Origin of the sequence: Microcoleus sp. B3-A4 (assembly GCF_036705385.1) — a bacterium.
GTDB lineage: Bacteria > Cyanobacteriota > Cyanobacteriia > Cyanobacteriales > Microcoleaceae > Microcoleus.
The window spans coordinates 1-57,671 of record NZ_JAUBUI010000006.1 but is presented as its reverse complement, the minus strand read 5'-3'; the positions used below and the strand labels follow the sequence as shown (position 1 = coordinate 57,671).

Genomic DNA, 57,671 nt, shown 5'->3' with positions numbered 1-57,671 from the left:
ATGTGGCGCTTCGCCCGTCATAAGTGCTTCGCGCTGGCTTCGCCTACGAGTTCGAGGTCAAACTACAAAAACGAAGTCCACTCAAGCGCGGACTAAGAAATAAAGTGGGTATTTAAACCTAATTGAGTATGACTGATGGCTAATAACTAATGACTAATGACTAATAACAAAAATATGGAGGAAATTTCCGTGGAGTGGCAAGTGCGGGGTATTCGTGGGGCAACTACTGCTAGCGAGAATTCGGTGGCAGCAATTCGAGAAGCGGTGAGAGAATTGTTAGATGAATTAGAAGCAAAAAATGATATTAATCCAGAATTAATTATTAGTGCTACGTTTTCTGCTACTCGCGATTTAGATGCTGTGTTTCCGGCCGCGATCGCCCGCGAACGTCCTCACTGGTGTAATGTTCCTTTGTTGGACGTACAGCAAATGCACGTTGAGGGTGCTTTGGAACGCTGCATTCGGTTTTTAATTCACGTCAACTGGCCGGCACATACTGAAATTTATCATCCTTATTTGCGGGGAGCTCAAAATTTGCGCCCCGATAGGAATTTAGCGGTGGCGGTGTCTGGGGAAAAATAATAGATTCACTTTGGGCTTGATTTAAAAGTTAACTCACCATTACAGGTGGGTTGATTTTTTACAGGACTTGATACAGTACAAAACCTGCCTTGGGAATATATCGTTAAAAGTTTTTATTATAAAAAAACCCGGTTTCTTTGAGAAGCCGGGTTTTTTGTCAATCAGACGCTTTCTTGTGATGCAGCCTAATCCCTAAAAAGATGTCATATATAAAATTCCAAAAGTCCTTTTTCCCTTCCAATATTCCCAAACTTTGAGGGGAACCTTTCTCATCCAACAGTGGCTTGACAGCCTCATAAGCAGGCTTGTAATTGTACCAAGGAATGGAAGGCCACAAGTGATGAATCAGATGATAATTCTGCCCCAAAATCAAGATATTTAGAATAGGACTAGGATATACTCTGGCATTTTTCCAACGATCGCGATCGTGAAACGGACGGTGCGGCAAATAATCAAAAAATAACCCCAATGCCAATCCCACCACCATAGCGGGAGAAAACCAAAAATTCAGCACGTAACCTAAATGGTCGTACTGAATCGAGATATACACGATCGCGATCACAAACAAACGGCTGAGAAACCATTCCAATAATTCGTATTTCCGCCACAGCTTGCGCTTAAAAAAGAAAATCTCGTGGTAAAAAAACCTCGCAGCAATCAACCACAAAGGCCCGCCGGTAGAAACATAATGGTCTGGATCGTTATCTGGGTCATTAACGTGGGCGTGATGCTGCATATGTACCCGCGTAAACACCGGGAAAGCAAAACCCAACATCAGCGCGCTACCGTGTCCCAAAATAGCATTGATTGTGCGATCGCGATGGGCTGCATTATGAGACGCATCGTGAATCACAGTTCCAGCCATGTGCAAAGCCAACACGTTCAGCGTAAAACAGCACCACTGCGGCCATCCCCAACACCAGAAACCCAAGTTAGAAATCACGATAATCACTACTGCACTCAAAAATAGCAGCAGTGTCGGATTGAAGTCACCGGGAGGACTCAGAAACTCTTTCGGCACTGTCAGCGGCCGTCCTGCCTCCGACATCTTTGTTAAGACTCCTTAATATTTCACACTTGCGTAGTATAAGATACAAGCCTGACAATAGTAAAGTTTTATGAAAGAACAGAGTTCGATCGCCAGACACTAGCGTCTGCACAAACAGCAAAGTATTGCTGTTGTACAAGGATACCAGTCCTAAATTAACCAAAAGATCTCAGCAGAAGAAACAAAATCAATGGGTATGTCTGTATCTATGTCAAGCCTGAGATCGGAAAAATTTGCAAAAAAGGGCGATCCCCAAGAAAAAATTACCGATCGGTAAAAAGTCAGATATTCTATATATTGTTCAATACCTGCTTTTTTTTTGACGACTATCAAAATTTTTAAGACTTGAGACTAGCGTCATTGCTTGTAGTGCAAAGATGAAACGTTAGCCGAAATTTAAACAAGAAATCCACCTGCCTCCCCAGAACACCGCTGATGCAATTGCCAAAAGCCCTACGCCGGACTAAAATCGTCGCCACCATTGGCCCAGCAACTTCGGACCCACAAGTGCTGCGTCAGCTCATAGAAGCCGGTGCCACAACTTTGCGACTCAACTTTTCCCACGGAACAGAAGAAGACCACCAGCGCAGCATTCGCTTAATCCGGCAAACATCCTTTGAACTCAACCAGCCGGTCGCCATTCTCCAAGACCTCCAAGGCCCGAAAATTCGTTTAGGGCGCTTTGAGACAGGCTCTATAGTTGTCAAAAACGGCGATCCTTTCATTCTCACCAGCCGCCAGGTTCCCGGCACCGAGCTCATTTCTTCCGTCACCTACGACCCCCTAGCAGACGAAGTTCCAGAGGGAGCAGTAATTCTGCTTGACGACGGGAAAGTGGAAATGCTGGTGGAAAAAGTAGACCGCGCGGCGCGGGAATTGTACTGCCGCGTCGTCGTGGGCGGGCCACTTTCCAACAACAAAGGTGTGAATTTTCCGGGAGTTTACCTGTCAATTAAAGCGCTGACTGATAAAGACCGCAAAGATTTAATGTTCGGCCTCGACCAAGGTGTCGATTGGGTAGCCCTGAGCTTTGTGCGGAATCCCCAAGATGTGCTCGAAATTAAAGAGTTGATTGCCAGTGCGGGCAAGCAAGTACCGGTGATTGCCAAGATAGAAAAGCACGAGGCGATCGAACAAATGGAGGAAATTCTCACCCTTTGCAACGGCGTGATGGTCGCCCGTGGGGATTTGGGAGTGGAACTACCCGCCGAAGACGTGCCGATTTTGCAAAAGCGACTGATTGCTACCTCCAACCGCCTCGGTATTCCGGTAATTACCGCTACCCAGATGCTCGACAGCATGGTCAACAATCCCCGTCCCACCCGCGCCGAGATTTCCGACGTGGCCAACGCGATTCTGGACGGAACTGATGCAGTGATGCTCTCGAATGAAACTGCTGTCGGCAAGTTTCCCGTCGAAGCGGTGGCGACGATGGCGAGAATTGCGGTGCGGATGGAGAGGGAAGGAATTAAGCGGAATATTAGGAATGTAGAAGATATTGGTCGATCGATCCCCAACGGTATCAGCCAAGCAGTCAGCCAAATCTCCGAACAATTGAACGCCGCTGCCATCATGACGCTGACCAAAACCGGCGCCACAGCCCGAAATGTCTCGAAGTTCCGACCGAAAACTCCGATTTTGGCAGTTACTCCTCACGTAGACGTAGCCCGACAACTGCAATTAGTATGGGGAGTAAAACCCTTGCTGGTGCTGGATTTGCCCTCCACCGGCCAGACATTTCACTCTGCCATGACAGTCGCCCAGGAAAAAGAGTTAGTGTGCGACGGAGATTTAGTGGTGATGACCGCCGGTACTCTGCAAGGGGTTGCCGGATCGACGGATTTGATCAAAGTTGAAGTAGTGACAGCAGTTTTAGGCAAAGGCACCGGTGTCGGTTTGGGATCGGTGAGTGGCATGGCCAGGGTTGCTCGCACTGCTGCGGATGTAGGCAATTTCCACCCTGGAGAAATTTTGGTAGTGGAACACACCAGCGTCGCTTTTGTGGAGATGATTCGGAAAGCAGCAGGTGTGGTGACGGAGGAGGACAGTTTGACTTCTCACGCCGCGATTATCGGTTTGCGCTTGGGCGTCCCGGTGATGGTGGGCGTAAAGAATGCCACGCGCGTAATTCGGGACGGAACTATGCTGACGCTTGATATGCAGCGCGGCTTGGTTTATTCCGGGGCCAGAGGGGGATCAACTGACGCGGAAGTGACCGTTTAACTGTCGGTGAGCTAGGAGTTGTGGAGTTTTGAATTAAATTCTACAACTCGTTGCTTTTTTCGGTTAGGTTGTGCTATAATTCAAAATTGTCTGTGCCGATGTAGCTCAGGGGTAGAGTATTCGATTCGTAATCGAACGGTCGTGGGTTCAAATCCCACCATCGGCTTAGGGTTTGAGCGATTTTTGTCTATGACTGGTCTATGATTGTTGCAAATCTGTAGCAAAACGCAGTTTAACTGCTCAAAAATGCTCTCGGCTACTTTGCCGAGAGCATTTTTATTTGCCCTCAATCCTTGTGTGGTGGATATGGTGAATTTTTAAAATCAACAGTTCAACCTGAGTTCGTGAAAATGGCGCTCGTCATGAACCGAGTTAATCACCTGGTAGTAACAAGTTCGAGCCACAAAATGTGTGAATGGCGATCGCGTGCATCAGCCAATCATCGCGCAAAAATAGTAAAATTGCGATCGAAGCACCACACTCTGTTGAACATTCAGCAGCCCATGCAAAAAGCATCTGAGATGAGAGTAGAAAACTTAGATTATCTCGGCTTAGTAGCAGGTCTAATTGAGCGCCTAGGAATCTCCCTAAAAATCGGTAGTCCTGCATAGTCAGTATAATTAGGGGTTTTATTTTATAGATAAACTGGCGTTATACTCATGAATAAAATACCAAAGATATCCAATGTGATTGGAGAGTGTTTTAGAGAATTAAAGAGTTTTTTTGACCCGACGAGATATTCTTTGTCTCAGGGTATTATTAAATTTTTCTAGAGAGTTTGTCAGACCCCTATCCTTTCTTACTAATCTGTGTCTTTTTTGAGGAAAAAGTATCCCATAAGCACGCCAAAAGTCTGTAGAACTTACAGCACATTGACGATATACTGCGAGCAATGCTGTGTGCTTACGGGAAGCTTTTTTAGATTGGTATTAGTTCCGATCGCACAATTTCCACTGCAAAAACGCGAGCAAACTCAGCGACAAGGATCGATCGCACTCGATCGACCTCAATTCCCGGGATAAACTGCTCTAAACTTCCAACAGGTCGATCGGGAATCCCGCAAGGTACAATTTGCCCAAAACCTGCGAGATCCGGACAAACATTTAAGGCAAAACCGTGCATCGTAATCCAGCGGCTGACTTTAATGCCGATCGCACCTACCTTGCACCCATCCACCCAAACCCCAGTCATACCGGGAACCCGCGAACCCTTCAACCCGCAAACTTCCAGCACCCCCAGCAGCACTTCCTCCAACTGCCGCAAATACCAGTGCAAATCTTGCTGGTGACGGCGCAAATTTAAAATCGGATAGCCCACCAATTGGCCCGGACAGTGGTAAGTTACCTCGCCGCCCCGCTCAACTCGGTGCAGTTCCGCCCCAGTTTGACTTGGGTCAAATTTCAGAAATTCCAAATTTGCTCCCATTCCCAAAGTGTAAACCGGCGGATGTTCCAGCAAAATCAGGACATCGGGCAAATCTGGATTTACCCGGCGTTCTTGCACGAGTTTTTGCTGGACTTCCCAAGCTTGGGAGTAGGGCACTTGTCCCCAATCGAGGAGCAAGCAGGGTTGTGCATTTAACTGTTGAGGGATGAGAGGAGAAATCATGAAAAAAATCAAGAGTGTATTTACGGAATATTGGCGCAGCTTAAATCAAGAATTGTCAACATATAATAAAAGATTTGGAAGATAAGTGTTTTCCAGAATACATAGTGCTACTGTGTAAAATATACCCACGTTACAGAAGGGAGGGAGCTCTATGAAGCTTGTTATCCAGGGTAAGAATATAGAAATCACCGATGCGATTCGCGAGTACGTCAATCAAAAGGTTGAAAAGGCAGTTAGCCATTTTCAAACTTTGACTACAGAAGTGGACATACATCTATCGGTGGCTCGTAACCCCAGGATCAATCCTAAGCAGACTGCTGAGGTGACAATTTATGCTAACGGTAGCGTGATTCGGGCTGAAGAAAGCACGGAAAGCCTTTATGCTAGCATCGATTTGGTTGCCGACAAGATAGCTCGTCAACTGCGGAAATTTAAGGAAAAACGCCACGACAACAAGACCCAAAGTAGTGCCAAAACGGTTACGGTAGTTGATGAACATCCTGTAGTAGCGGATCTGATTGGCGATCGAACTCCCGAACTTCCTGCTGAGGTTGTGCGGACTAAGTATTTTGCCATGCCTCCAATGACTGTGCAAGAAGCTTTGGAACAATTGCAGATTATCGATCACGATTTCTATATGTTCCGTAATGTGGAAACAGGCGAAATTAACGTACTCTACGAACGAAAGACTCACGGCGGCTATGGAGTTATCCAACCGCGCCACAGCAACGGTAACGGTAATAGCAAAAATGGCAAAACTGCCGAAAGCGCTACATCTGAAAAATCGAGTGTTGCGAAAAGCTAGATAATTGCTGAGTGCTAATTGTTAATGGCTGCAAGCCGTTAGCAAAAAAGGACTAAAGTCCTTACTACGAACCACGAGTTTTTAGTAAGGACGTTAGTCCTTTCTTGTTTTTTAGAGAATCACGACTGAGGTGTTCACTACAAACAAGTGGTAAAATCTGTCTTTACCAGCTAGCTGTATCTCGCGACTAAATCTTTCGCTGCTTGTCGGTGTTTTTCTACCAAACTCGGCGGGGAAAGCACTTGGGGGCTATCCATATATCTTTGCACCCACAGACTGAATTTGTTCAGGGAGCGATGGGGCAAATCTATCTGATAATTAACATACAGCAGCTTGCCAAAACTGTCCCTCGGCCCTTCCTTAATTTTTTGTCGCGGGTGTCGGCGCTCTCCCTCTAGACTCCTTGCGCTGTCTGGGGTGTAGAATGGAGGTGAAACTAATTGAATGGAATGTATGCGGAAGTTAGTTTTCTCAGATACAGAAATGTTTTATCGTGAGCTAAAGACAGCCTTGGAGCAAAGTGAGCAAGTTGAAGTTATTACAGACTACGATCGATATTCAGACCTTCCTGAGAAGTTAAAAACCATTTTTGAGTTACACAAGAACAAATCGGGAGAGTGGGTAAATATAGCTACAGGCGCATTCATCCCTTATTCTGCTGGGGTTACTGCGCTTAACTACTCTGCCCTCTATATTTTTGCTTATGCAGCAGGTGCAGGTGCTCTTGGATTCATAGTTGGTGGTCCTGTTGGAGCAGCATTTGGCGCTGGTATCGGAGCCTTATTTGGAACTGTTGCTGTTGCGACATCAAGCGGAAGGCATCATGTAGATATAGAAATTGAGGCGAATGGTAAACTCCGGCTTAAGATTAGCCCAATCGATTGAACAACGCGACACTTCCCACTCGCTGGGGAAACTAATTGAATGGAAAGTTTGTTAACTCTGGGGTCAAGTTTGATAATCTGTGTTGGTGCTCCCCACTCGCTGGGGAAACTAATTGAATGGAAACTGACCTGCATCGGCGCAAGGGTCGCACCAAATTTGCTGGCCCAACTCCCCACTCGCTGGCGAAACTAATTGAAGGGAAACTTAAAAAAGCAGCCAAGGTTTCCATCTTAACTGCTTTCAATTTTCCCATTCACTAGAAAAATACATGACTTACACACTCATACTAAAGAAACCGGGTTTTTTACCTAATATGTGGGTTCCCAGCAAGGATTTTCGTAAAAAAACCCGGTTTCTGACTTCCCCTGCATCCTGGACTAAACTAATTGAACAGACACTCCCTACAAAAGCAAATCCAACAGCGATATAAACCCTGTCAATATATACTTTTTTTTACTTTTGCTACAAACATTAACCTAACTCCTGGCCGGGCACGGCAATGCCGTTTCCCTACGGATGAGAACCTCTAATTTCTATGTATCAATATTTTTCACAATTAGTATAATATTTTCTCCTGTCAATCAAGCATCCCAGTCTCAGTCCAATATTCTTCAATAGACTTGAGCTAAAAAAGGGCGATTTATCAAACCCTGTAAACAATAGATTGCGATTTCCGCGCCCATATCGAAGAAACCGGGTTTTTTAGCTAATCTGCTAGATACAGCAAATCATTTTCGTAAAAAAACCCGGTTTCTGGCCACCCGCGCGCCATCTAACTTTTGATGGTTTCTAAAGTTTTGAGTGCTTCTGCAACGTGTGCTTTGAAGTCTAACATGGAGTCAAAAATATGCTTGACAACGCCTTCTTTGTCAATGACATAAGTTACTCTACCGGGCATAATCCACAGGGTAGCTGGAACTCCGTACAATTGTCGCACTTTGTTGCCAGTATCGCTCAGCAGTGTAAAGGGTAGCTGATATTTGGTGGCAAATTGCTGGTGTGATTGTTGCGTATCTTCGCTAATTCCTATGACTTCTGCACCTGCGTCTTTGAAGACTTCGTAACTATCTCGAAAAGCGCAAGCTTGGGTGGTGCATCCGGGTGTGTCGTCTTTGGGGTAAAAGTAGACTATGACGTTTTTTTTACCTTTAAAATCTTTGAGGCTGACTGATGTGCCAGTTTGAGATGGTAAGGTAAAATCGGGTGCGGTGTCTCCTACTTTGACGGTCATGTTTTTTTAACTTAGTAGATCTGTTTGCTGGAAATTTTAACTTTTGTTATTGTACAGTTTTTTTGAGCAATAGTTCGCAGTTGCGATCGCCCGATTCGGTATCATCTCATTTTGGCTTTCTCGCACTCCTAAAAAAAACCGTTTTTACCAAATCTCGATGCAGCCGACGATTCGCAGTTACGGAGATTAATTGAAGAGGCTTTTTTGAACCGCACATCCACGGGGATTAACGCAGATTCTTATTAACAAAAAGAGTGGCGGCGCTGAAGCGTTACTACAAAGTTATTTGTTATCGGCCTTTAGTTAAATTTTTTAATTCCCGCCAGATGGGAGGAATTTGACCGGAGTGTGTGCGGGGCTGGGTGAGGATTCCTTGAGTGGGACTGAACAGCAATGATAGCACAAATAACCCCGATGCAACTAAAACTATTGCGGGCCCGGATGGTAAGTTATAAAAGTAGCTGAGATACATTCCGCTAATGCTGGAAATAACTCCGATTATTGCGCCTAAAATCATGACTTGGTGCAGGCGAGTGACTAGGAGATAGGCGGTACTTGCGGGTGTAATTAATAGGGACAAGACTAGCACTACGCCAACGGCTTTGAGGCTGGCAACTATTGTGAGGGCGATGAGTACCATCAGTCCGAAGTTGAGCAGGTTTACTGGCAAACCTGTTGCTTGCGCTCCTAATGGATCGAATGTGTAAAATAGCAGTTCTTTGTAAAAGAATACTACAACTAATAAGACTACGGCGACTATGACGGCTGTGTCGATCGCATCTTGGGGGGTAACGCCGAGGATGTTGCCGAAAAGAAAGTGGTTGAGGTCGATTTTGTTGTCTTTTTGGACGATCGTAATTAGGGTGATGCCGAGGGCGAAGAATGCCGAAAATACGATGCCCATTGCGGCGTCTTCTTTGATTGTCGATCGAGCTTTGATCCAAGCTATGATTACTGTACTCAAAACTCCGGCAATGAAAGCACCGAGAAAGATGTTTGCTCCGAGGATAAATGCGATCGCCAATCCGGGCAAAACCGAGTGGCTGATGGCGTCTCCGAGCAAAGCCAGCCGCTGTACCATTAGGTAGCTGCCGACGATCGCGCAGACGATGCCGACGAGAATGGCAATTAGGAGCGATCGCTGCATGAATCCGTACTGCAACGGCTCAATTAAGGTTTGTAGCATAAAACGATAAAATAACAGCTAATTAATGACTAACAACCAAAGCAACCCGGTTTTATCCGAGATTTATCGTTGCCAAACCCAATATTATCAAAGAAACCGGGATCGAGAGCGTAACTCCTACATTAATGACTGCTGGCTAATTAAGCTGCTTGTCCGGCAAAGAACATTACTTGTCCGCCGTAGGCGCGGTAAAGGTTTTCTTTTGTTAGCACTTCTTGGCGGGAACCAGCGGCAATCAATTCTGTATTTAACAAAATTAAATCGTCAAAATTGGTGATTGATTCGCCTAAGTCGTGGTTGACTACTAAGACAATTTTTCCGGCATTTGCTAGCTCGTGGAAGATGTCAAAAATGATATTTTGAGTTTTTTGGTCAACGCCGACAAACGGCTCATCAAAGCAGAAAATAGCAGCTTCTTGGGCTAAGGCTCTAGCTAGAAATACTCGCTGTTGTTGTCCGCCGGAAAGTTGTCCGATCGGTCTGTCTTTGTAAGCACTCATGCCTACTCTTTCTAAGGCATCGGCAGCGGTGCGGCGGCTAGCTGCCGAGAAGCGGCGAAACCATCCGGCTTTTCTGACTCTTCCCATCATGACGACATCCCAAACGGTGGCGGGATAGTTCCAGTCAATTTGCGATCGCTGGGGTACGTAGGCTACTGTTTCTAGTCGATCGGCGATCGCTTCTTCGCCCCAGGTAACAGTGCCGCGATCTGCGGGAATTAAGCCCAACATTGCTTTAATTAGCGTGCTTTTGCCGGCACCGTTGGGGCCAATAATACCCGTCAGCCTTCCCGGTTTCACGGAAAGATTGATATCTCTGAGTGCCTCTACCGTGCGGTAGTTTACTGCTAAGTGCTTAACAGCGATAATTTCAGTGTCCGTAGCGCTGTCTTTGAGGTGGCAAACCATTTTAGACCAAGGATTCTCGTTGGGCAAGGCGGCGGTATTCATGGGGGTGACTATATCTCCTTTGTATTCAGTTTACTGTAAAAATGAAAAGAATATGAAATCATCGGTAAATAGGAATAATCTGGAACGCAGGAGAGGTAGATAATGCGACAGTGCAAGCTAGAAACCCCTCAAACCATAGGTTTGGCGGCGAAAATCTCAAGTCGGTTAAAACTGATATCTTCCACCCTTCTCAATTATCGCGATCGGGAGGGGCTATTGGCCCACCCCACCAGAATATTGAATGATTGTGAAACAGGCATCTTGCCTGTGGTGGAGAAGAGTGCAAAATGTGAATTAAAACCGACGGAAATTGTGAAGCAATCCCATAAAGGGGAGTTTCGCGGTGAGTCGGGGATTGAAACCGCCGCCCCTGGATTGGACAAGTCCAAGGTATTTTTGATTAGAACTATTGCCTGTGGCATTTTGACTGTGGGTTTATTTAGTTGCGCTCAAACCCAGACCAATCGCCTCTCTCCAGAGGCAGATGCTAAACCCCAGGTAGTTGCTACCAGCACAATTATTGAGGATTTGACCGATCGAGTAGCGGGCGGCGAAGTTCAGCTAACAGGAATTTTGCAGCCGGGAACCGATCCTCACGTTTACGAACCGGTGCCAAAAGATTCTCAAGCTTTAGAAGAAGCTAACTTAATTTTGTATAACGGTTACAATTTGGAACCGGGATTAATTAGGATGATGAATGCCGCCGGAATTAAGGCGCGGAAATTAGCAGTGGGGGAAGTTGTCAAGCCTTTGCTACTGAATAAACAAGGCAATACCGTACCCGATCCGCACGTTTGGGGAAATGTGGAAAATGTAGTTCAAATGGTGGAAGCGATTCGGGATGCACTAATCGACCTGTCGCCGGAAGATCGGGAGAAGTTTACGCAGAATGCTGTGAAACTTACTGAAGAGTTAAAACGTTTGGATAGTTGGATCGAACAAGAGATTAAAACAATCCCCGAAAATCAGCGCAAATTAGTCACAAGTCACGATGCTTTTCAATATTACAGCCGCGCCTACGGATTGGGAGATGCTAACAGTTTGATCGGGATTAGTACCGAGGAACAGCCGAGCGCTCAAACCGTGCAAAAGTTAGTAGAATCGGTGAAAGCTGCGCGAGTGCCTGCTATTTTTGCGGAGACTACAATTAACCCGCAACTGATTAGAACAGTGGCGGAGGAAGCGGGCGTGAAATTGGCGGCGCAGCAACTTTATTCGGATTCGATCGGACCGACCGGAAGCGAGGCAGATTCTTATGTGAAAATGATGTCGGCTAATACTCGCGCCATCGTCGAAGCTTTGGGGGGGAAATACACGCCGTTTGAAGTTACGAAGTAGCAAGTAGGGTGCGTCAGAAGAGTTTTATTTTCTGTGCGGATAGGGTGAAAGCTAACTGATAGCCGTTTCAAACAAGAATGCAACTGTAGGTAAACTCCCAACCCTGATAGTCATGCTTGATTCCCAATCTAAAATCTAAAATCTAAAAGCTAAAATTGTATGACGCACCCTACAAGTTTCAGTTTACCTGCTTCGACAAAATTAAATTAAGCACGTTCAATTCGTTGGAACTTAAAAGATATTTATCTGTAAAAATCTTTTCTCTACTTTGCTCTAAGCTGTAGCTTCTAAACACAATAAACGGGAAGTCTTGATACTTGTGTCCGATCGGCATTACACTATCTACAGGGTAGAGCGATCGCACATAAGCCGACAAAATATCCCGAAACCGCCTATCTTCCGGTTCTTCCAGCTTACTGTCAGCAAAATACTCCTGCATTTCCTCCCCGCTAACGAAGGCAAACAGCGGTATGGCATAATAGCGATCGAACTGCTGACTCTGCTCTTCAAAATACTGAGTTTTCTCCACATCGCTGTTGAGAAATTGCAATAACTCGATCGCACCTCCTCTTATAGCCGATCGTACATTCTCCGGGTACGACTCGCTATCCCTGATTCGATACATTTTTTCCAGCAACTGATTATCTACACACTTCTGAATTTGTTCGCGTAGCCGCATCTGGTATTTTTCCAGCAAATTTTGCTTAGCTAGAGGCACTACCAACAAACTACCACAAATATGACCACTCTCTAAATTATCATAACTCAGCAAACCATCTAACGGATTGCACTTCTCCAAAAACTTCTTGTTAAAATCATCCCGCATTTCCAGGTAGGAATTGCCCTTGTAACGAGAGTTATCAGAATTTGTCAAAACAAACTCCCCACGACCCAAAAGCTCTTCTAAACTCGTATAAACCTCCTTTAGCAGCCTATTTCCTCGGATGCTTTCGCTCTTCAGCGTTTTAATTAGAGAAGACATCTTGTTACTAAAAGTATCCCCCACCGCAGAAACCGACTTACCACCAATCGGAATCATCAAAAACTTTTCCCTACCTAAATTCCCGTAGCCGACAATTCGCGTCATCACCGCAGTCTTCAGAATTAGCAATAAATTCAACAAACTCAACTTGCTTTCTGGTAAAGAAAGTTCCGCATCATCAGCGTAATAAACTGCGGTATCAGATAGGTAAAAAACCAACTCCTTGTCTTCACCGTCAAGGGTTTTACCTGACTCATCTTCCCCGCGCCCCCGATAAATCACCTGTATCACTTCCATCAGATTTTTCTCAATCTGGAAGCGCGGAATATCGACTAAAATATGCTTACTTTTCGGGAAAGATAACCCGCGACTTCCCGATGCAGTCATAAAGATTACCTTAGCTGTATATTTGCACTCTTGTATTTTTGCTTTCTCCTCTTCCGAGATATTCGCATGAATTTCTAGATAATCTTCAAACTGATTAAATTCTCGTTCTTTTTGAATTTTCTCAATCAATTCTGCCAATCTTCGCTTATTTTGAATATAGACTATAATTTGTTCGACACCAGCTTTGACCAATCGCTGATTGATATCCTGAATTATTTCAGACTGTACCCGTTTTACTAAATCATTATCCTCCTTTAAAGACGCATCTTCATTGTATTTAACAGTTTCTACAAATACCTTGTAAGTTATCTCTAAACTGCGGGCGGGGTAGGAATTGGCATTGATTATCGTTGCAGGTAGCCGTTTAAATTCAAAAGGAGTGACTTGTAAAGGTTCAATGACATCCGAATTTTTAGATAATTTTTTGAAATAGATTTTATCTGGTTCAGGCGATGTATTTTCCAGGTGTTGTTTAATCACATCCGAGTCAACAATCGAAGCATCTGCTACAATAATTTTAGTATTAAAGCCGTGCTGTGGCTTGTGCAATTCATGATTTTTAACCATGTTGGCAATTCCGGCTAAAAACTGAACACCACCGTCATCTCCTGTAATTTCATCTATCATAATGAAGATATGTTTGATGCGGCTGGATATTTCTTGCATCTTGGTGGAGATGACTTGTTTATTTCGTTTGTTATAAGTATCTTGAAATATCTGTTCTAAATAATCAAGGGTACTTTGTCGATTTTCTTTCATTCTCAAAGATTGGATGGAAACCGTAGCTACAATATTATTAGAAGTTTTACAGTTAATCAGGCTATAAATTCCATTACAAATGCTATTTAGCACTCCCATAGTTTTGAGGCTAGCTGGTTCAATTACGGTTTCATTTTTTCTGGCGATTTGTCGCTGGTGGTATTCTTTTACCTGATTCTCTGGATTGTATTTGAGAAAATTAACCGTTTTTTGGGCAAAGTTTTCGCTACGGCTATTCGAGGCGTACTTGACTGTACGTCGGCCAGCATTACTTGCAATAATGTCTGAGTTTGTGTTAATACAGAATAACCGATTATCGCACAGCAAACGAGTATTTTTATCTGTGAATTTTTCGATAATATCCAAGTTTACTTGCTTGCGGGGACTGACGTATAAGAATAAGAAACCATCGTCGATATGGCTTTTCAGGAAATTTGCGATCGCAGTTGTTTTACCAATTCCCGGATTCCCCGTCAAAAAGATATAAGTTTCATCAGATTGAAGCGCTTTCACAATCAATTCAGCGTGAGCATTCCTCAAATGCAAACCGCGAGCAATTTGCAATTCATCTGCCAGTTTATCTGATATAATATCGATTGAATTAACAAAATTGTCGATTTTCTCTGTATGACATACAGGTTCAGTGGCATTTTTCCCAATTCCTAACAGAGAATCGACAAATTTTCTGCCTTCTTTGAAACTGCGAGCCGCGTTTAGTTGAATAACCTCCAAAACTTCGCTGCGAGCATCGCTAATCTCTTTACCTTTCGCTTCATTCTGGTAAATTTCAGCACAAGTTGCTAACAGCTTAAGTTTGTCCTTGCGTAGGGAAATTGTGCTAATATTGCGATCGCCATAACCAACCACATTAAACAAAACCTCCGCATCTTGTCCAAGGATACCTGTTTGCTGCAGAAATCCATAAAAGCTGTGAGCATAGCTACCAGCCTGAATTAACTTAGTGCTTTCCTTATCCTTATACTTAAAAGCTGTAAAAAATCGTTTTAAATCCTCTGAGAAATCCACACCTAAAGTGCTGGTATCCATCCGCAGATTAGAAAACACACTTTTCGATCGCAAATAGCTAATTTCTCTCATCAAATATTTCCGAATCACCTCTATTTCATTGATATCCTCCGGTTTTGGAGCTAGCGTCGGAGAAAACACAGACAAATCAACGCAGAGAATTCTAAAATCATTTCCCTGCTGTAACAGCATCAGCGTATCAGCCTGCAAAAACTCGCCTTTGCTCTTGTAACGGCGGATGTAGGAGTTAATCTCATCGGACAAACTAATTCTGGCAGTTGTCAACTGAGATAATAGCTCTTTAAACGCTTCTTTATCACCCTTGTTATAGGTTCTGATACTGTTAGCATCACTAAAACTGCACTGACAATACACAATTTCCAACCGCTGCAAATTCCAGCCAGTAGATTTGACGTACTCCCGGAAAAAATTTAACCCACCCAAAAAGCCTTTTTGGACAAAGAACAAACTCCATTTCTCAACTATTTCAGCATCTAAACTAGCCAGCAGATTGGCTTCCCTGACGATTTCCGCCGTCATCTTTGGCAAACTGAGCTTATGCAAATCCAGACGGTAGGAATCACCAAAATTGTGAGCTAGCTTTTCCTTTTTAATATATGCCAGAATCCCGATATTGAATCCAACCTCAAACAGCCGTCCAAAATCTTCACTTATCATTATTTTGTACCTCCCTTTGTTACGCTCAATACTTCTCTTACCTTATTCAAAAAAGCCAGCGAGTTAAACTCTGCACTCCCGCCCGCATGAGGAAAAATAGATAAAGCACCAACCGAATTATCTCCAATAATCCGCTCGTAAGGGTCAAGTTTTAAACTAATATTGTGGCAAGCTTCATACCTAGAAAAGTGGAAAATTGTTAGATAATGCAGCAAAGTATCTTTAATTTCACCATCATATATCAAACCTTGGTGAAGGTCTTGGTCATCCAGAATGCCGTCGTATATATGCAACAGTGTCGAGTAGGAAATCACGCCGTTGTAAAAGTTTTTTTCTCCCGGCTGCTTGACTTTAATCCCGTTAAACAAGTTAAAAAACATCACAGCTTGCTGATTACCTTTTGCAGACAAGCTTTCCAGTTCCATTGTATCTTGAATGTAAAAAGATTTTCCTTTATCACCTAGGAAACTGCGGACAAAGTATTTATCAAAAAACATCGGATAAATTTTGATATCTCGGCGTTCTCCCTTCAAAGTTCGGAGTAATTTTTTTGACATGAAAGACATTTCTTCATCTTCGTCAGTCTTGGTAATGTGCAGCGTACTCATGTAAGGTGCTTGGGAAATATATGCAAAATTTCGATATCCTTGCTGATAAAGCTGACTCATGACATCTTCAAGAATTACAGGTTCAGTATAAAGGCGGCTGACACTGTAATTCTCGGAAAAAGTTTTCAGCATTTCGACTTGAATTGTGGTGTCATCTAGGCGGTTAATTCCGACAACTTCTCCGATTAAGCTGGCTTGTCTTTGGAAGCGGTTTTGATTACCTCTTCTTGCATCGCTATCCCGACTGGAGACGACAATAATTGCTAACTTATCCAACTCTGGAGATAGCTGCACATTGTCGAAGCGAAACTTTTTAGGAAGGATAGAATACATGGAACTCAAACCGTTACGGACACGGAAACTATCTACTCTTTCTCTAATCCGAAATCCTTGAGAAGTTGAGCGGTGTTTTTCACTCAAAATGTGAGATAATGTTTTGGAAAGTTTAGCCATAAATTCTTCAGATGGCGAAGGGTGTTTAGGGTCGCCTTCGTGGAGCCTCGCCATCGGAATAAACAAGTTTTCTGCCTTATTTTCTAGTAGTATTCTCATACAGATATAAGACAGCAACAACATGGTAAACTTATAGACAAAAGCCGCCGCCGATTGTAACCCTTTATCGCCACTCTCTAGTCGTTTGTCGTCATATGGAAACAAGAATAATTTGGTATTAAAATGGTCTTTGTAGATATCTCTAGAACGATCGGCTTTAGGTGCTGAAAGTACAGGCAAAACATCGACACCTTCGATATTGTATTCCATGCTGAAAGTTTGACGTTCATCAGTAGGAAAATAGCGGACATCTTCGATGGTAATATTGACTGGTAGCTGGCAAATAGATTTTTCGTTGACAGTAGGTTGCTCGACGGCAATATAATGGAGTGTCTGCTTATAATTTCGATCCATAATATCATTAAAAAATTTCTTCGTCGTCAAAATATTCTCAATATCCTCTACCAGACCCATTTTGAGGTTTACGTGTCGCGTTTCAGTTCGGCTTGGCAAAATTGTTTGCTGTTTCAGAAAGTTTTTCAGCAATTCCTTGAGACGGTTTATTTTATGTTTAACATTAACTTCCTTAAACCGAGTCACAAAATTTCGGAAAAGTCTCTTTTTGATTTCGTCATTATCACGACTCAATACATCTTTGATTAGTTTCTCAAAACCAGGAAGAGGATTAAAGTCAAGTTCTAATTCAGGGTTGTAATTTTCCGTTTCTGGGTTGTGGGGAGATGCAAAGACAAAGTGATACAGCAATGCTATCTTTAACACCTTGCGGGCGAATGTTTCCGTAAGGGAATCTTCCGCAATTTCTGCTTGGTGTTCTTCACTGTCTGGATTTAGTAGATTCAGATAATATTCAAATACTTCCTTTCCACCGAGCGATTGAACTGGGTTATTAAATTTGACTTTGAGAGCAAAGATAAATTTACGTTCGCTTTGAGGGGTGTCGGTGCTTTCTCCCAAGTAACCTTCTACAATTGAAATAATTGGCAGTGCATCTAAAACTTCCGCTCTGGCAAAAATTTCTCTGTAATTAAATCGGAATCCGGCATAATTTACTTCATATTCGCCATCGGCTTTACTGCTGTCATTGATGAATTGTTCTATCAATCTTATGCGGCGAATCAAGTCTTGTAAATAGATGATACCTACAGTATCTGCGCTGCTAGCGCGGATGTGTTCTAAGAGATACTCTAAATAAGTAATTTTTGCTTCTTTATTAAGTTGTCCCAGGGTTTCCTTGTCTACCAGTCGGATTAATTTGTGAAAATCTGAGTCGGGATTTTTAACCATCTCATCAAGACAATGGTTAAGTTCTTGCCTATCGTCGCTATTCTCGGCATTTTCCCTAATGTAGTTTTCCAAACCGTCCTTTAGCTGCTGTTGAAAAATATCGGTGTTTCGCACAGCAATCGTCAACTTATGCAGTTTTAAAGTCGCGTGGCTGCCAGAATCCAGGCGTTGCAAAGTTAGCTTTTCTTTTTCTAAAGGAGTGTGGCGTTTGCCAAAATCGTATTTAAAACCTAACTCTTGACCGCTTCCCCGGAAAGAAGGTGAATTCAAAGGAGTGATTAAGCTAGCGACAAACTTTTCTATAGAATCATTTTGTGGCAACTTAGATTCTAAGTGTTGTCGCAAACACTCTTTAATCTGCCTGACTCGATCGCCAAAATTCTCCTCAACTTCCTGGGGAAAATTAACAGTAGCAGCATCTGCGAGGCGTTCAAAAGAACCCAATGGTTGCCGCACTTCTATTTTTGCAATATCAGCAGCAATGGCATCAATATCGACGATCAGACGGCGGCAGTCATCTGATACATTAAACGGATTGTTTGCCTGCAAAATTTCTAAAATTTTTTCCAGTAAATCGCCATAGTCTACTGGAACTAAATCGTTCTCATCCAATCTTAAGATGTTCACCCTGTTAACTCCTTCAAAAAGCTTGAATCCACTCTTTCACATCGTACTCAGTCCAAACCCCATTTACCCAATAAGGATCGGCTTCCACCAATTGTCGCACGGCTGCCTCATCCTCAGCTTCGTAAATTGCAAAAACTTTACTTAAGTCTTTGGTTGGCCCGATCGTACTTAACACACCCGATTCCTTCTGCTTAGCCAATCCTGCTAAATGAGCGTCTCGAAACGGAGCGCGTTTTTCGAGAACGTCTTCGCAGTAACTTCCCCACATCACATATTTGGTCACGGTTTTGAGCCTTAAATGAATTTGTTTAAAAGTTATTGTACAATAAGAGTAACAGGATTTAACGAAAATATTAAGAATAAGATTAATGAACCGCAGAGGGCGCAGAGGGCGCAGAGGAAGAGGGGAAAGAGAGATGATTGTTAGATAGGAGAAGATGGCTATGACTTTATTAAACCTTCGTTTGTTGACGGTTCAAGAGTATCACCGCATGGCAGAAATTGGTATTTTTGAGGAAGACGAACGAGTAGAATTATTGGCAGGACAGATAGTAAAGATGGCCGCAAAAGGAACAGCACACAGTGCAGCAGTGACACGGACAGATAAGTTACTGAATAACCTTTTGGGACAGCGGATATTGGTGCGGCTGCAAGATCCAGTTCGGCTCAATGATTACTCAGAACCTGAACCTGATATTGCTGTAGTTGTACCAGATCCACTTTACTATGAAGACTATCACCCAACTCCTTCTGAAGTTTATCTAATTATTGAAGTTGCTGATACCACGCTGAGAACAGATTGCGGGATTAAAGCGACTATTTATGCTCAGTCCGGAATTGCTGATTATTGGGTTTTGGATGTTAATAATCGGCAACTTCACGTTTTTCGAGAACCGAATCAAGATGGTTATCAAAGTATAGTAGTTCTTGGAGATGATGCGAGTATTTCTCCTTTGCAATTTCCTGATGTTTCGTTGATGGTTCGGGATATGTTGCGGCCGTTGGTGTCAATTTAACGCTGTTTTCCTGAGTCCGCCCGGGAATGAATTCCCTGGCGGCCTCCATTGGTGGCTGACGGCTAATTTTAGCTTCTCAAACTAACGCCGAATTTCTCAACTAAAACATCGCGGACTTTTTGTTGTGCCGGTTCGACATCAGTTTCGCTCAAAGTTCGATCGCCCGCGCGGTAAATTAACCGAAAAGCCAAACTCCGCTGTCCCGCCGGCACGTTGTCGCCCCGATATTCGTCGAACAGTTCCACGGAATCCAGTAAACTACCGGCCGCCTTTTTCATCGCACTCTGCATCTCCACAACTGGAACTTCAACTGGTGCGAAAAACGCAATGTCTCTGTCTGAAGCGGGGAAACTCGAATAACCTGCAAACTTGCGAGTCGAAATGCTCGATCGCCCTAATTCAGTTAACAGCACCGCTAAATCTAATTGAAACACGTAAACCTGCTCCGGCAAACCCTTTTCCTGCTGCAATTGCGGGTGCAACTGTCCGAAAACTCCTAAATGTTTCCCGTTTAACGATAAGGCAGCCGTGCGGCCAGGATGCAAGCGTGTATTAGAGGAATCCCTTTGATATTCCACCGACAAACCCAACTCCTGAAACACGCTTTCCAAAACCCCCTTGGCCTCAAACCAAGTCAAAGGTCGATCGCGCCCGGACTGCTGCCATTTCCACACAGTCGGATCGCCACCGATAATCCCCCCAACTGCATCGGCTTCCTTCTTTGCATCCCCATCTTTCCAGAAAATGCGGCCGACTTCAAAACCGTTTAGTGCGCCATTTCCCTGTTCCAAATTGTACTGAAAAGCATCAATCAAACCCGACAGCATTTCTGTCCGCAAAGCCGAATACTCCACAAACAGCGGATTCGCCAGCACAACCTGATTGTCTCCCTCTGTTTTCACCAAAGAATAGTGCATCAACTCCGTCAACCCTGCCGCCCGAAAAGCCGATCGCACATTCCTAATTGCCGCATATTCCGGTGACAAATAACCGGGTTCCGTTTTGCTGGGCAAAGTATCGCAGAAATTGTCATAACCGTGCAGTCTGGCAACTTCTTCAATTAAATCGATTTCCCTTTCTAAATCGCGATAGCGGTAAGGCGGCACCGTCACATTCCAAACCCGCTCTTTTTCCGTCTGAACAACTTCGCATCCCAAAGCTGTGAGAATATTTTTTACCTCTTCCGGTTCCAGATATTTAGAACCGCCGGTTTGTCCTCTTTTCAACTGTCCCAAAACCAGATTTACTCGGTCTAAACGCAATTCGAGCGATCGCGAAAAACTCAAATCATCGCCGGAACTCGCCGTTTTCTGTACCGTCGCAGTGCCTCCAGCCAACTCCAAAATTAGAGCTACAGCGCGGTTGCAAGCCGTCGCCAAGGCGGCCTGATTCACCCCCCGTTCGTAGCGGATAGATGCCTCGCTACGCAGGCCTTGAGCGCGCGCAGAACGGCGAATCGTTGCCTGGTCAAAAATCGCCGCTTCCAAGACTAAATTTTGCGTTCCTTCGTGAACTTCCGTGTCTTCGCCACCCATTACCCCAGCTAAAGCCACAGGTTTGTCGCTAGCAGTAATTAACAGATTTTGAGCTTGCAAATTGCGGTTTTGTCCGTCCAAAGTTGTGAAGGATTCGCCTGTTTTGGCAAAGCGGACGCCGATGCTGATATCTTGAGTCCCCGTGAAAGATTGCAGGCGATCGCGATCGAAAGCGTGCAGCGGTTGTCCCCATTCCAATAAAATGTAATTAGTTACGTCCACCACATTATTAATCGGCCGCACTCCCGCCGCCTGCAACCGCTGCTGCAACCAAGCTGGAGAAGCAGCAATTTTCACACCTTCAATTGCCGTGCCGATGTAAATCGGGCATCCTTGCGGTTCCGATATTTCTACTGCCAAACCAGGACTTTCTTTGCCCTCAATCGCCACACCATTCGCTTCGGGAATTCTCAAACTGGCCCCAGTCAGCGCCGCCACTTCCCGCGCCACGCCCACCATGCTCAAAGCGTCAGCACGGTTGGCAGTTGCGGTCAAATCTAAAATCACGTCATCTAAACCCAAAAGCGGCCGAATATCGCTGCCCAATTCGGGATTTTCTAACTCAAAAATGTGAATCCCGGCTGATTCTTTCGCCAGTCCCAATTCCGCCAGAGAGCAAATCATTCCTTCGGAAGGAACGCCCCGCAATTTAGCCGGTTTAATCTTTAAATCAATAGTCGATAAAAAAGTGCCGACCACAGCGATAGGCACATAAATGTCTGCCCTAGCGTTCGGTGCGCCGCAAACAATATTCAAAGCTTCTGAGGAGCCCACATCCACTTGACACACTCTCAATTTGTCTGCATTCGGATGCTGTTCGCAGGCAATGATTTTGCCCAAAACTACGCCGCTTGCCCAGGGGCGGCGGTCTTCAATTTCTTCCACTTCAAACCCAGCCATTGTCAGGGTTTCGGCTAATTCTTCCGGGGATATCACCACATCCACCAGTTCCCGGAGCCACTTTAGAGATATACGCATAATTTAGTCAGTAGTTAGTTGTCAGTGCTCGGTAGTTATTAGTCATTAGTCGGCGCCGACAGGCTACGACTTTTGAGTCCCAGAATTTATTCGGGAAAGCTTTTAATAGCATAGTAATTCAATTTTGTCAATACTATTATGGTACACATCAGCAAAAAGGAGGAATATGCCCAAAGGTCGATGTCTACTGCCGGATGAGTAGCATTCTCCTTCAGAGAATGAGGTATGCTAGAGACATCTAAAAACGTAAAAAGCATCTAAGTTTAGAAAGACTTTACACAAAAAAGGACAACTTTAGCAAGTCTTTAAACTATCTTCAAGGATAATCAACCGAAAAAACTCAGACCAGCGAGATAATCAAAATAGGGAAAAGATATCGGCATAAAAGACTTAGGTGCAATTCCAATTCGCCATCGAAGGCACGGCCAGCCGACAACTGATAGATTAGTATTTCTACCAGAAGCAGGAACAGGCAATTTGTGCAGTCGAGCGACGCTGACAAGATCAGAACAACATAGGCAAACTCAATCAATATGAGCTACTGCGTAAATCCGGGCTGTCCCCATCCTCAAAACCCTGCTGACTCTATTCTCCAGTGTCAGACGTGCGGTGCGCGGTTATTGCTGCGCGCTCGCTACCGAGTCATTGAACCGTTAGGCCAAGGAGGTTTTGGAGCTACATTTCTGGCAAAAGACATCTCATTGCCCGGTCAACCGAGTTGTGTAGTCAAGCAACTGCGACCCAGTAGTTCGTCGCCGCGAGTTTTAGAAATGGCGCGGGAATTATTCAAGCGAGAGGCAAAAACCCTCGGCCAACTGGGCGACCACCCGCAAGTACCTAGGCTGCTAGACTATTTTGAAACGGAACAGCAATTTTACTTAGTTCAAGAGTATGTTAAAGGCTCGACTTTGAAACAAGAAGTCAAGCACTCAGGCCGTTTCAACGAATCGGACGTTAAAAATTTTCTATTAGAAATCCTGCCAGTAGTGCAATATATCCACAGCCAAGGAGTAATTCACCGAGACATCAAACCCGCAAATATTATTCGCCGAGTTCAAGACGGCCACTTAGTTCTGATTGACTTCGGAGCGGTAAAAGACCAAGTTAGCCAAACAATATTATTAGACCCCGCCGACCAAAGCGCCAACACGAAATTTTCAGTCGGCACATTTAGTTTTGCCCCCCCGGAACAAATGGCGCTGCGACCGATATTTGCCAGCGACATCTACGCGGTGGGCATGACTTGCTTGTACTTGCTCACAGGAAAGTCGCCCAAGGATTTAGATTTTGATGGAGTAACCGGCGAAATTGTTTGGCAGCCCCACGTTCAGGTGAGCGCATATTTTGCGCGGATTCTCGAAAAAATGCTCAAGCCGATGGTTGGCCACCGCTTCCAATCGGCAGCAGATGTCCTCAGAGCTCTCTCCGGCGAATTTGAAGACCCAAGTCTTATGGATGGCTTGGCAACTCAATTCAACGGCTCTTCTCGTACTGTTGAAGAACCGACAATATTTAATGACGAGGGTTCTTCGTGGTCACCGCCGAGGAGCAAAATCAATGAAGATGTACGATCGAACCAAAGCCGCATTGGTAGAACTTCCTTCACCCAATCCGGGAACACGGGGATGCAGCCGAGAGTTTCCCGAACTCTGGCTGAGTCCGGCAGAACTTTGGGAACCGTTGGACCTTCTAGTGGCAATTTAGCAGCGTCAAAGATATCGAAAGTTGCTCCTAAGTGGGACACCAACAGCGTGCGAGCGGCATATTTTAAAGGCAAGCGCGATTTTGCTGACTGCGAACTGTCTGGCCTGCAATTGCAAAAAGCGCAGTTAGCGGGAAGTAATTTTTATCAGGCTAGGTTGGTGAAGGCAAATTTGCAAGCAGCGGATTTGTCGGGGGCAAATTTGGGTCACGCGAGGTTAATTCAGGCGAATTTGCGAGATGCTAACTTGACTGAGGCTTATTGCAGCACTGCCAATTTTGAAGGCGCGGATTTCCGAGGTGCTGACTTGACGGGGGCTTATTTGACTAAGGCGAATTTGCGGGGAGCAAATTTGTGCGGGGCGAATCTTACCAACGCTACAGTTTCTGAGGAACAACTGGCAATGGCAAAGACCAATTGGCTTACTGTTAAGCCGGATGGCAAACGGAGTTTTGGATTTTAAGCAGTCAGTTGTCAGTTGTCAGTTGTCAGTTGTCAACAGTTAACAGTCAACAGTCAACAGTCAACTCCCCCAGTCAGGTGAGTCGTCAGGAGGAAGTTCGATCGCCCCAATGCCGCCTAAATTAAAAACTAGGAATGGAGGATTCGATCGCACTAAACATGAAACTGCTCAACCCCCGCACTCGAATGCTTCTGTACACCGGCATCCTGGCCCTGGCCTACTTTGTTACCGGAAAACTCGCAGTGTCGATGCTGGGACTTGTGAAAGCCGAACCCTCCCCCGTGTGGCCGCCCGCCGGTATTGCTCTAGCGGCACTGCTACTGCAAGGACGACGGATGTGGCCGGGAATTGTCCTCGGTTCGGTGCTGTTGAACTCTACCGGCGGTATACCGTCGGCTGTCATTGTCACATCGGCCTTTAGCGTTACCCTGCAAGCGCTGGCTGGAGAGGCTTTGCTGAGGGAGAGCGGATTTTCTACCAAACTCGATCGATTGCGAGATGTTCTGGCTTTAGTAGCGGGCGCTGTCATCGGGTCTACTTTGGTCGGCTCTATCCTCGGCAACTTGGGAACGTGCATTTTTGGTTTGGCTCAGTGGAGCAATTTCTCTCGCAATTGGTGGACTACGTGGCTCGGAGACGGCATGGGAATTTTGCTCGTGACGCCAGTGCTGCTGACTTTGAACCACGCCGTTAATAGTTTTAAATTTACATTAAAAATCCCCATTATTTCAACTTTTATCGCAGTTTTTAAAAGACAGAATAATCAATTCTCTATTACTAATTACCAACTACCAACTACTAATCGCAGACACACATTGCCTGCAACTGAAAACCGTTACAATCTTATATTTTTAATTATTAACTATTCAGAAATAGCGCTCTGGCTGACTATATTGCTGAGCGTTAGCTGGCTGTTTTTTTGCTCAAAAACACAGGCGGCGATCGCTCAGTATCCGCTGGAATATCTGCCTTTTCCTCTGATAGTTTGGGCAGCCCTGCGGTTTCAACCGCCGGGAGCGATTTTTGCTTATTCGATCGTCTCTTGGATCGCGATTTGGGGAGCAGTACAGGGAGGCGGCCCGTTTTTGGCCAAAAGCGATAATCTCAAACAGGCGGTTTTATTTTTACAAGCTTTTACCGGTACGATCGCCCTTGTGGCTCTAATGTTGGCCGCCGCCGTAGCAGAACGCCAGCAAGCGCTGGTGGAGGTGCGCCGCACGGCTGCCATGCTGCGCGATCGCGAAGCTAGTTTAGCCAACGCTCAGCGCATCGCTCACTTGGGAAATTGGGATTTAAATTGCGCCGCCCTCACAGCAACTGACAACTGCGAAGAATCCGCAGAACATCATATATCCAATATCGAATTGCGGTGGTCAAACGAACTTTACCGCCTCTTGGGTTTTGCTCCTGGAACTGTCAAACCGACACCAGAAGTTTTTTTGCAGGCGGTACATCCAGAAGACCGAGAATTGGTGGCGCGATCGCAGCGCCAAGCTATGTTGGAGCGCAAAGCCTATTGCATTAACTACCGAATTGTGCTGGCAGATGGCTCCGAACGCACTGTCTGCGAACAATCGGCAATTGAGTCAGGGGCGATCGCCGCCACAGTCCAAGACGTTACCGAACGCCACCGCGCGGAAACCGCTTTGCGCGCGTCCTCCGATCGCGATCGCTTGCTCTCAGAAATCGCCCTGCGAATTCGCAACTCCCTCGACCTCGAAGAAATTCTCAACACTACTGTTGCCGAAGTCCGGCAATTTTTCAAGGCAGACCGCGCTTTCATCGGTATTGTGGACGCGGACGGGATAAATCTTCCTAGCCCGGTGTACGGTAAGGTTGTGGCCGAGTCTGTGGGAGGCCAATGCCGTTCTCTTTTGGGGTGGGTACTCGCTGACGAGAATCACCTCGAAAACCAGAAAACTTTTTATGCTAACAACCGCGTCCGAGCTATCTCCGATACTGCTAGCGTTCAACTGAGCGTTCCAATTGCCCAATTTTACAGCGACTATCAAATTCGCGCGACGTTAAATGTGCCGATCGTCCTGGGGGATGAATTGTTCGGGATCTTGGCCGTCAACCAGTGCTCGGGGCCCCGCCAGTGGCAGGAATTTGAAATTGATTTGTTGGAAAAACTCGCTACCCAAGTGGCGATCGCTCTCCAGCAAGCCCAACTTTTGCAGCAAGTAAAAGCTCTCAATGCCAACTTGGAATCTCAAGTGGAGGAACGCACCCGCCAACTACAGCAAAAAATGCACGAACTGCAAGAAAGCAACCGCCTCAAAGACCTATTTTTGCACGCAGTTTCTCACAATCTCCGCACTCCAGTTATGGGAATGTTAATACTGCTGAAAAATTTGCTCCACAAATCGGCCTCTGATTCTCTACAAGATGTTCCGGTTTCTCGATCGATTTTGGAGCGGATCGTTCAAGCCAGCGAACACCAGTTGACTATGGTTAATTCCCTGCTCGACGCTCACGCTAGCGAGGTCAAAGGTATTGTTATCAATACTTTACCGCTGCATTTGCCGTCTTTGGCTTCAGCCATTATTGCCGATTTAGAACCGATGCTGGCCAAAAATCAAGCAACTTTGACGTTTGATATTCCGGCGGATTTGCCACAAGTCAATGCCGATCGCCAACACTTGCAGCGCGTGCTAGAAAATCTGTTGACTAATGCTATTAAACACAATCCTCCGGGAGTCAATATAACTTTTAAAGCCGAGGTAATTGAAGTTGAAACAGCGCTAAGTTATGAAGAAAATTCACAGGCTTTAATATCGCCCAATAATCCGATCGCCCGCTGTATCGCTAACGGGATATCTGCTGCGGGCGATCGTCCTAGGAGGGGCGAGACCACCCAGAAAAATCAGGAAACCCTGGCCAAATTCAACCTCGACGGCAGTTGCAAAATGCCCCGCTATCAGGGTCAAATTGGCAATATCGGCAGCAAATTGCCCGGAGTTACCGTAAAAATGGTTCGCTGTACTGTAACAGATAATGGAGTGGGAATCAGCGCTAAACAGCGGGAATCTCTATTTGAACTTTACGTTCAAGACCCTAATAGCCGACAATTAACAGGGCTGGGTTTGGGATTGTACCTGTCCAAGCAAATTATCAAAGCTCACGGCGGCTTCATTGGCGTCGAAAGCACTCCCGGCGGTGGTTCGACTTTCTGGTTTTCGCTACCTGCTGTCAACTCGGACGATCGATCTTTGTCAATCTAAAATCTAAAATTTAAAATCTAAAATGGTATGAACTATTTGGGCAAAGCAAAATCAGTTCAGGCATTAACGGTTTACGAGGTGTGGCGCGATCGCTTCCTGCGAGATCGGCTGCGCCCTGCTGTCGGAATTGCAATCTTTTTTGCCTTCACAATAACGATCTATTTTCTGGGCGAAAGATTCTTCGCTCGCCAGGAGTTTAAAAGTGTTTATTTGTACACGAGTGCTGCTGTAGAATTGGGTTTGTTGACCTGTTTTGTGTTGCAAAAAACCTCCTTCGGACAGCGCTATCCCGGTTTGCTATTTTTGGGTTTTTCGTGGTCGCTGACGGTGGTTGTACAGCTTGGGCTAGCTGTCGCACAAGCCGGGGAATTACCAATTTTTACCTGGATTTTAGCGTTTCTGATCCAAGCTACGCTGATGCCCGTCCGCTGGCGCCTCCACCTGATTTCTCAACTCGGCGTTTTGTGTTGCCACGTCGGGATAAATTTGGTTTTAAATCTAAGTTTGGCTAAGTATACTCCTTTTAAGTTGACCGGGTTGTACTTATATTTGTTTTGGATTTGTTTGATTTGCGATTTGTCGGTTTATTGGTACGAATGTCTGCAACGGAAAGAGTTTAGTACCAGGCGCGAGTTGGAATCTGCTTACCAGCAGTTGGAAGAGGCGGAGGCGAAGTACCGCAGCATTTTTGAGAATGCGGGCGAGGGCATTTTTCAAAGCACTCCCGATGGCCGTTATATTACTGCAAATCCAGCTTTGGCGCGGATTTACGGCTGCGATTCCCCGGAAGAAGTGACGGTCAAGTTTACTGATATTGAGCGGCAGTTGTACGTCGATCCGGCTCGCAGAAATGAGTTTTTGCGATCGATCGAGGAAAGCGGCACAGTATCGGATTTTGAATCTAAAATTTACCGCTCAGACGGCAGTATTGTCTGGATTTCTGAGAAGGCGCGGGCGGTACGGGACAGCAGCGGCGCCGTGCTTTATTATGAGGGTTTAATTGAGGATATCACGCAGCGCAAACAGGCACAAGAATCGCTGCGGCTGTTTATCCACGCTCTTTCTCACGACTTGCGAAACCCGGTAGCGGGAATGTTAATGGTGCTGAAAAATTGGCAGACGAAAACTGGGGATTCGATCACAATTCCCCGTTCGGTTTTGGAGCGGATGATTCAAGGTAGCGAGCAGCAATTGCGGTTGATAAATTCGCTGTTGGAAGTTCACGCCGGGGAATTGCGTGGTTTGGTTTTGCACTGCGATGCCGTTGATTTGAGGGCGGTAGTTGAAGCTGCTGCGACCGATTTGGAGCCTTTAATGAATGAGGGTAAAGCTACTTTTAAAAATTTGGTGCCGGATGATTTGCCAGCCGTCAATGCTGACAAAACTCAGTTGTGGCGCGTGATCTCTAATTTAATTGCTAATGCTTTGAAACACAATCTGCCGGGACTAAATTTAACCGTTTCGGCTCAAGTAATCAAGGCGGGAAAATTAACTATAAATCAAATAACAGCAAAACAAGACATCGACAAATTACCGATTACCAATCCACAATCCCCCATTACCAATCCCCAATCCCCAATCCCCAATCCCGGAAGTAGGATGATTTACTGTACCGTGGAAGATGACGGGGTGGGAATATTGCCGGAACAGTGCGAACATCTTTTTGACCTTTACGTTAGGGGTGATCAATCCCGACACTCCGTCGGTTTGGGTTTGGGCCTATATCTTTGTCGGCAAATTATTGGTGCTCACGGCGGCCAAATTGGGGTAATTAGCACTCCCGGTGCTGGGGCAAGTTTTTGGTTTACTTTGCCGCTGGCTGAGAATTCCCGGTGATTTTTTTGTATTTTTAATTACATTTTATCTAGCAATCGTGCCAGATATTTAGAACGTTATTAATTGCTGAAACCCTTGCGAAATATGCTCTTCCTTCTGCCTGCGGCTATACTTTTGTTGTGCCGTTGCAGGTGCTTTTTGAGTGGTTCAAGCCAAATCAGTCGATCGGACTATTTCGATCGGACTATTGATATTAATTTAAAACCATGGTATACTTCCCAAAAGTTTTTAAAGGAAAAATAAATTTCCGATCTTCACATTTTCTTTAGAAACATCATTTAATCTAGAAAATCTCTAAAACTAGATAAAAAATATGCAATTTATGTTTGTCGAGCAAAGCTCAGAAAATACAGCTAAAGACGATGCAGCTAAGTACGACTCAGCTAAGTACGACTCAGCTAAGTACGACTCAGCTAAGTACGACTCCGCTAAATATAACGAGCGGTCGTTATCAACTTTAATTCGGACGCTGCGTCTTTCCCAAGGTTACTTTTCTTTCGTTTTAGTCAACTGCAACTCGCTGGCTTTGCGGCAGCAAATACTCGATCGACTGCAAGTAAATTGTCCCGTGAAACCGCGACAACTGTTTTTGCCCGAATCGGCGACAACTCTCTACAGGACAATCGCTACAGAAATAGACGGCGAACAGCCTCCAGCTTTAATGCTCCTCGGTTTGGAATCAGTGGAGGCGATCGATAGATTGCTCGTTTCTACCAACCTACTATGCAGCGAATTCAGCAAAGCATTTTCGTTTCCCCTCGTCTTTTGGGTGACTGATGATCTCCTGAGAAAAATCATTCGCACCGCCCCGGATTTATACAATCGGATGACGACAATTAGATTCATCAGTAATTAGTAATCAGCCCATCGATTTTAGATTTTAGATTTTTAACATTTAACAGTCAACATTTAACAGTCAACAATCATTAGTCAAGTGTTAAATTCCGCTTCCCAAATCAGGACTAATTCTCGCGCCGCCTCAGTTCCCTCAGCAGGAAAACTTGCCAAAAAGTCTTTATCAGCCCCCACGTCGTAAGGCCCTTCCTTAAACTCCAAAATCACAGTATCCTGTGTCAAAGCTACTAACGTGTGAATAGTTCCCTCTGGCAGTTCGACAGCGCGAGTCGGGCCGGCCGCGCTGACTCGCAAGGAGCGCAGGATTTGACCGTTTTCGTTCAAAATAAGAATACCGACTTCCCCTTGAATCACCGCAAAAAACTCAAAACCGTTAACTGCAGGCGGGCGCAGGTGTTGGTGAGGGCGGACGTAAGTGCCCGGTTGCAGCACGTTGACAAACCGCTGCACTTTTTCAGACAAATCATGGAAATTGTAGTTTTGTCGCTGGCGGGGACTGCGCCGGGAGGAAGCGGCAACTTCGTCTAGCAATTCTTGCGTCAGCAATTTGATCGGAGGGGACTGCACAACAGATATCCTGTATTTAATAGTTTTTGAACAAATGGGCTAGTCTGGGATCATCGTTATCAGCATCTCTTGACACATGGAAATCGCAACTCAGGTGCGTATCACTAAGGCAATGCGTTTGTCAAGTATATTTAGAAAAAGTATTAGCCCGATCGCCCTTTCGACTATTCTAGTCTGCGCCAGTAGCGTTTCTGCCTCTGAACCGAGGCCGGCACTGTTAATTCAGCAGGAATTGCCACAGCAGCAAGTTAAAGAAGAAATTCGCGATCGAGTTCAAGAAGAAGTTGACATTGCTTTCGGGCGCACGGCGGTACTGCTGAACGGGCTGATAATTGCCCTAACTTTGTTTCCGACAGCAGCCGGAGTCGGGGTTTGGTTTCTGTTGAGCAAATTGTCCAAGCAGACAACAATTGCCCGCCAAGAAATAGAAAGTCTCCATTACGATACAATCTCTCAATTAAAACTATTAATTTCGGACGCTGAAACTATCTTAGGCGAAATTCAACAGCAAAGTCACCCGGCAGAGGCAGAAACAGACTTGTTATTCCCCGATGCCCAAATTCAAGAATTTGCTCCGGTTAACTATGGCAATTACCAAAAGTTATTGACGGCGGGCGACTATGCTAAACAGGGAGATGCTTGTTTCTTTGAAAACCGTTATCAAGATGCGATCGCAGCTTACGATCAGGCCCTGCAAATTCAGCCGGATTTAGCCGATACTTGGAATAACCGAGGAGTAGTGCTCACAAGAATGCAGCGGTATCCAGAGGCGATCGCTTCTTACGAACAAGCTACTACAATTCGTCCGAATTATCCCGACGCTTGGAACAATCGAGGCGTGGTATTGTTGGAGTTGCAGAAGTACCAGGAGGCGATCGGCTGTTACGAACAAGCAATTCAAGCCAAACCCGATTATGCCGATGCTTGGAACAACCGAGGCGTTGCTTTTTCCAAAATGCAGGAGTACGAACAAGCAGTAATTTCTTACAATCAAGCCCTACAAATTAAAAATGATTATACTGACGCTTGGAACAATCGAGGCGTTGCACTCTCAAAATTGCAAAAATACGAAGCGGCGATCGCTTCCTACGACAATGCTGCTAAAATTCGGCCTGATTTTTACAGAATTTGGTACAACAAAGCCCGATGTTATGCCCTACAAGGTAAAATTGAATTAGCCATTGAAAATTTAAAGCGCGCCCTCAATCTCAATCCGAATGTGTGTAAAGAGTTGGCAAAAAGTGAAGCTGATTTGGAGAAGATTCGGGAACACGACGCATTCAAGCAGTTGATTAATTAATCCTTCAGAAATAATCGTCAACTATAGGATAACGAATAGGTCGTAAGATTAAATGAACCGCGAAGACGCTAAGGACGCGAAGGAAGAGAAAGAAGGGATGCCGTTTTTCCTTCGCGCTCTTTGCGTCTTCGCGGTTCGTTTTACAAATATTTCTGCAATAGCAAGCCCATTTTCTCCTTTGTTGCGGCCGGCACTTGGTCCAGCCGAGTCAGAATTGCATATTTTAAAGCTGAATGTGCATCAGATACTGGGGGATTTTCTGTTAGTCTACGGACTGTTTCTTGAATGACTTTTTGAGCATTCTCTGCATTGCGGTGCAAATTTGCTATTACCATTTCTACTGTTACGCTGTCGTGATCCTCATGCCAGCAGTCATAATCGGTGACTAATGCTAAAGTTGCGTAGGCAATTTCTGCTTCTCTGGCTAATTTTGCTTCCGGCAAATTTGTCATTCCGATGACTGTCGCCCCCCAACTGCGGTAAAGGTGGGATTCTGCTTTTGTGGAAAATGCGGGGCCTTCCATGCAGACGTAAGTGCCGCCCCGGTGCAGGGTAACGTCGGTGAGGTTCAAGGATTCGATCGCACTTGCCAATACTTTTGCCAATTCGCCGCAAACCGGATCGCCGAATGTGATGTGAGCAACAATTCCTTCTCCAAAAAAGGTAGAAACTCGATTTTTTGTACGATCGATAAACTGATCCGGCACTACCATATCTAAAGGTTTCGCCTCTGCTTTCAGGGAACCAACCGCCGACGCTGAGATTAAATACTCAACTCCCAAACTCTTCATTGCATAAATATTTGCCCGGTAAGGCACTTCTGAGGGCAAAAAAGTGTGGTTGCGGCCGTGTCTAGCCAGAAATGCTACCGGCGTACCGTCCAATGTTCCCACAATTGCGGCATCCGATGGCGCTCCAAAAGGTGTATCAATTTTCACCTCTTCAATATCTTTGAGGGCCTCCATTTTATACAAACCGCTGCCGCCGATTATTCCGATCTTTGCTTGTGCCATTTTTACTTTCTGCCTGAGTTTTACAAGAGTGATTCTATCGGGCCATCGTTAAGTTGGGGTAAAAATAATTGAAGATTTCGTGACAAAAGTCACCCTGTATACACCATATTGTCACTAAAAGTATGTGATATTAATCACAGTATAACTTCACAAAATCTTTAAAAATAAAAGTACATAGTTCTGTTATCTACTTTTAGCGTGTTAAGACCATGACAGTCAGCTCTGCTAACGTCCCCAAAATCTCGATCGAGGCGATCGTCCAGCGCATCTTTGCTTTTCGGCAAATTACTCCCCTTGACAGACGGCTGCTGAAGTCAGCAATGCTAGCCGAGAAAGGTCTTAACGAAAAAGACCACTCTCACATCAACCGAGTGTGTCAGGGCATCCGAAACGGATTGATTTTAGTTGTGGAATAACTTTGCTACACTATCTCTTGCTAGCTCAAGAAGCTATTTTAAAAGTTGTGTTTAAGTCTGTATCTCCGGGAACTCAGTTCGGGCGATGTTTTACTATTTTTCGGCGCGCGATGGATCAACATCACAAATAATATTATTTCCCTCTTATCCCTCAAAGTTCAACAGCCAAAAGCCTGTATAAGTCATGCCACTATCATCGGGCTGCACTAATAAAAAATGCAATCCTTGACTTAATTGCTTGCGCTGTTGGTAAATTTGGGCCGCAGCTTTCACCTCGCTATCTTCAAAAGTAGCCACAACCCACCTATCTACTAACCCAGCTTCCAATATCAATCCGTCTGGTTCTCCAGCAATATAATTCAAAGCGAAAGGTTTGGCGTCCTGAAGCCATCTAGCCAAGCGCATAGACTGGCGTCCACCGTCAATAACCACTCCCGGTACGGGTACTGTTGAGGCCAAGCCCAAATTCAGCGGTAACAGAAATTCTGGCATTTCCAAAATTGGCAGGGGACGCCCTTGGAAAGCCTCTTCAATGTCGCCGGCGGGTAGGGAAGCAAAACGCCAGCCATCGCCCCAGAGGTTTTCGGGTAAGGGTACGGGCGGCGGCGAGTCGAGGGCGATCGCACTGTAAGCTTCACCTGTATAGTTAGGCATACTCGAATATTCTTTTGCGCGTTGTTGCAGCAGCAATTTCAGAGCCGCAGTGCGCCGAGTTGCTTCTACCTTGACACCCAAAACTTTGCCCGCAGCTTCGATTAAGCCCAGAGACTGAGGTCTAAATACTTGAATCAAGTCTGGCAAATTTTGGGTTTGAGCTTGCTGCTGCAACTGCGAGGCTACCCAATTAGAATTTGCGGCCCCCTGGCGGCAAACAGCGCTAAATTGAAAACGGCCTTCAGAGTCGCAAATTAAGAGTTCCCAAAGTGGTTTGCCAGTTTCGTCTTGGAGAGGGCGGCGGTAAAAATCTGCTTGCCAAATACGCATAAATAATTAACAAATAAAATCTACAACTCGATAATTTTAATATAGCCGGGTGACAATCCGATACAATACCGAACTCTGAAAAAAAACTTCGAGCTATATATTCTCAGTTCATAGTTGAGTTGGATTTCAATATAGCAATCCTAAATCATTTGTGAATTTCTTACTCCCTCCCCTTACCAAGGGGAGGGTTGGGGTGGGGTAAAAAATTTACGACTCCTGCAAGGATTCCTATATCTAACACCAGTCAAAAAAACGGCAACTGTAGGCCAGTGATCCAAACCGTGCTAATAATCAGTCAGTCCCCATTCTAAAATCTAAAATCTAAAATAGAATAACGGCTCGCTTAGCCATCCTCCTTGAGCAATTAGCCATCCCCAAATTTATTTAAGATGGTGAACCAAATACATATCCAACTCGCCTTTATTTTTAGCATAAATTTTTCCTCGGTATTCGCATTCAAAAAACTCTTTAACTAATTCAAACGTTTCGTGAGAAATATTGATATTTCCAGGTACGCCGGAAGATTCCATCCGAGATGCAGTATTAACTGTATCTCCCCAGACATCATAGGAAAACTTTTTATTGCCAATTACCCCAGCAAGTATTGGGCCTGAATGAATGCCAATGCGGATATCCCAATAAGGAATATTTTGTTGAGCTTTCTGCAATTTTCGCAAATCCATGAACTGTCGAATTTCTAGGGCAGCAAGTACAGCGTCAAAGGCGTGTGTTGCGCGAGGCGTAGGAATTCCCGCCGCACACATATAGCTGTCGCCAATAGTCTTCAGTTTTTCCATAGAGTATTTATCCATCACGCGATCGAAATAAGAAAAACAATAATCTAGTTCATCAACCAACTCTCGCGGCGTCATTTTTTCAGATAACTCAGTAAAGCCTTTAAAGTCAGTAAATAAAACCGATACGTTATCATAATAAAGTGGTTCCACTTTGCCGTTATTTTTGAGTTCCTCGGCAATTTCCACCGGCAGCACGTTCAACAGTAGCCGATCGGATTTGTGCTTTTCGGCATCGAGTTCGGAATACAGGCTATTTATCTCTTTAAAACGTTCAGCATTGCGGATAGCTGAGGATAGTTGCAAAGCCAAAAGATAGCCAATTCGTAAATCTTCTTGAGTGTAAGCTCGTGGCTTGGTTGTGGCAAAATTAATTGTGCCTAAAACCTTACCTTCACTTTCCAAAGGAATGATAATTTGCGAAGCGTAGGGGGATAAAATAGCAGTAGCACCCGCTTCTTGAATTAATTGAGGTTGACGTGTGGTGAAAGCCTTGTGAATAGGCCCACCCTCTGGGAGGGCTCCAATATCTACAGGGATATGCCGGCCAAATAAGGTCATGCAAGTGTTAGTGCTGTGCAGGCAAACGCTACAGTGTTCAAAGTCTAGCAACCATTTGGCTTGCTTGCCTAGTACCCGCAAAATCTGGTTGAGATCGAGGGTGCGGTTAATGGCAGTGGCAACTTCGTTGACAGCGGAAATGCGGATGGAAAGCGCTTGAGCTTCTGCTAACAAACGGCGGGCTGTTAACAGAAGTTCTTCTCGATCTTGATCTTCTAGCCGATCGCCCATAATATGGGTATAAAATATAGATTACAAAGCATCTATTTCGAGGGCTATTGAATCAGTATATCGGTTGACAAAGCTAAACAAGTCTGCTGTCGCAATAATCTCAAAGATTTCTGAATCATCTAGCCCTAAATCCCGCAGGTTTTGGTAATCAGTTTCTGTCATCTCCAGGGGTTTTGTAGCAGCGAGCAAGCCAAAGGTAATTACGGCTTTATCACGTTTTGGCAAAGGGCAGTTGGCAAAGTCAGAAACTAGGGTTCGCAGGATTTCTTCGCTCATCCCCAAGGCTGACAATCCGTGCAGGTGAACTTGGAGAGCGTACTCGCTATTATTTGATTGGGAAATAGCGACGCCGACCATTTCTTTAAGCGTGCGGGGTAAGTCTCCTTGCAGAATGGTTCCCCGGAATTTTTTCCAATTTGCTTCTAATATGTCAGGGTTGATTGCCATTGACTTGAACAGGTTGGGGACGATGCCAAAACCCAAGTCTGTCAAGATTTCTTCGTACACTGCTTTGGCTTTAGGATCGGTAAGTTGCTCGTATTCTATAAGTGGAAAGTGTGTCATTGTTGTGTTGAAATTTACGGCAGTTAATTTTGGTTTGGATTTACGTATTTGTTATGTAACACCACTCAAAGGGCGATCTTACGAGCTATCTTGGCTTTAGTCGGATTGAGTGATGATGGAATGCACCGCTGTCAGCAAACCCCGAATCATGAAGATGAGTTAGCAACAAATCTGATTCTTGAGGCTGGATTAAACCTGTAATTATAGCAGTAACAGGAGCCCATACAATTCTGTTGCGATCGGGTTGTACGGCTAATTTTAGATTCTCCCAATGGTTGTTGTCAAGTATGGGCAATTCATCTGGGGCGACGGCGTGAAATCTTACCACAACTCTTGAATTAGAGATTGCTGTTCCGTTCGCTAATTTTTAGGCAAAAAACACTGTTCGATCGATCAATCGAACTCCACAAATGGCCACAATCTTATACTCCGTCGGGCGCACAGGGGAAAAAACAAAATGCTGTGCGATCGAGTTTATTGAATTAATCAGACACTCGATCGACAACCCCTGCCCCAGATAAGCTAGGCTAACGCCTGCGACTGGAGTTATTATGGGTAAACTGTAAACTTCTATCATTGTCGCTGCATTTGCTATGAACCCTGCCCTGACTCAATTTGGCGCTCAGATGTCCCACCTCACGGGAGTTCGGGCAATTATGAAAGATATTATTGAAACTCTCAGAGCCGGCAGCGGGCAGGAGTTTATCAATTTGAGCGCCGGAAATCCGGTGATTTTGCCGGAAGTCGAGCAGTTGTGGCGCGACTGCACTGCGGAACTCTTGGCGAGCCCGGAATACGGCGAGGTGGTTTGTCGCTACGGTTCCAGTCAAGGTTATCAGCCGTTGATCAATGCGGTTTTGGCGGATTTCAACCAGCGTTACGGATTGAATTTGACCGATCGCAATATCCTAATTACTCCCGGAAGTCAATCGATCTATTTCTACGCAGCCAACGCTTTCGGCGGCTACACCGCACCCCCCCCATCCCCCCCTTACCAAGGGGGGGCTAGGGGGGGTAGCCTTAAAAATATTGTTTTACCGCTGAGCCCAGACTACACCGGTTACGGCGGCGTTAGCTTGATTCCCGAAGCGGTAGTCGCCTGCAAACCCACCCTCGATATTGATGCGACTGCTCACAGGTTCAAATACCGCCCGGATTTCAGCCAACTGTCGATCGACCAAACCACCGGTTGCGTCATTTTTTCCCGTCCCTGCAACCCCACCGGCAACGTTCTCACCGACGACGAAGTTAAGAAAATTGCCGATTTAGCGGCCGCTTTCGACGTGCCGGTGTTAGTTGATTCCGCCTACGGTCCTCCGTTCCCGTCCTTGAATTTTACCGAAATGACGCCGATTTTTGGCGGCAATATCGTGCACTGTATGAGTTTGTCGAAAGCCGGATTGCCGGGAGAAAGAATCGGAATTGCGATCGGCGATGAAAAAATCATTCAAATATTAGAATGTTTTCAGACCAATATGTGCATTCATTCGCCGAGATACGGACAGGCGATCGCAACTCGTGCCATTACGTCCGGCGCTCTTGCCGACATCTCCATCAACGTAATTCGGCCGTACTATCAAAGTAAATTTGCGATCGTAGAAAGCACTCTAGAACAAGCAATGCCGAAGGATTTGCCGTGGTTCTTGCACCGGGGCGAAGGAGCAATTTTCGCGTGGTTGTGGCTCAAAGATTTGCCAATGACTGATTGGGAACTGTATCAAGAGTTGAAAAAAGTCGGCGTAATTGTCGTGCCGGGAAGTTCTTTCTTCCCTGGTTTGCGGGAAGATTGGCAGCACAAACATGAGTGTTTACGCATCAGTTTGACAGCAACAAATGATGAGATTGAAACTGCGATGAAACGCTTGGCTCAAATGGTGGAAAAGCTTTATCAGTCAGTTGACAGTTGACAGTTGACAGTTGACTGTTAACATTCCCCATACTTCGGGTACGCGGTTCCTGAGCGACTCGTGCTGAGCGTAGCCGGAGTAAGTCGAAGGGCAGTAAAAGTTACCAATTACCAATTACCCATGACCGCTGAACATGACTTCTTCCTTGGTCGATCGACTACCATTGAAATAACAATTAGCAGCGCGGTGAGTTATGGCAGTGCAATTAGTCAAAAGGTTGTTGACCGTAGAAGAATATCATTTAATGAGCAAAGCGGGTATTCTTTCCGAGGGCGATCGGGTTGAACTGATAGAAGGAGAACTTATCCAAATGGCAGCCATTGGAACTCGTCATGCTTCCTGTGTGAGACGATTCATCGGACTGTTCAGCGAAATTCCCAGAAACCGGGCTTTTCTGGATGTGCAAAACCCCATCCAGTTGAGCGAGCGAACCGAACCCCAACCTGATGTAGTATTGCTGCAACCCCGGGCTGATTACTATTCAACAGCACATCCAGTACCGTCAGAAGTTTTGCTGTTGATAGAAGTATCCGATAGCACGGTTGATTACGATCGAGATGTGAAAGTTCTGATTTACGCTCGATCGCTAATTCAAGAAGTCTGGCTGGTAGATATAGAGGCACAATGTTTAGAAGTTTACCGCCAGCCAACTCCTAATGGTTACAGTTTAATCCAAAAATTTTGGCGGGGTCAACAAGTTGCGTCGCTCGCCTTTCCTGATGTGGAAGTGAATATCGATTTCGTACTGGGATAGATTCGGATTATAGGTTATAGAAAACATTCCCAAGTCGCCATTTTTCAATTAAACCACCCGATAAACAAAACTCAAAGTTGCCCAAACATTCACATCCAAAGCCCAATCGTCCGTCGATATCCCCACTTTCTGCACCCCCGGAATGCTAGCGGCGTGCAAATCTTCGAGTACCGCCCGCGCCACATTTAAAGGATTCAACAACACTCGAATTGGCAGGGCATCCCTCGTTTGCTGCGTTTCGGCTTCTATTGCAGCCAGAGTTTGAGGCAAGGGACTCTCACTAAATATAATCACAATTTCTGCAAGTCCGATCTGCTCAGATACCGCCCACCCCATCGCCCCAGCCGCCGGTACGGTCGCATTCTCCCCAGGAGCGATCGCGCGCGACATTCCACCCACAGCCTCTTTGCCCTCAGCGCCGAGCACTGAAAGCCGTCCCCCGCTGTCCGAGCAAAACACCGCAAAGTAAACCGGGCGATCGCTGTCGTTATACAATCTGTAACAAACTCGGCTGCCTTCTGCTAAACTTAATATATGACCGCTTGCGGATTTCTCACTTTCCCCGCTCAGCGGTTCCAGCCGATAATCGCCGCCGGCCCGCACCGGCTCTCGCTGCGCCACAGCCCGCGCTTGCGGTGCCAGAGTTGCCAGAACCGCCCGCACCTTCAGGCGCGAAGACCCCTCATTGGCTGTCAGCCGCAGCAACTTCCCAGCCTGCAGCGCTTTCAACTGCGGAGTCAAGCGCTGCACCGCCACCTTAACTGCTTCTCCCCCGTCGCCCTGAGTATCGGGAATCAGCATTTGAGCCAAAGAAAACAAACCGTAACGGCTTTGTATCAAAGCAGGCTCGTGAGCCGAGACTGCTTCGGCTAAAGTTGTTTCCGGGACTCTGCCGAACCGGCAGTCAGCCAATTGCTCGCTGCCTACCGCCGAAACTTGTGGCACAGTCGCAAAGGCGCTGGTAGCGTCCACCCGCTCGATGCGTTCCAAACCCGAGTCCAAAGCTACTGTCAAACCGATGTTTCGCGGCAATACCCGAATTTCTTCCCTCACCAGTTCGCCGACTGTTAATTCGCCGTCTGTTTGAGCAGACCCATCTAAAACTTGGGCTTTAGCAGAGAGGCCCGTGCGTCCCCGCAGCAAAAGCCTCGCGCCCTCCGAGGAATCCACTGCAAACACAGAACCCCCTGAACACTCCAAAACCCCGGGCGACAACCCGCCCAGCCACAACTGCACAGTTTTGCCCCCCTCTTCCACCGCCGTCACAGCGCCGTCTGATGCAGGGGAATTGAAGATTAAATTTGAAAAATTCACCGTCGGCGCGGTTGTTAAATTGTGATTGAGAATTTGCGGTTGCTGCGATAACCCCGCGATTTGCTCGACAGTACCCGCCGCGCGGCTGAAACTGACGCTGAAGCTGCTAGCGGGAGTTGCCCACCACAAAGTTTGGGTGAGGGCGTAGGTAAACAAACCTGCGGTAAATCCGTTCCACTCTTGTTCGGCGGCAAGTGCGGAATTCGCGCCTGCGACAAGTACGGTGGCGTCCGGACGGAGATTTGGGCGGGAGCGGAGGTCTTCGGCAAACGTTAATTCTGCGAGGCTTGGCTCGCCGATGGTGGGGCGGGGGCGGGAGCGAATGCGAAAGTTGCCGTTTTTGGGGAAACCCGGATAGGTGTAGCTGGTGTCGAGGATGGCGATCGCATTTTCTGTCGCGAGCGATCGCATCAACAGCAACAGCGTTTCCTCTAAAATATCGTTCACCGCCCGGTTTGCTAACAACGGCAAAACATCATCCGCCGGCACCAAACTGTTTTGCATTTTTCCGGGAGACTCGCCCAAACTGACTCGGCTACCGCAGCCGCTAAAGTGAAAAACTACCACGTCACCGGGTTTTGCTTGTTGAGTCAAGTGAGTGACAAAAGCCGTCTCGATATTCTCCCTCGTAGCTTTAGCGTCAGTCAAAGTCAAAATGTCCGACGGCACAAACCCAAACCGATATATCAGCAGTTCCCGCTGCAATTCCACATCCGTGACGCAGCCGTGCAGGGGCGAGTCTGGATATTTGTCAACGCCCACCAACAAAGCCAATTTGCGGGCTGTCGGCTGGGCTAAGGCTTGGAGGTAGCGATCGCCCAATGGCAGCCACAGGGCCTCACTGATTCCGATGGCGGCCAGCACCCGGCCAGCTTGCTGCAAAAATTCCCGCCGCTTGAGTCCCATTTTTAAATAGCTTTGAATTTAATGTTTTGAATTTTCAGTTAAATTCCCCTGAATAATTTTAGGGGATTTAATTAGATTGTGAGTGTTTAGTATTAAGATAATTTTTAAGTCTTAACTTTTGAGTTTTAAGTTTAAAGTTCCCACTTTAAAACTCAAAACTCAAAATTCAAAACTCTTGAGAATGTCGCCCACACCAATGTTCAAGATCTAAATCTCGTAATTGAAAATATTCATTGCCTTGGCTAATTCTGCGGCAACTTCCGGCCGGGAAAACTGCGGTGGTGGCAATTTTCCAGCACGCAGCATTTCCCGCACTTTGGTTCCCGACAAATGCACCCGTTGTTCGGGAGTGCTGGGGCTTGTTTTAGTCGTAGCCATTTGTTCGGTCAGTGTGCAATAGAAAGCGTGCTCAAATTTCATCGGCACAATTCCCAATTCTGCAGGCTCAAATTCATCAAAAATATGTTGGGCATCGTAAGTGCCGTAATAATCGCCAACTCCAGCGTGATCGCGCCCCACGATAAAGTGAGTGCAGCCGTAGTTTTTGCGGATTAAAGCATGAAAAATTGCTTCTCGCGGCCCGGCGTAGCGCATCGCCGCCGGATTAATTGCCAAAATTACGCGATCTTTTGGATAGTATTTTTCTAGCAGAATTTCGTAGCAGCGCATCCGCACATCAGCCGGGATGTCGTCTTCTTTTGTCGTCCCGACTAGCGGGTGCAGAAACAAGCCGTCTACTGTTTCTAAGGCGCATTTTTGGATGTATTCGTGTGCCCGGTGAATGGGGTTTCGGGTTTGGAAACCGACTATGGTTTTCCATCCTTTTTCTTTGAACAGTATTCTCGATTTCGCCGGGTCAATTTGGTATTGGGGAAAGCGGACATCTAGTTCGCGTTCCAGCAGCCAAACATCGCCTGCGAGGTTAACGGGCCCGGATTTGTCTACTACTTGGACGCCCGGATGTTTGAGGTCGTCGGTGCGGTAGACGTTGAGGGCTTCTTCTTCTTTGCTGTAGTGGTATTTTTCTGCGAGTTCCAAAAGCCCGACAAATTCGCCCGCCGGCGAGTCGAGGCGCACTAAAGTGCCTTCTTTGAGGGTGTCGGCGACTGCTTCTGTTACCGAGAGGGTGATGGGAACCGACCAAGGGAGGCCGTTGGAGAGGCGCATTTGTTTGACGACCGATCGATAATCCGCTTCGTTCATGAACCCTTTGAGGGGACTCAGGGCGCCGATGGCGATCATTTGCAGGTCGGAGATCGATCGATCCGAAAGCTGGACTCGCGGCAATACTTCTGCTTTGTCGAAAAATTCTTGTCTTTGGTCTAGTGTGGCAATGCGGTTGACCAGGATGCCGCCGTGAGGGGCAATGCGGTCTGAATGCTGGCTCATGTCGATTTGAAGTTGTGGGTTTTAGCTGCCAGAATACATAGTATCAAGCGGTGGCTGCAAATCTACATTTTTTAATTGTTCTGGACTTGTGCAGAACGCTGCTTTTGTGGCGCTGTAATTCTTTAACTGTAAACTCGCGCGCTCAAAACTCTAAACTTTCCCCTCAATCGATTTTAGATTTTAGATTTTACATTGAAGCATTGACCCCACGGATAAATTCGGGGGGCAAGTTTCATCGGGTACACATTTTTTATTTCTGGACGGATGAATCTGGGGGCTTGTATCCTGGATGCTTTCCCGTCAAGTCTGGACTTGAAATTCTTCGGGATCTATTCCCCAATTTACCCAGCTAATCGCATCTTTAGCAGATCGCACTTTTGGCGGCACTCGCAAAGCGTGAAGGTGTCCCGTACTCGGACAAGTCATCTTTAACAAATAAATTGGCTCTATGTCTATATTATTCTTAATTTTCAACAAAGTATATTCTTGCCAAGTATCCAATTCAGTTGCTTGCAATTCTTGATAAATTATCGGATAACCGATCGCCTGAATTAAAACTCGCCGCACTTCGGCATTCTGTTCTGTTAACAGCCAGGAAGCTTGCCAAGACTGCGACGGAACTTGACCGATTGTTTCCGGCAGTCGGACGCCGCGATAAGAGTATACACTGAACTTGTCAGCAAATTCAACCGCTGGTTGACCTTCTGCGTGGAGCAAATATTCGTTGTCAAAATGAAGTTGGATCGGGCGATCGCACACAAAGCACATTTTCTCAAACGGGTAAATCCAGCCGCAGTTTTCCACTAAAGATTGAAAGGCTGAGTATAAAGGGCGATCGTACTCCAAATTTAACACGCCAATACAAAAATCCACCCAACTTCCGTGACAGGCTGACAGTTCGGAAACTATGCTGTTATTATGATAAGTCTGATCGATTTGGAATCTATGAAAGCTTTCGCCCAACTTCTTTGCTAATTTGACATAAAGTTCGTCTTTAACATGAAGGTGCAGTTGATTCATCAGTTGAGCGTACAGCGGATTATAGAGTTGGCTGTAAATTTGATTTTCCAGCTCCCTGCCGAGTTGACTTCTTAATATATCGTATAATTCATTATGAATTTTGTTTCTGATTTCACTTGCCGTTCCCAGACCAGAATCGCGTATCCTTAGCGGTTCAACTGCTTGCAAAGCTATGTAAGGGCTGTCACAGAAAATAATTTCCGGTTCAGGACAGCGGATGATGTTGTAGGCGGTGTTGATGGCCGCTGTCGCTTGCGGGCGATCGATCGGTTTTATCGAAAGTCCAATTTCTCGCCACTTCTCGCGATAAATCGGAATTAACGCTGTTTGTTCGGGAGTAATTGCGATCATTTGTACAGCTAGATTATTGGATTTGCGGTCAAAGTTTTTCGGCTTCGCATCCGGTTAAAAAGTATCAGTAAGTTTGTAATAACAACAGAATTTTACCTGCCAACCTATTTTATTAGAGTAGTCAAATTATTGGTATAAATTAACGATTTTTTGCAAAACTCCTAAAATCATAGGAACATTATCTAGACAATAAACATCACTATCAATAATTAAATTATTTCCTTCTAATTTAAGAAACCGCCAGACAACGCCAGTAGTTACGCAGCCAAATACTGCTGGTATGGAATTGTGTTCGCGTTTGTTAAATAGCTGAGCCGCTACCATTTGTGCTGCACACTGTGGCAGACAAGATTCTATTTCTCCGCCTTTCGTTTCTCGCAATGCAAAAACCGGAACTTTAATTTCAAAATCAAACGGAACAGAAGACATTATAAAGTCGCATTCCCCATTCAATCCCAGCTCAGCATCTACATCAAATGACCAACCAGAAAAAATAGAAAATTGTCTCTGGTTCCTTTCTCTAAATTCTAACAGTATAGGAGAAATAATCCGTTCCGAACGTTCTTTTGCAGTAGTAACAGCAGTGTTAGAACTAATTTCGAGGGTTCTCCAAAGCCATTCGGAGGGTTCTACAGGAACAACCTTGGCACTCAAAATAGGGCTGAGTGATAGCTCCAATCCAAATCGCTCTTTTAATTGTTGGAAAGTAAAGGATTTGTAAGACATACTTCTCAGATAAGTCGGTGAAACTCTAGATTACTTGGAGATAGAAAGCGAGTTGATAAACGCTAAACTCCCTTGTAGAGCAACCATTGCAGAATTTTGTCAACCTCTCTTTTCTTCGTTCTTCTCTATTCCCTCGCACTTCAACCTCAATCCGTTAGTTAAATCCGTTACAGAATCCGTTGCCGAACTTCCTTCTAAACATTCAACCACTCAAGGAGTACCCTAGGAGCCGGCAACAAAATCATTAACAAAAGCCCGATCGCCAACAACCCCAAGAAATCCCGGCGATTATCCAATTCGCTGACATCATTCAGCGCTGGTTCGTCGTTTAGTGGCGTGAAAAACAAAATAATCGCCCACAGCAGCAAACCCTGTTCCAAAAAAGAAAGCAGCAGCATACAAAGCCTAGCAAATTGCCCGATCGCCATACTCGCTCGCTGGCCGAACATCGCGTGTACAATGTGCCCGCCGTCGAGTTGTCCCACCGGCATCAAATTAAACGCCGTCACGATCAAACCCAAATAACCCGCCACCGCTACCGGATGCAAATCGATCGCAGTTTCCGCATTCAAAGCACCGCCCAAGGTTAACTTGCTCAACAAAGTCATCAACAGCGAAAAACTGGGTTTGAAAGACTCAAAATTTAACATTCCCGACTTGTCAGACAGCGGTACAATAGTCGAATGATTCAAACCCCAAATTAATAATGGCACTGTCGCCACTAAACCCGCAAGGGGCCCGGCAATGCTAACATCAAATAAAGCTCGGCGGTTGGGAATTGGACTCCGTATTTGAATGAAAGCCCCAAAAGTTCCTAAGAAAAAAGGAATCGGGATAAAATAAGGCAAAGTCGTGCGAATTTTGTAGAATCGGGCAGCTAAATAGTGGCCGGATTCGTGAATTGCTAAAATTGTAATTAGAGCCAGCGAGTAAGACAAACCCTGGAGCAATATTGACGGGTTGGACTGCAAAGCTTGTTCAGTAACTCCGGCAAGTCGCGCCCCGACAAGTGTAGTCGTAAACACCGTGATCAGCAGCAAAGCTAATGCAAAAAATGGCCTGGTTACAGATTCGGTTTTGACAGGAGTTTCCCCTGATTGGTGGCTGGGATTGGGAACTATAGCAAAAAAAGGTTGACCGCTCAAGCTGTTTTGAAATACTACTAAAAAGCGATCGCCAAAAAGCCTCTCCACATTCTCCCGAATCGCCTGATAAGCCGCCTCTGGGTTCGTCCGCAACTGTCCGCGACAAATTACAGCCTGCGGTCGAAATTCCAAATCTCGCAGAAAGTAAATTGACCAAGGAAAACAATCGCGCAAACTCGCTTCTTCCGCTGCATCGATCGGGCGCACGGGCGGTTTTGGCTTTACAGGTTCAGTCGCAGAGTTTGCTACCTGCTCTGCTGTTTCGGGGGTAATTTTCTTGCGCCCCAACTGTACCAAAAACCAATACAAAAAAGGGCAAACCAGAAAAGGTATAATTACCAACTCCGGCGGTACAGTTTTGCTGGTACCGTAAACTAAAATCCAACCAGTCCAAATCAGCGCAGGCGCCATCATTACCAGCCACAGCAGCCATATCGGAGTCCTGGTGATGCGGCTGGTGCCGTTCTGCAACAAGTAGTACGATATCAGCCCCAATACGGACAACCATAGTAAAAAGAACATAATATTTATCCCATTCCCTTCTGAAATACTTCCTTGAAACAACAGAGTTTAGTCTCCAAACAACCCAGGCCCGTGCTCGACAATATCCTTGCTTTCCCGCCTAACCGGGAAACTCTGGGTGCAACAGCCTATTTCATTGTAGAAAACCAAACTAACATCCTGGTGGATTGTCCCGCTTGGGATGAGATTAACCAAACATTTTTGCGGGAACACGGCGGCGTGCGACTGCTGTTTCTCACCCACCGCGGCGCTATCGCCAAGGCGCGGGAGATTCAGGAAGCCACGGGGTGCGAGATCCTGATTCAAGAGCAGGAAGCTTATTTACTGCCGGGTTTGAAGGTGACGGTTTTTGAGCGAGAATTTGTTGTGAGCGATCGAATGAAAGCATTTTGGACTCCTGGCCATTCTCCTGGTTCCTCTTGCCTTTATCATAGTGGCAGCGGTGGAGTGCTGTTTTCGGGTAGGCACTTGCTCCCCAACCGAGAAGCCACTCCAGTACCGCTGTGGACGGCAAAAACTTTTCACTGGCCCAGGCAAATTAACAGCGTGAAGTCAATTATCGATCGATTTTCACCGGAAACTTTAGAGTATATTTGTCCCGGTGCAAATACTGGTTTTTTGCGGGGAAAAGGATCGATCGATCGAGCTTTTGAGCAATTAGCCAATCTAGATTTAGCCGTTTGTTTGCAGTCAAAACCTGAACCATAAATGTATGCTGCAACATCAAAAAATGATCTGACGCGCTAATTATAGCGGTAAGGTGCGCCCTTACGCACCCTACATTATTTTTCAGTCTCTTAGAGAGGAAGTTCGTTGGTGAAGTAGCGGTTGAAACCGCCGATTCTTACCTTGGAAAAAACTGTGGAAAAAACCGAAAAACAAAAAATGCTCGCCGGCGAATTGTATTTAGCTGCTGATGAGCAATTAATTTTAGAGCGCCAGCGAGCCCGCCGCCTCGCCAGAACCTACAATTCTACCCGCGAAGACGAACCAGACAAACGGTTAGAAATTATCGCAGAATTGTTCGGTGCAGTTGGCCCAAAAGTTGAAATCGAGCCACCTTTCTACTGCGACTACGGCAGCAATATTTATGCGGGAAACGGATTGTACATGAATTTTGGTTGCGTGATTCTCGACTGCAATCGAGTTAACATTGGCGAAAATTTACTGTGCGGGCCCTACGTGCAAATTTACACCGCTCTTCACCCCACAGACCCGGAAATAAGGCTTTCTGGCCAAGAACTCGCCGCTGAAATTAATATTGGCAATAATGTTTGGATTGGCGGCGGCAGTATTATTTGTCCAGGAGTGACTATTGGCGACAATAGCACGATCGGCGCAGGCAGTGTTGTGGTCAAAGATATTCCCGCAAACGTCGTGGCGGCGGGGAATCCTTGCCGAATCATCCGGCATCTACCTTGATGTGGTACGATCGACAGAATCGTGCGATCGGCTCCTTGGAGCTTAACCAAAAAATTTTAGGTTTAGAACAGGCGGTTTGAGATTTTTCACGTAAAATCCCCGAAAAAAACCGTGCGATAAATCTAAAATCTCAAATCTAAAATCGCTTAATATCAAATCCGTTAGCATCGGAATAGTAAATTCGAGTTCACTGTTGACTGTTCACTGTTCACTGTTCACGGCGTCAACAGTCAACAGTCAACAGTCAACATCATTCCGGTGTAACCGGAAATGATATAATTTCTCGTTCCCGGTTTCCACACTACCAAGCTTTTCTTATGACGACTGCAACAGTTTATCCCAACGCTCCCGATCTCTGCACCGACGACTACATAGCAGTCGGTGTAGCTACCTGCTTCATCAAAGAAGAAGGCGAAGTTTTTGAAGTGCAAGTAATCGAAGCTATTCCCTCAGCAGCTTTAGAAGCAATTGTGAAGGGAATTCCCACATCCTATTTAATGATTTGCGGGACGACTTTGGGAGCACTGCTCGACGGCGAAACACCCAAAATGTTGCCAGAATTCCCTACCTCAGCTCAGTTTAGCGAAGAATTTGCCTTTCGGGCGATCGCCGCTGCCCGCACTTACAAAATCCGCCCCCAAGCTCAACTTCACATTCCCTTGGGAACAGTTCGCAAGGACTTTACTTATTCCTTAGAACGTAAAAGGGTACTCAACTCCGAGCGCGTCATTCGCACTGAAGACAATGTGAAACAGCACGAACACACTCACAAGGTTCTTTAAACAAATCCCGCAACTGGGGCAATTTAACAGTGCCTCAGCCAGCGGATGCACCGAAAATAGTTCCGAGTTTTGAGATGTAATATGAATTCCGGTTGCACTCCTCAATTTGATTTTTGACCGAAAGCATCCAGGATACAAGCTCCCGGATTCATCCGTGGAGAAATAAAAAACCTGTATCTGATGAAACTTGCCCCCCGAATTTATCCGGGGGCTCAATGCTTCAATCTAAAATCTAAAATCTAAAATCGATTGACTGTTGACTAAAATCATGATTTACGGCCAACTGACTGTTGGGATTTGTGAAAAATACCGAGGCAACCGGAAACGATGTAAATTAAAGATTTAACAAGTTTCTAGTTCATTAATGGAGGCAATATTTTTAATATTTAGTTATTAAGACAAACACCAAACATCTCAATGTATGGTTCGCATTACTCACATCACCTAATCAACATACATTATTAACGACTGTTAAGAAAAATCTTAAGTTGTTAATGAAAAGTTTTAATTCATCAAAAAAATGGTAGAATATTATTCCAGTTTAACAAGGTGAGCCGGCCGGCGGGAAAAAATTAAAAAATCCCGCAATTATTGAAGGCTAGTAGTTTCAGACTACTGGTATGCGGGCGAGTACATCGCAGGTGAGCTAAGGATTTCAATCTCACAAATTGGTCAAACCATGCGAAGCTTTGCGAGAGTAAAGTGGTGGAAATTAACTCGACTATTGCCAGCGGAATTAAAGGGCGAATACCATCTTGGGTACAAAACTGCGCTCTTAATTTTGGGCGGAACAATTCTGGCAGCTAGTATCACTGGTTGGATCAGCTATCAAAGCGTTCGTCGCTTGATTATCACCAAAAGCGAGCGAAATGCTTTGTTAGAAGTTAGGGAGCGCGCCAACAAGATCGATCGCTGGCTCGGCACTAGAAAGGCTGAGATCGAAATCCTCGCCCACACTCCTCCGGTTCGTTCGATGAATTGGTCAGTGGCAGAGCCTTATTTAAAATCGGAAGTAAATCGACTGCAAGAATTCGAGCATTTCGCATTAATTGATCCCGACGGTTCTTATTTCACCACAAAAGTGGGCAGAGCGTTGATTAATGTGAGCGACCGCCAACACTTTAAAAAGGCAATGGCTGGGGAAGTCTATGTTTCCGACCCTACCATTTCTCGCACGCTCAAAGGACAAAGTATTGTTCCCATTTCGGCTCCGGTGTGGTCAAGTTCGGCAAATTCTCTTGATAAAAAAGCACAAAAGCCGATCGGAGTAATGAACGGCGTCATTAGCATCGACCGAATTGCCGAAGTAGTAGGAAAGCTGGAATATGGGGCAGGAACTTACGCTTTTGTTCTCAATTCTCAAGGAGTGCCGATTGTGCATCCCGACGCTCGGTTAATAGGAAATATCGACAAGCCGGCTCCGAGTCTTTTAGAGTCCGCAGACGCTAATTTGGCGAATGTAGCCCGGGAGATGGTTTATCAAAAAACGGGCATTTCGCTCACTAAAATCAAGGACGCCAAAGTTTATGTGGCTTATCTTCCTTTAGAACAAGCTGAATGGTCGATCGCCCTCGTAATTCCCCGCGACAATCTCGAAAAAGAACTCCTTCCTTTCAAGATACTAGCAGTAGCAGCCGGCGTACTTGCCGCCGCAGCTATTTTCGCAGCAATTGTGGCGCTCAAGCTGTTTGCCCTAAATTGCATTCGCAGTCGCACAGAAGGCCTTCTCCGCCGCTTGACCGGCCGCATTCGCGCTTCCTTGCACCTCGATCGCATCCTCCAAACTACAGTAGATGAACTCGGTACTTTACTGAAGCTCGATCGAGCAATTTTCGCATGGTACGATCCCCGACAAGATACTTTAGAATTTGGCTGGGAATATTGCCGGGAAGGTTTGCCGGCGCGCTTGGGAATCTTTGGTGTTCCAGGAGGGCCATCTGGAGATTTAGCTGCACGGCTTCACCGCTGCGAAACGATACTGCTACATAAAACGGCCGCCCCTGATGCCACATCGTCTGAGGAACACGCCTATATCGAACTCACAAATAGTCACTACGCAGCAGTACCCGTACTAACTCAGAATCATCGGCTTGGATATCTGTTCGCCTGTGCAAATCGGCGGTTTGGGACTCCCGACGAGGTGGAAGTTTTGGAAGCAATTGCAGACTCGCTGGCGATCGCAATTTCCCAATCCCAACTCCACGGGCAAATTCAAGAAGAACTCAAACTGTTGGAAGAAGTATTAGCCAAACTCAGAATCACCGAAGAGCATTTAGTACAAAGCGAAAAAATGACAATTATCGGTCAACTAGCCGCCGAAGTGGCCCAGGAAATTAATAACCCGATTAACTTTATTTACGGTCGCCTGATTCACGTTAACGATTATATCAAAGATTTGCTCAATATAATTCGCCTCTATCGCGAACAATATCCCGAGCCTGTGCCGCCAATTGCCAAAGAAATAGAGGCCTGCGACCTAGATTTTATCAGCGAAGAGTTGCCGCAAATTCTCAACCTTTTGAAAATAGGAGCCGATCGCATTCGCCAGATAGTCCTTGCTTTGCGGAAATTTTCGCTTCCTGACGAGCCCAACAAAGAACACGCCAACCTAAATGAAAGCATCGACAATATTTTGCTGTTGCTAGAAGGCCGGCTGGAGCAAAAAATATTAGTAGTCAAGGAGTACCACAACTTGCCGCCCATTTTGTGTTATCCCGGTCAACTGAGCCAGGTATTCGCGAGTCTCCTCAGCACTGCTATTGATGCTCTTAAGAGTATTGAAAACTCCGCTCAAATTATTACAATTAAAACAGATATTGTCGAGGGTTATCCAGGCAGGTTTATTGCAGTATCGATCGCCCACAACGGCTCCCGAATTCCACCAGAAACTCAACATAGAATATTTGACCAGTTTGGCCATACTAAATCATTTAAAAATTTTACAGCATTGGACTTGTCAGTTTGTTATAAAATTATTGTAGAATTGCACGGCGGCAGCATTACAGTTGAATCTCCAGTGCAATCTCAAATTAAATCTCAAACTGGGGGCGGTGCTGAGTTTATGGTGAAATTGCCGATCGTTTGATATCGCATCTTGCCGCCAGGGAAGCCCGTTGCAAATCTTGCCAGCAAGCTGAGCGAAAAGCTTAATTTGGCTTCGCAGTCAAGACTTTAGTCCTCATAAAACAGAGGGCTGAAGTCCTCACTCCAAACCTAACGATCATTTGTTAACCCAAATTGCTATGATAGGATTAGGGAAATAATAAAGGTGCAACCACAGCAAACAACCAACCTCCCATTACCAAGACTTCCGCCACAATTAATAAAATATTTTTGTTCATTTTTAAATTAAGCATTTTTACATTAAGAGCGATCGACCAAAGAGCGAATTTTCTTCCACCAAGCCGCAGGCGAATCTTCCGGGCGATATGCGGCATCAAACATCGACAAAATTAGCGGCAAACCCCCCACCTTCGCACTCATCAACAAGTGCATTGCCAGACAAAACACCAATACCACCCAACCAGAAGCGTGTAAATAATACCAAACCTGCGTCAATTCCCCAGCCGGCAGCCATTCTTCCTTAACCATACTCCCAGAAGCGATCGCCCAAGTCAGTGCCAGCAACATCAACGTATTCACAATCCGGTGCAAACTGTACCACCAAATAGGTTTTCCCAATTGCGTTAGTCTCGCAAAAGAATCCGGCTGCACCAAAAGTTTTTGACCTGCGTGGAAACTGTACAATGCAAAAGCCGGCATTATTCCTAACAGCAACATCTTGCCAAAAGTGCCGTGAATCCCGATAATATCCGCAATCCGAGGCACGGGGACTTGGCCAAACCGCCCATCGTAGGTGTTGTAAACCAGAAATGCGCTCAAAATTGCTAAAAGGGCGATCGCAGCGTTAACCCCATGCAGTAACCTGAGCAGCAATGGCTGGTACGGTCTAGATTGCGGCATAGTCGATTCTGCTACTTCATAAATAATCTTTTACACAATACAGCTAAGCGCTGATTTTTTCAACTTTCGCCAATTGTGAAATAAATGTGAGTCAAAAATTAATATATTATGATAATAACGCAATTATATCAAAATTTAGTGTAAACTAAAACAGTCAAGAGTAACAGTTTATTTATAACACCTAACACTTTACAAAAATGGATGCAGCCACTACCATATTACTTTCCTTGGGACTAGCAGCAGATGCTTTTGCTGTTGCTGTTTCGAGCGGTTTAGCAATCAAACACATGAAGGTCAATAAAGCTTTAAAAATCGCCTTATTTTTCGGAGGGTTTCAAGCTTTAATGCCCGTCATAGGATGGCTCATCGGTCTTAGTTTTAGTTTTTTGATAACACCGATCGACCATTGGATAGCTTTTGGGCTGTTGAGTTTCATTGGCGGGAGAATGATTTACGAATCGCTGCAAAGCGAAGAATGCGAGAAAAAGTTCAATCCCTTAGATACAGGGACTTTGATAACGCTGTCGGTGGCGACGAGTATCGATGCCCTCGCAGTTGGCCTCGGATTTGCTGTCCTGAAAGATTCTATTGCTCCTGCGGTGACTGCGATCGGATTTATTACTTTCTTTTTAGCCTTTGCAGGCGTGTTTATCGGGCACAAGTGCGGCAACTTGTTTGCTAATAAAATTGAGATATTGGGCGGAGCAATTTTGATTTTTATTGGCAGCAGAATCTTGTTTCTGCACTTGACAGAAGTGCCATTAGTTATCGGTCATTAATTATGAGTCAGCAGTCATCAGTCGAACATTGACATCAGAGTCTCTGGTGACTCCAATGCCCACTTCCCAAAAAATGCTATAACAGCAATATTGCGTTAAAGGATAAAAATTCCGTGCTGAAACTTTACGGCGGAGCCCGCAGCAGGGCCTCAATTGTCAAGTGGTATCTAGAAGAAATAGGAGTTCCCTACGAATTCGTCATGCTGGATATGCAAGCAGGGGCACACTTGCAGCCAGAGTATCTCGAAATTAACCCGATCGGCAAAGTACCCGCGATCGCCGACGGAGATTTTAAACTTTGGGAATCCGGCGCAATTCTGCTTTATTTAGCTCAAAAATATGGTAAAATGCCAGACACTTTGGAGCAGCAAGCTCAAATCGTGCAGTGGGTGACGTTTGCTAACGCTACGTTGGGGCCGGGAATATTTACAGAAGCAACTCGCGATCGCGAAACTCCCAAGTTGTTAAAACCGTTAAATGAAATCTTCGAGAAACAGCCGTTTTTAATGGGTGAGGAATTCGGCGTCGCTGACGCAGCAGTCGGGTCAATTTTAGCCTACATTCCGATGATGCTAAAACTAGACCTCAGTGCTTATCCGGCTGTTGTAGATTACATCAAGCGGATCTCAGAAAGACCGGCATTCAAAAGTGCGATCGGCGGTAGCTGAAGCCAGAAAGAAGAACGAAACAAAACTTAACATCTAAAAGCAGGGGCAATTCTGGAATTGCCCCTGCTTTTATTAAAATCAAACTTATCTAAATCCGACAGCGGCCTGCCAAACAAAAGCCAGCAGCAAGAAAAATACGGGAATGACCGGCAAAACATTAACCAAAGGCTCAAAAATCGAATAAGCTTCGGGCAGTTTTGCTAAGAGTAATGCAGCTTCCATGAATCAACCTACCTATCCAACAGAATTTTCATAATTGTCGCATATCTTTACCCCAGGCAATCATGATTGATCGACTCTCGGTGCAAGCCAGTGGGCAAACTCTTCAGTAAATCGATCGGCAAAAATCGCCTCCCGCATCCTCCCAGTAAAGCGAATTAACTCCGTCACATTGTGAATCGCCAGCAAAGTATACCCCAGCACTTCGTTAGCCCGCGCCAAATGGGCCAAATAAGCGCGACTGAATTTTTGGCAGGTATAACAAGGACAAGACTCATCCAGCGGAGCAAAATCCTCCCGGAACCGAGCATTTTTCAAACTCCAGCGTTCCCCACCAACAAAAGCCGTCCCGTGGCGGGCCAGCCGAGTCGGAATCACGCAGTCAAACATATCTACGCCACTCGCCACCGCCAGCGCCATTTCCCGATAAGTCCCAATCCCCATCAAATAACGCGGTTTATTTGCCGGCAACAGAGGCGCAGTCACCTTTACAATCTCTGCGATCAAATCCCCCGATTCCCCCACACTAACGCCGCCGATGGCGTAGCCTGGTAAATCCAAATCTACCAACTGGTTCGCCGCGCGCGATCGCAAATCTGGGAAAACACCCCCCTGGACGATGCCGAACAAAGCTTGATCCGGGCGCGAGTGAGCTTGAATGCAGCGTTGCAGCCAGCGGTAAGTGCGATTTGTGGCTGCCTCCACCTCCTCCCGCGTAGCGGGGTAAGGGGGACACTCGTCAAAGGCCATAATCACATCAGCGCCCAACTCATTCTGAATTTCGATCGATCGTTCCGGCGTCAAATTAATCATGCGGCCATCGCGGGGAGAGCGAAAAGTCACCCCATTCTCAGAAATAGTCCGCATTTGGCTCAAGCTAAACACCTGAAAGCCACCCGAATCCGTCAGCATCGGGCCTGGCCAAGCCATAAATTTGTGCAATCCTCCAGCGCCTGCGACAATCGCTTCCCCCGGCTGCAAATGCAAGTGATAAGTATTTGCCAAAACCATTTGAGAACCCGCCGCCTCAAGATGTGCAGGTGTCAAAGTTTTGACATTAGCTAGCGTCCCCACTGGCATAAATTTAGGCGTTTCCACAACACCGTGGGGAGTGGCAAAAACCCCTGCACGGGCTTGGGTATGGCTGCAATTAGCCTGACATTTAAAAGAAAATTTCGCCTTGTCCTCAGTCATTAGTCCCCGATGCTCGTTAACCGCTACTCGGCCGTCCGTGTTATTTAATCTATTGTTGTTGACATCGCGACAAAAAAAACCATGACCCCGCCCAAAAACGGAGACAAGTTTCCGACAATCGTCGTGGAGGGCAAAAAATTTTAGACCTTAGTTCTACCTCCCAGATTCTAAAGCTGCGAGTAAATCTAAAATCTAAAATCTAAAATCTAAAATCGACTGACTGACCATTAAAAGGGGGAATCATCATCATCCAATTGCAGATCCCAGTTGCCTGAGAGTACCTGATCGACAACCGCATCCAAAGCCGCAGCATTTAAATTCCGGGCGAATTGCTCTTGCAAAGGATTGGAGAGAGGAATTAACCGCAACTGCCGTCCATCTTGAATCAGGTCAAAATAAGCACCATCTTCAGGGGACTGTTTAAGTTCCAGGTAATCAAAACTATAGACGTTCAAATAAAGCGCATGATTGGCAATCAGGGTAGAACGGTGGGGGTTGGCGAAGACTTCGAGCACATAACCTTCCCCCTCGCTATAAATCTCGCCATCTTGTATGTGAAGGTAGCGGACACGTCCTAAATCAAACAGCAATCTTTTGATATCGCGTTTGTTGACGACAATCCCTGTATCGATGATGCAAGGAGCAACTACCCTGTTATTCAATTGATCGTGACTCATGTAGTAAAAGCCTCTGTTGTAGTATTTTCCCGTCTTGAACATCAGGGAGTTAGCTAGAATTCTTGGGAAGGGAAACGCGGATCTTGAGTTTAGTCATTTTAGATAGGGAGCTTTGGGATCGCTGCCGACAAAGGTTTTCCGGGGAAAAGAGCGGGCGACAGGAGGAATGCTCGATCCAAAAAACTAGGGTGTTACAGTCCAATTCTGGCACACGCTAATCGATTGACAACTGCATACCAGATGAAAAATTTTCTATCTTATGGTGCATGATAAATGGGTTCGCTCTACGATCGGCTTTTTCCGGAATCAAGGCGCTGCCATCGCAGCCGCAGTCGCTTTTTATACTTGTTTGCCGGTACCGGTGTCTTGGACTTTGGAGTTTCGGGGCATTGCCCGCTTGGCACCGGCGATCGGGCTTTTGATTGGGGGGATGGTGGGACTGGCGGATGTTGGGTTGCAGTTGTTGGGAATGCCTGCTCTGACTCGATCTGCCTTGGTGGTAGTCTTGGGCATCGCCGTGACTGGCGGGCTGCACTTAGATGGGGCAATGGACGCGGCGGACGGGCTGGCTGTACCCGATCCTGTGCGTCGGCTGGAAGTCATGCGGGACAGCGTTACAGGAGCCTTTGGGGCGATGGCTGCGATCGCGATCGTGCTGCTGAAAACTGCCGCTCTCTCGGACTTGAATAACTATCGGTGCCTGGCTTTGATGGGTGTGGCCGGTTGGGGAAGGTGGGCCCAACTGGTGGCGATCGCCCGCTATCCCTATCTCCGGGCCGAGGGTAAGGGAGCTTTTCACAAAGAATCGATTTATTCTCCTTTTGATTTTATCCCCGGAGTGCTGTTGCTGCTGAGTTTGAGCGTGGTGCAAGTTGTCTTGGAGGGCGATCGGTGGCTGTTGGCGGTGGGGATGGCTTTGGGGGGAAGTGCGATCGGAATTTTTGCCGGAGCCTGGTTTAACCACCGTTTGGGCGGCCACACGGGCGATACTTACGGTGCCGTAGTAGAGTGGACGGAGGCTTTGTTGCTGTGTCTTTTGGCAGCTCTGGAAGGGTAAGTTATGCCATGTTGCCATAGTTTTAGTGAAGACTTTAGTCCAATGGCACTGAAAAAGTGAACTCAAAAAAATCTGTAAGGCAATATATATATAGATCATTGCCTTACAAACACAAAA

47 protein-coding genes, 1 tRNA gene and 1 pseudogene are annotated in these 57,671 nt (G+C 45.8%); 24 read left to right on the top strand and 25 right to left on the bottom strand.

Translation table 11 applies throughout. The annotated features are described in order from the left end of the window. Positions 1-156: 156 nt before the first annotated feature. Complete coding sequence (gene aroH, locus QUB33_RS04920; RefSeq protein ID WP_445299504.1) at positions 157-582, top strand: chorismate mutase; 426 nt, start codon at positions 157-159, stop codon at positions 580-582. A gap of 157 nt (positions 583-739) precedes the next feature. On the opposite strand, the gene crtR is transcribed toward aroH, so the two are convergent. After that, the gene (gene crtR / locus QUB33_RS04915) at positions 740-1,630 is read right to left on the bottom strand and encodes a beta-carotene hydroxylase (protein ID WP_333348033.1); all 891 of its coding nucleotides are present in this window, start codon (positions 1,628-1,630) and stop codon (positions 740-742) included. A 435-nt stretch (positions 1,631-2,065) separates the two neighbouring features. On the opposite strand from crtR, the gene pyk reads away from it, so the two are divergent. The 3 genes from pyk to QUB33_RS04900 all read left to right on the top strand — a co-directional run bounded on the left by pyk (position 2,066) and on the right by QUB33_RS04900 (position 4,464). Continuing rightward, positions 2,066-3,853, top strand: a complete 1,788-nt coding sequence (pyk, locus tag QUB33_RS04910; RefSeq protein WP_190663311.1) for a pyruvate kinase — start codon at positions 2,066-2,068, stop codon at positions 3,851-3,853. A gap of 94 nt (positions 3,854-3,947) precedes the next feature. Then, a tRNA-Thr gene (locus QUB33_RS04905) sits at positions 3,948-4,019 on the top strand. Between the two features lie 184 nt (positions 4,020-4,203). After that, on the top strand, positions 4,204-4,464 hold the full coding sequence (locus tag QUB33_RS04900) for a hypothetical protein (protein ID WP_333348029.1): 261 nt from the start codon (positions 4,204-4,206) through the stop codon (positions 4,462-4,464). Positions 4,465-4,482: 18 nt separating this feature from the next. Here the strand turns inward: QUB33_RS04900 and QUB33_RS04895 are convergent. Both QUB33_RS04895 and lipB read right to left on the bottom strand, forming a co-directional pair. Beyond that, positions 4,483-4,749 (bottom strand): annotated as a pseudogene (locus QUB33_RS04895) (IS1 family transposase); the annotation flags it as partial. Between the two features lie 22 nt (positions 4,750-4,771). After that, entirely contained in the window at positions 4,772-5,461 is a 690-nt protein-coding gene (lipB, locus tag QUB33_RS04890; protein WP_333348026.1) for a lipoyl(octanoyl) transferase LipB, read from the bottom strand. Positions 5,462-5,612: 151 nt separating this feature from the next. Between lipB and hpf the strand changes: the two genes are divergently transcribed. From hpf to QUB33_RS04875, 3 genes are all read left to right on the top strand, one after another. Continuing rightward, a complete protein-coding gene (gene hpf, locus QUB33_RS04885; RefSeq protein WP_333348024.1) occupies positions 5,613-6,266 on the top strand; it encodes a ribosome hibernation-promoting factor, HPF/YfiA family in 654 nt (217 codons plus the stop codon). A 453-nt stretch (positions 6,267-6,719) separates the two neighbouring features. Continuing rightward, positions 6,720-7,151 carry a hypothetical protein gene (locus tag QUB33_RS04880; protein ID WP_333348021.1) on the top strand — a complete coding sequence of 144 codons (432 nt, stop codon included), beginning with the start codon at positions 6,720-6,722 and terminating at the stop codon, positions 7,149-7,151. Between the two features lie 116 nt (positions 7,152-7,267). Then, entirely contained in the window at positions 7,268-7,411 is a 144-nt protein-coding gene (locus QUB33_RS04875) for a hypothetical protein (protein ID WP_333348018.1), read from the top strand. A gap of 512 nt (positions 7,412-7,923) precedes the next feature. On the opposite strand, the gene QUB33_RS04870 is transcribed toward QUB33_RS04875, so the two are convergent. From QUB33_RS04870 to QUB33_RS04860, 3 genes are all read right to left on the bottom strand, one after another. Beyond that, complete coding sequence (locus tag QUB33_RS04870) at positions 7,924-8,382, bottom strand: peroxiredoxin (protein WP_333208814.1); 459 nt, start codon at positions 8,380-8,382, stop codon at positions 7,924-7,926. Positions 8,383-8,671: 289 nt separating this feature from the next. After that, positions 8,672-9,568, bottom strand: a complete 897-nt coding sequence (locus QUB33_RS04865; RefSeq protein ID WP_333348015.1) for a metal ABC transporter permease — start codon at positions 9,566-9,568, stop codon at positions 8,672-8,674. A gap of 140 nt (positions 9,569-9,708) precedes the next feature. Then, positions 9,709-10,518 carry a metal ABC transporter ATP-binding protein gene (locus tag QUB33_RS04860; RefSeq protein WP_333210889.1) on the bottom strand — a complete coding sequence of 270 codons (810 nt, stop codon included), beginning with the start codon at positions 10,516-10,518 and terminating at the stop codon, positions 9,709-9,711. 102 nt (positions 10,519-10,620) lie between these two features. On the opposite strand from QUB33_RS04860, the gene QUB33_RS04855 reads away from it, so the two are divergent. After that, positions 10,621-11,856, top strand: coding sequence for a metal ABC transporter substrate-binding protein (locus QUB33_RS04855; protein ID WP_445299503.1), 1,236 nt, complete (start codon positions 10,621-10,623; stop codon positions 11,854-11,856). Between the two features lie 178 nt (positions 11,857-12,034). Here QUB33_RS04855 and QUB33_RS04850 read toward each other — a convergent pair whose 3' ends face one another. From QUB33_RS04850 to QUB33_RS04840, 3 genes are read right to left on the bottom strand one after another with little or no spacing between them, the layout of a single operon-like run. Then, positions 12,035-15,688 carry an ATP-binding protein gene (locus QUB33_RS04850; protein WP_333348012.1) on the bottom strand — a complete coding sequence of 1,218 codons (3,654 nt, stop codon included), beginning with the start codon at positions 15,686-15,688 and terminating at the stop codon, positions 12,035-12,037. Continuing rightward, complete coding sequence (locus QUB33_RS04845; RefSeq protein ID WP_333348008.1) at positions 15,688-18,720, bottom strand: hypothetical protein; 3,033 nt, start codon at positions 18,718-18,720, stop codon at positions 15,688-15,690. Before QUB33_RS04845 ends, QUB33_RS04850 begins: the two co-directional genes overlap by 1 nt. A 13-nt stretch (positions 18,721-18,733) precedes the next feature. Next, positions 18,734-19,003 (bottom strand): YciI family protein, encoded by a 270-nt coding sequence (locus tag QUB33_RS04840; RefSeq protein ID WP_333348005.1) that lies wholly within the window; start codon positions 19,001-19,003, stop codon positions 18,734-18,736. A gap of 160 nt (positions 19,004-19,163) precedes the next feature. On the opposite strand from QUB33_RS04840, the gene QUB33_RS04835 reads away from it, so the two are divergent. Continuing rightward, positions 19,164-19,736 (top strand): Uma2 family endonuclease, encoded by a 573-nt coding sequence (locus QUB33_RS04835; RefSeq protein ID WP_333348001.1) that lies wholly within the window; start codon positions 19,164-19,166, stop codon positions 19,734-19,736. 68 nt (positions 19,737-19,804) lie between these two features. Here QUB33_RS04835 and pheT read toward each other — a convergent pair whose 3' ends face one another. Then, positions 19,805-22,249, bottom strand: coding sequence for a phenylalanine--tRNA ligase subunit beta (pheT, locus tag QUB33_RS04830; RefSeq protein ID WP_333347998.1), 2,445 nt, complete (start codon positions 22,247-22,249; stop codon positions 19,805-19,807). A gap of 533 nt (positions 22,250-22,782) precedes the next feature. Between pheT and QUB33_RS04825 the strand changes: the two genes are divergently transcribed. From QUB33_RS04825 to QUB33_RS04810, 4 genes are all read left to right on the top strand, one after another. Then, the gene (locus tag QUB33_RS04825; protein WP_333347995.1) at positions 22,783-24,414 is read left to right on the top strand and encodes a serine/threonine-protein kinase; all 1,632 of its coding nucleotides are present in this window, start codon (positions 22,783-22,785) and stop codon (positions 24,412-24,414) included. A 134-nt stretch (positions 24,415-24,548) separates the two neighbouring features. Next, positions 24,549-27,638 carry an MASE1 domain-containing protein gene (locus tag QUB33_RS04820; protein WP_333347991.1) on the top strand — a complete coding sequence of 1,030 codons (3,090 nt, stop codon included), beginning with the start codon at positions 24,549-24,551 and terminating at the stop codon, positions 27,636-27,638. A 27-nt stretch (positions 27,639-27,665) separates the two neighbouring features. Next, the gene (locus tag QUB33_RS04815) at positions 27,666-29,474 is read left to right on the top strand and encodes a PAS domain-containing sensor histidine kinase (protein WP_333347987.1); all 1,809 of its coding nucleotides are present in this window, start codon (positions 27,666-27,668) and stop codon (positions 29,472-29,474) included. Positions 29,475-29,787: 313 nt separating this feature from the next. Further along, on the top strand, positions 29,788-30,330 hold the full coding sequence (locus tag QUB33_RS04810) for a hypothetical protein (RefSeq protein WP_333347984.1): 543 nt from the start codon (positions 29,788-29,790) through the stop codon (positions 30,328-30,330). A 74-nt stretch (positions 30,331-30,404) separates the two neighbouring features. Here the strand turns inward: QUB33_RS04810 and QUB33_RS04805 are convergent, their stop codons facing one another. Then, entirely contained in the window at positions 30,405-30,896 is a 492-nt protein-coding gene (locus tag QUB33_RS04805; protein ID WP_333347981.1) for a WbuC family cupin fold metalloprotein, read from the bottom strand. 76 nt (positions 30,897-30,972) lie between these two features. Between QUB33_RS04805 and QUB33_RS04800 the strand changes: the two genes are divergently transcribed. Further along, positions 30,973-32,196 carry a tetratricopeptide repeat protein gene (locus tag QUB33_RS04800; protein WP_333347977.1) on the top strand — a complete coding sequence of 408 codons (1,224 nt, stop codon included), beginning with the start codon at positions 30,973-30,975 and terminating at the stop codon, positions 32,194-32,196. 140 nt (positions 32,197-32,336) lie between these two features. Here QUB33_RS04800 and QUB33_RS04795 read toward each other — a convergent pair whose 3' ends face one another. Next, on the bottom strand, positions 32,337-33,209 hold the full coding sequence (locus QUB33_RS04795) for an S-methyl-5'-thioadenosine phosphorylase (protein WP_333347974.1): 873 nt from the start codon (positions 33,207-33,209) through the stop codon (positions 32,337-32,339). 209 nt (positions 33,210-33,418) lie between these two features. Between QUB33_RS04795 and QUB33_RS04790 the strand changes: the two genes are divergently transcribed. Beyond that, on the top strand, positions 33,419-33,625 hold the full coding sequence (locus QUB33_RS04790) for a hypothetical protein (RefSeq protein WP_333347970.1): 207 nt from the start codon (positions 33,419-33,421) through the stop codon (positions 33,623-33,625). Positions 33,626-33,769: 144 nt separating this feature from the next. Here the strand turns inward: QUB33_RS04790 and QUB33_RS04785 are convergent, their stop codons facing one another. From QUB33_RS04785 to QUB33_RS04770, 4 genes are all read right to left on the bottom strand, one after another. Then, positions 33,770-34,609, bottom strand: coding sequence for a Tab2/Atab2 family RNA-binding protein (locus QUB33_RS04785; protein WP_333347968.1), 840 nt, complete (start codon positions 34,607-34,609; stop codon positions 33,770-33,772). A gap of 380 nt (positions 34,610-34,989) precedes the next feature. Beyond that, positions 34,990-36,195: an adenylate/guanylate cyclase domain-containing protein gene (locus QUB33_RS04780; protein WP_333347965.1), complete on the bottom strand. Its 1,206-nt coding sequence runs from the start codon at positions 36,193-36,195 to the stop codon at positions 34,990-34,992. Between the two features lie 21 nt (positions 36,196-36,216). Then, complete coding sequence (locus QUB33_RS04775) at positions 36,217-36,759, bottom strand: peroxidase-related enzyme (protein ID WP_333347962.1); 543 nt, start codon at positions 36,757-36,759, stop codon at positions 36,217-36,219. Between the two features lie 85 nt (positions 36,760-36,844). After that, positions 36,845-37,087 (bottom strand): hypothetical protein, encoded by a 243-nt coding sequence (locus tag QUB33_RS04770; RefSeq protein WP_333347959.1) that lies wholly within the window; start codon positions 37,085-37,087, stop codon positions 36,845-36,847. A gap of 265 nt (positions 37,088-37,352) precedes the next feature. Between QUB33_RS04770 and QUB33_RS04765 the strand changes: the two genes are divergently transcribed. Beyond that, entirely contained in the window at positions 37,353-38,666 is a 1,314-nt protein-coding gene (locus QUB33_RS04765) for a valine--pyruvate transaminase (protein ID WP_333347956.1), read from the top strand. Between the two features lie 193 nt (positions 38,667-38,859). Further along, a complete protein-coding gene (locus tag QUB33_RS04760; RefSeq protein WP_333347953.1) occupies positions 38,860-39,420 on the top strand; it encodes a Uma2 family endonuclease in 561 nt (186 codons plus the stop codon). Between the two features lie 48 nt (positions 39,421-39,468). Here the strand turns inward: QUB33_RS04760 and QUB33_RS04755 are convergent, their stop codons facing one another. The 5 genes from QUB33_RS04755 to QUB33_RS04735 all read right to left on the bottom strand — a co-directional run bounded on the left by QUB33_RS04755 (position 39,469) and on the right by QUB33_RS04735 (position 46,793). Then, positions 39,469-41,640 carry a caspase family protein gene (locus QUB33_RS04755; protein ID WP_333347951.1) on the bottom strand — a complete coding sequence of 724 codons (2,172 nt, stop codon included), beginning with the start codon at positions 41,638-41,640 and terminating at the stop codon, positions 39,469-39,471. A 207-nt stretch (positions 41,641-41,847) separates the two neighbouring features. Next, on the bottom strand, positions 41,848-43,029 hold the full coding sequence (sat, locus tag QUB33_RS04750; protein ID WP_333347948.1) for a sulfate adenylyltransferase: 1,182 nt from the start codon (positions 43,027-43,029) through the stop codon (positions 41,848-41,850). A gap of 300 nt (positions 43,030-43,329) precedes the next feature. Beyond that, on the bottom strand, positions 43,330-44,400 hold the full coding sequence (locus QUB33_RS04745) for a DUF6745 domain-containing protein (protein WP_333347944.1): 1,071 nt from the start codon (positions 44,398-44,400) through the stop codon (positions 43,330-43,332). A gap of 126 nt (positions 44,401-44,526) precedes the next feature. After that, positions 44,527-45,126, bottom strand: a complete 600-nt coding sequence (locus tag QUB33_RS04740) for a hypothetical protein (protein WP_333347942.1) — start codon at positions 45,124-45,126, stop codon at positions 44,527-44,529. Positions 45,127-45,320: 194 nt separating this feature from the next. Next, complete coding sequence (locus QUB33_RS04735; RefSeq protein ID WP_333347938.1) at positions 45,321-46,793, bottom strand: site-2 protease family protein; 1,473 nt, start codon at positions 46,791-46,793, stop codon at positions 45,321-45,323. 33 nt (positions 46,794-46,826) lie between these two features. On the opposite strand from QUB33_RS04735, the gene QUB33_RS04730 reads away from it, so the two are divergent. The 4 genes from QUB33_RS04730 to QUB33_RS04715 all read left to right on the top strand — a co-directional run bounded on the left by QUB33_RS04730 (position 46,827) and on the right by QUB33_RS04715 (position 52,082). Then, entirely contained in the window at positions 46,827-47,501 is a 675-nt protein-coding gene (locus tag QUB33_RS04730) for an MBL fold metallo-hydrolase (protein WP_333347935.1), read from the top strand. 153 nt (positions 47,502-47,654) lie between these two features. After that, complete coding sequence (locus QUB33_RS04725) at positions 47,655-48,215, top strand: sugar O-acetyltransferase (RefSeq protein WP_333347933.1); 561 nt, start codon at positions 47,655-47,657, stop codon at positions 48,213-48,215. A gap of 317 nt (positions 48,216-48,532) precedes the next feature. Next, the gene (locus QUB33_RS04720) at positions 48,533-48,997 is read left to right on the top strand and encodes a hypothetical protein (protein WP_333347930.1); all 465 of its coding nucleotides are present in this window, start codon (positions 48,533-48,535) and stop codon (positions 48,995-48,997) included. A gap of 679 nt (positions 48,998-49,676) precedes the next feature. Then, on the top strand, positions 49,677-52,082 hold the full coding sequence (locus QUB33_RS04715) for a cache domain-containing protein (RefSeq protein WP_333347924.1): 2,406 nt from the start codon (positions 49,677-49,679) through the stop codon (positions 52,080-52,082). 278 nt (positions 52,083-52,360) lie between these two features. Here the strand turns inward: QUB33_RS04715 and QUB33_RS04710 are convergent, their stop codons facing one another. Next, positions 52,361-52,960 carry a cytochrome b/b6 domain-containing protein gene (locus QUB33_RS04710; protein WP_333347921.1) on the bottom strand — a complete coding sequence of 200 codons (600 nt, stop codon included), beginning with the start codon at positions 52,958-52,960 and terminating at the stop codon, positions 52,361-52,363. A 197-nt stretch (positions 52,961-53,157) separates the two neighbouring features. Between QUB33_RS04710 and QUB33_RS04705 the strand changes: the two genes are divergently transcribed. Together QUB33_RS04705 and QUB33_RS04700 are read left to right on the top strand one after the other, a co-directional pair. Next, on the top strand, positions 53,158-53,739 hold the full coding sequence (locus QUB33_RS04705) for a manganese efflux pump MntP family protein (protein ID WP_333347919.1): 582 nt from the start codon (positions 53,158-53,160) through the stop codon (positions 53,737-53,739). Between the two features lie 113 nt (positions 53,740-53,852). Further along, positions 53,853-54,407, top strand: coding sequence for a glutathione S-transferase family protein (locus tag QUB33_RS04700; RefSeq protein ID WP_333347916.1), 555 nt, complete (start codon positions 53,853-53,855; stop codon positions 54,405-54,407). Between the two features lie 84 nt (positions 54,408-54,491). Here the strand turns inward: QUB33_RS04700 and QUB33_RS04695 are convergent, their stop codons facing one another. The 3 genes from QUB33_RS04695 to QUB33_RS04685 all read right to left on the bottom strand — a co-directional run bounded on the left by QUB33_RS04695 (position 54,492) and on the right by QUB33_RS04685 (position 56,497). Then, positions 54,492-54,629, bottom strand: coding sequence for a photosystem II reaction center protein K (locus tag QUB33_RS04695; RefSeq protein WP_006634808.1), 138 nt, complete (start codon positions 54,627-54,629; stop codon positions 54,492-54,494). 60 nt (positions 54,630-54,689) lie between these two features. Then, on the bottom strand, positions 54,690-55,820 hold the full coding sequence (tgt, locus tag QUB33_RS04690; protein ID WP_333347913.1) for a tRNA guanosine(34) transglycosylase Tgt: 1,131 nt from the start codon (positions 55,818-55,820) through the stop codon (positions 54,690-54,692). Between the two features lie 227 nt (positions 55,821-56,047). Further along, a complete protein-coding gene (locus QUB33_RS04685) occupies positions 56,048-56,497 on the bottom strand; it encodes a hypothetical protein (protein ID WP_190662161.1) in 450 nt (149 codons plus the stop codon). Positions 56,498-56,756: 259 nt separating this feature from the next. Between QUB33_RS04685 and cobS the strand changes: the two genes are divergently transcribed. After that, on the top strand, positions 56,757-57,554 hold the full coding sequence (gene cobS / locus QUB33_RS04680; RefSeq protein ID WP_333347910.1) for an adenosylcobinamide-GDP ribazoletransferase: 798 nt from the start codon (positions 56,757-56,759) through the stop codon (positions 57,552-57,554). Positions 57,555-57,671: the final 117 nt, after the last annotated feature.

Bases quoted from the DNA above. Each gene is read 5' to 3' on its own strand.
- QUB33_RS04720 (WP_333347930.1), top strand. From the start codon at position 48,533: ATGACGACTGCAACAGTTTATCCCAACGCTCCCGATCTCTGCACCGAC.
- QUB33_RS04880 (WP_333348021.1), top strand. From the start codon at position 6,720: ATGCGGAAGTTAGTTTTCTCAGATACAGAAATGTTTTATCGTGAGCTA.
- QUB33_RS04835 (WP_333348001.1), top strand. From the start codon at position 19,164: ATGACTTTATTAAACCTTCGTTTGTTGACGGTTCAAGAGTATCACCGC.
- QUB33_RS04795 (WP_333347974.1), bottom strand. From the start codon at position 33,209: ATGGCACAAGCAAAGATCGGAATAATCGGCGGCAGCGGTTTGTATAAA.
- QUB33_RS04875 (WP_333348018.1), top strand. From the start codon at position 7,268: ATGGAAACTGACCTGCATCGGCGCAAGGGTCGCACCAAATTTGCTGGC.
- QUB33_RS04820 (WP_333347991.1), top strand. From the start codon at position 24,549: ATGGAGGATTCGATCGCACTAAACATGAAACTGCTCAACCCCCGCACT.
- QUB33_RS04740 (WP_333347942.1), bottom strand. From the start codon at position 45,126: ATGTCTTACAAATCCTTTACTTTCCAACAATTAAAAGAGCGATTTGGA.
- QUB33_RS04825 (WP_333347995.1), top strand. From the start codon at position 22,783: ATGAGCTACTGCGTAAATCCGGGCTGTCCCCATCCTCAAAACCCTGCT.
- QUB33_RS04760 (WP_333347953.1), top strand. From the start codon at position 38,860: ATGGCAGTGCAATTAGTCAAAAGGTTGTTGACCGTAGAAGAATATCAT.
- QUB33_RS04710 (WP_333347921.1), bottom strand. From the start codon at position 52,960: ATGCCGCAATCTAGACCGTACCAGCCATTGCTGCTCAGGTTACTGCAT.
- aroH (WP_445299504.1), top strand. From the start codon at position 157: ATGACTAATAACAAAAATATGGAGGAAATTTCCGTGGAGTGGCAAGTG.
- QUB33_RS04775 (WP_333347962.1), bottom strand. From the start codon at position 36,759: ATGACACACTTTCCACTTATAGAATACGAGCAACTTACCGATCCTAAA.
- QUB33_RS04860 (WP_333210889.1), bottom strand. From the start codon at position 10,518: ATGAATACCGCCGCCTTGCCCAACGAGAATCCTTGGTCTAAAATGGTT.
- QUB33_RS04765 (WP_333347956.1), top strand. From the start codon at position 37,353: ATGAACCCTGCCCTGACTCAATTTGGCGCTCAGATGTCCCACCTCACG.
- QUB33_RS04800 (WP_333347977.1), top strand. From the start codon at position 30,973: ATGGAAATCGCAACTCAGGTGCGTATCACTAAGGCAATGCGTTTGTCA.
- hpf (WP_333348024.1), top strand. From the start codon at position 5,613: ATGAAGCTTGTTATCCAGGGTAAGAATATAGAAATCACCGATGCGATT.
- QUB33_RS04855 (WP_445299503.1), top strand. From the start codon at position 10,621: ATGCGACAGTGCAAGCTAGAAACCCCTCAAACCATAGGTTTGGCGGCG.
- QUB33_RS04745 (WP_333347944.1), bottom strand. From the start codon at position 44,400: ATGATCGCAATTACTCCCGAACAAACAGCGTTAATTCCGATTTATCGC.
- QUB33_RS04815 (WP_333347987.1), top strand. From the start codon at position 27,666: ATGAACTATTTGGGCAAAGCAAAATCAGTTCAGGCATTAACGGTTTAC.
- QUB33_RS04870 (WP_333208814.1), bottom strand. From the start codon at position 8,382: ATGACCGTCAAAGTAGGAGACACCGCACCCGATTTTACCTTACCATCT.
- QUB33_RS04735 (WP_333347938.1), bottom strand. From the start codon at position 46,793: ATGTTCTTTTTACTATGGTTGTCCGTATTGGGGCTGATATCGTACTAC.
- QUB33_RS04850 (WP_333348012.1), bottom strand. From the start codon at position 15,688: ATGATAAGTGAAGATTTTGGACGGCTGTTTGAGGTTGGATTCAATATC.
- QUB33_RS04755 (WP_333347951.1), bottom strand. From the start codon at position 41,640: ATGGGACTCAAGCGGCGGGAATTTTTGCAGCAAGCTGGCCGGGTGCTG.
- QUB33_RS04705 (WP_333347919.1), top strand. From the start codon at position 53,158: ATGGATGCAGCCACTACCATATTACTTTCCTTGGGACTAGCAGCAGAT.
- QUB33_RS04810 (WP_333347984.1), top strand. From the start codon at position 29,788: ATGCAATTTATGTTTGTCGAGCAAAGCTCAGAAAATACAGCTAAAGAC.
- QUB33_RS04780 (WP_333347965.1), bottom strand. From the start codon at position 36,195: ATGGGCGATCGGCTAGAAGATCAAGATCGAGAAGAACTTCTGTTAACA.
- lipB (WP_333348026.1), bottom strand. From the start codon at position 5,461: ATGATTTCTCCTCTCATCCCTCAACAGTTAAATGCACAACCCTGCTTG.
- QUB33_RS04715 (WP_333347924.1), top strand. From the start codon at position 49,677: ATGCGAAGCTTTGCGAGAGTAAAGTGGTGGAAATTAACTCGACTATTG.
- crtR (WP_333348033.1), bottom strand. From the start codon at position 1,630: ATGTCGGAGGCAGGACGGCCGCTGACAGTGCCGAAAGAGTTTCTGAGT.
- QUB33_RS04695 (WP_006634808.1), bottom strand. From the start codon at position 54,629: ATGGAAGCTGCATTACTCTTAGCAAAACTGCCCGAAGCTTATTCGATT.
- pheT (WP_333347998.1), bottom strand. From the start codon at position 22,249: ATGCGTATATCTCTAAAGTGGCTCCGGGAACTGGTGGATGTGGTGATA.
- QUB33_RS04790 (WP_333347970.1), top strand. From the start codon at position 33,419: ATGACAGTCAGCTCTGCTAACGTCCCCAAAATCTCGATCGAGGCGATC.
- QUB33_RS04865 (WP_333348015.1), bottom strand. From the start codon at position 9,568: ATGCTACAAACCTTAATTGAGCCGTTGCAGTACGGATTCATGCAGCGA.
- QUB33_RS04900 (WP_333348029.1), top strand. From the start codon at position 4,204: ATGGCGCTCGTCATGAACCGAGTTAATCACCTGGTAGTAACAAGTTCG.
- QUB33_RS04685 (WP_190662161.1), bottom strand. From the start codon at position 56,497: ATGAGTCACGATCAATTGAATAACAGGGTAGTTGCTCCTTGCATCATC.
- pyk (WP_190663311.1), top strand. From the start codon at position 2,066: ATGCAATTGCCAAAAGCCCTACGCCGGACTAAAATCGTCGCCACCATT.
- cobS (WP_333347910.1), top strand. From the start codon at position 56,757: ATGGTGCATGATAAATGGGTTCGCTCTACGATCGGCTTTTTCCGGAAT.
- sat (WP_333347948.1), bottom strand. From the start codon at position 43,029: ATGAGCCAGCATTCAGACCGCATTGCCCCTCACGGCGGCATCCTGGTC.
- tgt (WP_333347913.1), bottom strand. From the start codon at position 55,820: ATGACTGAGGACAAGGCGAAATTTTCTTTTAAATGTCAGGCTAATTGC.
- QUB33_RS04785 (WP_333347968.1), bottom strand. From the start codon at position 34,609: ATGCGTATTTGGCAAGCAGATTTTTACCGCCGCCCTCTCCAAGACGAA.